We start from the raw sequence: 55210 nt of genomic DNA, 5'->3' as shown, positions 1-55210 counted from the left end.
GGCGAAATGGTTATACAGTAAGCATCCAATTGTCATTGATACTGATCTAGCAGTTGCATTAGGTTCTAATGGTGATAGAGAAGCGATTGTTTTGCAACAATTAAATTATTGGTTACATTCAAAATGGGCTAAAGAAATTAATGGGCGTATGTGGATTTATAACACATTCGAAAACTGGCAAAAAGATAATTTTCCATGGTTGTCATTACCAACAGTTAAAAGAATATTTACTAAGTTAGAAAAGAAAGGCCTAATTATAACTGGAAATTTTAATAAGGCAGGTTTTGATAAGACAAAGTGGTATTCGATTGACGAAGATAGGTTGAATGAACTTGTGAGCCATGCATCGTATCAAAATGATACTACGAGAGTATCAAAAAGAGACGATGGAGAGTATCAAAATGATACAACCTATACCAGAGACTACACAGATACTACTACAGATAAAGATATATATAGTTCCGCCAAGGCAGAACCAGCTATCTACAAGGAAGTAATTGATTATCTTAATGAGAAAGCAGGTACTAAGTACAAATCTACGTCTAAGGCTACACAGCGACTAATCAACGCAAGAGCGAATGACGGCTTTAAAGTGGCTGACTTCAAACATGTGATTGATACCAAATGTGCGCAGTGGCGTGGAGATAAGAAAATGGCTAAGTATCTACGTCCAGAAACATTGTTTGGAACTAAGTTTGAGAGTTATCTAAACGAAAAAGCGCCCAATGTACCCCAACACGCTGATTTTGATGCTGATGCATTTACTAATGGTCAGATTGAAGGCGTGAATGAGGACGAACTGCCATTTTAGAAAGGAGGAATTATGACTGGAATAACAAAAGAGACGGTCAATATGATTGAGTACCGCCGCAGAAAATCAAGTCAAACTTGTCCCAAGCATCCAGATACTCATCTGGTATACCTCAGTGGTGTTGACAAAATTGCGCCATTTTGCGAAGTGTGCACACACGAAAAAATACAAGCGCAAGACCGCCAGATGCATGACAATTTGAAATTACAGGAAGGACAAGGATTTTTAAAGCGAGCATCACTAGTCGACCGTGAAGATGCTTTTAACTATAACTTTGACGGTTTTATAACACAGCCTAATTCGAAAGAAGCAACAGCTAAACATGATGCACGATTGATTGCAGGAGCATATCTTAAATATCCCGATAAAAAAGGTAATAGCTTGCTTTATGGCAATGCGGGAGCAGGCAAGACACATTTGGCTATGGCGATTTTAAACGCCGTCAATGACAACGCAGAGCCAATGCAAAAGTGCTTATTTCTAAGCGTCAATAAGCTGATTAGAGAAATGAAAAACTGGTTCAGCGATAAAACCTGTGTCTGGTCACCAAAGCATGTAACAGATGTGGTTCATGCAGCTGACTTGGTTGTTTTAGATGACTTGGGAGCTGAGAGTGCCAACAGTGAAGCTACCAGTTTTGTTCAAGACACCATCTTCGATATTTATGAAAGTACCCAGCGGATTATCACGACTACTAATTTGAACATGGATGAACTTTATCAGACGTACCACGCCAGATTAGTTAGTCGCATGCAGGAAGGAGACAAGGGTCATGTCATTGATTTTACGAAAATCGCCGACAAACGCTCACGAGTATAAGTGGACTTCTGACTGGGATGCTATTTATACCAACCAATTAAAAAAACGTGCAGAGGCACGTTACGAATATGATGTTCTGCAAGGCCATGGCATTGGAGCCTACGACGAATTGCAAGAGCAGAAACTAAACAAGCTGCATCAGTTCTTTATCGATTTTGAAAAGAAATACAGTAGCCAAAAGACACCAGTTAGATTTATTGGTTAGGAGGAAGAGCAATGTTTGGACGAAATGACAGACCAGATTTTCAAATTTTAGAATCAGAGTACTTTAATCATCGTGAAAAGTGGGAAGCCTTTGCACGTAGAAAAGGCGGGTTGGAAATCTGTGATGACGAGACGGGACAGCCAATTTACGTAATTTAAGGAGGACTAGCAATGACACACGTTAAAAAACTATATCGCAAAAACAAAGACGGCAAGTACGTATTCCTTGGGCACGTGCCGGATACTTATCCGCTTGATGAAAACGAAAAATTCGCAGATACGGAGGGAGCTAAAAATGGAAATAAAAGGGGATAGGACACTTGTCTTCACTGACGTTCTAAATGGCGAAACTTGTGAACAGCCTTTAAAAAAGTTGCGTGGCGCGACCATATATGTTAAGAGCACACACACAGTGTTTTATATGCTAAGTTTTGTGGATAAAGGACATGAAGTCAGCAAAGAAGACTATGACTGGTGTGTGGATTACTTAAACAGAAAGGCATCTGAAAATGGAAAATAAAAAAACGCTACAATCCGATAAGATTGGTACGTTTAAGATAGATAAAAACGGAAAATTGGTTTGGGAAGATGCCACTTATGGACATACAGTTTTTACAGCCGAACAGGTTGAAGCAATCAAATTTTTAATTGATTTTGTATAACGATTTGAGTTAGTTTTTTACCAAAAGTTGTGAATTCTATAATTCCCTTTCTAATAGTTGGTTTTGAGCTTGGGTTTGAGAATTTGATTAAATTACTCCAGCTTAAAAATTCAATTGATTTTTCAGCAGAATCGTAGAATGACTTGTATATATCATTGGTCAAATATTGTTCATCGCTTTGATTAATTATCCCTAACGATACAAGATTATTTAAACTTAGTTCATTTTGGAACCAAAAAGCTGTTGAATTATTTGGAGCAATAAAATGATCTCCATCTTTATGGCCTGTACCATCATCCTTTTTGTCAAAAAATATAACAGTAGGTATAAAATTCAAATTATTAGTCGAAATTTGCATAAGAAACTTAGCATCTTCTGGACTGAATTGTGATAAAACATTTGAAAATCTAGGTGATAATCCTTGATTATTCCTTTTGTCTATAGAAGCAGCAATAAGTTTAGCAAACATTTCTCTTAAGTTATCATCACTTATTTGATATTTAGAGTCCTCTATGGTTTTCATAGCTAAGTTTAGTTTAGAAGAATCCCTATTTTCTTCAGGAATTTTCTTTACATTATCAATAATTGACTGCTTAAATTTTCTTATATGTGCATTACCCCATGTTGTTCCTATGTTGAATGGCGATAATAATAATTCTGAAATACCACCTAAGGTATCACCAATATTTTTAGCAGTAGGATTCATTAATAGTTCTTGAGTACTTTGAGGTAAAAAATTAAGTGGATTTTCTGGATCCATAAAAAATCTCCTTTTAAAAAATCAATTCAATACTAAATATATGTATTATTATACACGAAAGGTACAAGATGTTGTGGAATAAAATACAAATTATTTTGAATAAAAAGCATTGGTCTTTAGCAAAATTAGCCAAGGAATCTAATGTAAATTATGAAACGTTGAAAAAATATAAATTTGCTGGTCAGGAACCTAGCTTTAGTAAAGTATGTAAAATTGCTGATGCGTTAGGTATCAGCTTAGACAAATTGAGGTAACTAATGGAAGTAGTAAATAACATGTTGGTTTTTAAAGACTGGGCAACTAATTACTGGTGGGTAATACCGCTAGATTACTTCTTTGGCGCTTATGCAAAAGAAGGCAAGTTAGTAGTGTCATTCTTCATTGCTGACAATGGCTCATATGCTGAAGCAGTGGTTGATAAAGAAACGTACGACTTTGTTGACGGAATTATTAAAGCTGAGGAGGCGCAAATATGATAAATCGAGCAGTGCTAACTGGTCGTTTGACCCGTAACCCCGAGTTGAAAACAACCCAGAGTGGGCTGTCAGTATCAACGTTTACTCTGGCTGTTAATCGGCAATATACCAATTCTCAGGGTGAACGAGGAGCTGACTTTATCAGTTGTGTCATTTGGCGCAAAGCTGCAGAGAACTTCTGTAACTTTACGTCAAAAGGGTCACTTGTTGGTATTGATGGCCGGATTCAAACTAGAACATACGATAGCCAAAACGGTCAAAAGGTTTATGTGACTGAAGTAGTCGTTGATAACTTTTCATTACTCGAGTCGAAAAAGGACAGAGAGAGCAACACCAATATGGGGAATAACGGCGGTTATAACAACAGTGGTAACAATACAAGCAACAGTAATAATAGTGCTCCACAGGATCCATTTAGTGGTTCAGGAGACACGATTGATATAACAGACGATGATTTGCCATTCTAGGAGGAGAGTATGAATGTCAAATAAGAGTAAGCCTAGAATAGTTGAACATGACTTTACTAAGGGAATAAAAGTGACAGATCACTTCATTATGCGAGCACACGAACGCTTTGGATTAAGGGATTTACATGATAGTGCCAAAAATCATGATTATGTTACTGGATGGGTGCAGGAACTGTTAGAAAATTATGATGAAATAGAACGTAATCAGAATAATGATGATGTTCTGCTGGTTAAGTGCAGACAAATAATTGTTGTTTATCAACTCAGCAAAAGACAATGTTTAACATGCTATCCAATCTCGTATAACAATTACACCAAGCAGTATGACACGCTTAAAACAGCAATAAAAAAACGTGAACTCAAATTAGATGATTTTACTGCAGAAAAAGTAAATGAAACTTTTATAAATATCTATTATCAAGAAGCCAGACGGTATGCTAAGGAACTTGCAGAATTACACGCTAAAATAGCTGCACTTTACCAGGTTCAAAGCAAGAGCAGTCACAATGTGGTAATCGATACCAAGCAGGAAACAATTAATCAAATAAACTCAATCATTTTTGAAATTGAAGATAAATTAATGAATATTCATAACGTGGTTTTTGAAGAGCAGGAAAGGAAGATTAATGTTTAGATGGAGCGTCGTTTGAAGTTTATCGTCCCTGGAGAACCTAAAAGTAAAGCCAGACCACGATTTTCTAGACGAGGTGGCCACGTAATTACCTACACTCCAGATGATACTCACGATTATGAAAATCAAGTCAGGTACAGTGCTCAGGTTGCCAGAAGAGCGCACAACATAAATAAGCCAATATCAAAAGATATGGCTATTTCAATCAAAGTGTTTTTTGGAATTCCCACATCATATTCAAAAAAGCGCAAGGCAAGGTGTTTAAGTGGCGAAGAAAGACCAACTAAGAAGCCTGACAGCGACAATATTGCAAAGATTGTACTAGATGGGTTAAATCCTAAGATGAAAGTTAATCACGCATTGCACAAGGCTGTGTGCCTAAGAGAAGGACTATATAGAGACGATAAGCAAGTGGTCGATTTAAGGGTTGAAAAATGGTACGGAGAAAAGCCACAAATAGAGGTAACAGCTGTGTGGCATGAAGAATAAAAAATATTAGGAGGAAGTTAGTGATGGTTAATGAGGAGACACATGAGATTACATGTGCCTACTGTAAGCGGACAATTCAAGAAGATGGACTAGTCGTTGATAGTTTGGAACTGGGTTATGGGGTTTACTGTGATGACCATTGTTTAGCTGACGCACTAGACGCTGAAACTATGACACATAAAGAAATTTTGAAAAAATTTGGTATAGAAGAGGAAGACGGAAAAGAAGATGAAGATAAGGAAGACTATTTTGGTTTAGGCACTTGGCGAGATGCAATCCATAACGCAAACGCAAACGTAGTAACAAGTAAGTGAAAATAAGAGGGAGATAATCAATGGCAGAGGTAAATTTGAGTAGTGGCGGAACAATTGAGCCGAAAGAGAGTGTTGAGCAGATATTAGATATGCTTGAAGCATGTGATGAAAAAGATGGTTTTATCTGTTTAACTAAGCAGACTGGTAAGCATATCTATGTGTGCGCTTATCGAGTAGAGTCAATTGAGGAGTAAAAAATGATTAATGGAGAAGTAGAAAATACAGAACTTGATAATGTTAAAACTGCCAAGAATGTACGTATATTTTTAAAAAATGTTTTCCCTGATTATTTAATCGAAGCTGGTTATCATCGTACTGACATAAAGGCTAATAAAATTAATCAGAATGGTATCGTTTCACATAAAAATGCTGCTCCAGATGGGAGAATGAAGCATATCTATACTATGCAGAACAAGTGTAAAGCTGTTTATCAAGCGATTGCCGGTTTGCCTGATAGCTCCAAGAAACCATTTAAAAGAATTTTGACCGGAGTATATCTAGAAGAATTGGAAGATTGGAAAGTGGCAAATAAACTTGGCTATTGTAGATCTAGATACTGGGAATTAAAGCAACAAGCCTGTTGTCAATTTGCACGATCACTTATATTTCAGAAAACTATGTATGATGTTGAAATTCCAGATTTGCAGGTGTTTAAATGTGAAAGTAATAAATAAAATTAAATTAGTACATGTTGATCCTAATAAAATTAAAGCTGGGGATGTACTTTATTCCTTAGAAATGGATAGTTGCTATCTAATTGTTGAAAGCTATCGAGGTAATAAGTATCGGATTTTAAATCTTGCAGATAATGTTTACTCAACATCATGTAATTCAATTGTGAAATTGGTAAAAGCAAAATTTGATTGTAAGAAGCTGATTAAAGTTAATCCTGATGAGATTAACCTAGTAATCGGTAAATACTAAAAAGAAAGGGATTGAGCTTGTGGAAAGCATAGACTTAGGTTTGGATATTGACCAAGCAGCAACGGCACAGAGCGCGGATAGTTTTCTCCGACATGATTTTAGAAAGTATCTACTTCGTGCAGGCATGCGTTACTCTGATTTACTGTCTGGTACACAACTTGATCCCACGGGAGTTGCTTCGCATGGTAAAAATAGTGCAGAAAAAAGATTAGTTAAGATACTGGATATGCAAGAACGTTGTTTAGCGGTCTATCAAGCAATTGAACATTGCTCAGACATGCAGAAGCAACCGTATAAAAAGATACTTGAATGCTTATATTTTAAGCATCTGACGGACTATCAAACTGCAATTCAGGTTGGATATAGTAAGTCACGTTTGAGTGACTTGAAGAAAAGTGCCTTATGCGAGTTTGCTGATGCGATCGACACATGGAAAGTATACTACGATGTTGATATCCCAGATTTAAAGGTAGAAAAAAAGAAAAAATAAAATCGAACAAAATTGGACCAAAATCGAACAAAATTAGTTCATTTTCGTAAAATTATTGAATTTTAATGGTGCTATTATGGTATTGTCGAAAGATTAGGGTAATTCCTAATAGCTATTAAGACCGTCCGAAACGACGTTAAACTAGGAGTTTTTCCTCCTTTCGAGAAACTTATATATTAAATTACAACGAGCTGCGGCAATGGTATCTTAGTAGGTTCGATTCCTGCTGCCGCAATAGCCTGCGATGACCCATTTAAGTGCTTTAAAGAGTTAGCACTGGCGAGCGGGCTTTTTATGAAGTGTGGGTGTATCAATTGTAGGAAGAGTACGTTTATAACTGTCCGTCAATGACTTCAGGTTCGAATCCTGACACTCCACTTACGGATCAAGTTCGAAGGGCCCGAGGAGTAGGTGTCGAACTAACAGAGCCTCGTATCTTGTATTATTGCAATGATATATGAGGCTTTTGTTTTGCAAAAGGAAAGTAAAATAATGGATAAAGCCGTATACATTGAGCAACTAAAAAATAATATCAGCGCCAATCAAACAGGCCGTAAAAAAATTGAAGATGATTGGTGCAGAGTTAACGACGATATGTGGAGACTGTGGAAACAATGATATTGGATTTTTTTCTAGATAATTTTATAAAGTTGAAAAAAGAATATGATGAACAGGAGCGCCAAGCTACACAAAATATGGCTAGAATGCAGCGTGAATTTGAAGAGATGCACAAAAGAAACGAAAAGCAGCGTGCAAAAATTAGTTCAAACATAGATAAATATTTGTAGGAGTATCAGATGATAAACAAAACTCAAGTATTGTGGGGCTATGCGGTTATTGCATGCGTTTGTCATGGCCTTTCGGAAATGATTGCTTCACTTTTAAAACTGAATTCTGGCATGATTACTATCATATTTTTTTTGCTATTTATGTTGAAGTTTGAAATCAAACCAATAACAGAATCAGACAATCCAATCTATTTTAGAATTGAATTTCGTTAAGCATCCCTAACGGAAAGCTATTTGCGCTGGCTGACAAAAGAAAAGGTAATCACCTCTCCTTAGCATAATCCAACAAGTTGGATTGCGTCATCCGAGGGTGATTACCTTGACTGATATAATAACTATCTTAATCATAATACTACTATTAGTCGTTGCTATCAAGCGATAGCCAGCGCAAGGGGCGCTCGTCCCTTGGGTCCGAGCGCCCTGTGTTAAAAAGAAAATAAACGATATACAAGCATCTTAGCGGTGCTTTTTTTATGAAGAAATTAAATTTGTGTTGTATGCGTGGAAGTAGGTGAGACAAATAGTGGTAAAGAAAAAGCAATATAAAGGTAGGGTAAATGACTGGCTAACACCAGAAGGACTAGAAACACTTAAGCATTGGGCAAGAAATGGACTTACTAATGACGATATTGCTCATAACATGGGAGTCAGCCGTGACACTTTATATCGCTGGAAAAAAGCGAAATCAGACATTTACGACGCCCTAAAAGAAGGACGCATTCCAGCAGATGCAAAAGTTGAAAGTGCCCTGCATAAACGGGCAACTGGATATATGACAGTTGAAGAACATGAGGAATTGATTAAGCAGGACGATGGAAGCTCAAAAATGGTGGTTGTATCAAGAATAAGAAAGTTTGTCCCACCAGATACAGCAGCAGGTATTTTTTGGCTAAAAAACCGTGATCCAGAACATTGGCGCGAGCAAAAAGAAATTGGTATTAATGGTAGCATTAAGACTAATAGTAATCTTGATAAGTTAAGTGACGAAGATTTACGTAAACTAACCAAATTAGCTGATGATGACAATGATTAATTTAACTATGGATGATAAGGCTGAACTTGCCTTAAGAGCTAAAGAGGAACTGGCTAGGCGTAATTACGTTGACTATTTTAGTTTGGCAAATCCCAAGTCAAAACTATTTGCTCACACAAAATACATTTGTGAGAAAATGCAAAAGATAATCGATGGTGAACGCAAATTCTACATTGTAGAAATGCCGCCTCAGCATGGAAAATCTATGACGATTACGCAAACTTTTCCAAGTTATTATCTTATGCGACATCCCGACAAAAGGGTCATGATTTCAGCATACTCACAAGACCTATTTACTACATTTAGTGATGCGAACAGAAAGCATTTTGAAGAATGGGCTTATCCACTTTTTGGATTGCAACCAGAAAAAAATACTTCAAAAGAGTTCCACGTTAAAGATCATCGTGGGACTTTTTATGCTACATCAATGCTTGGTGGTGCATCTGGTAGACCCGCTGACCTGCTAATCATTGACGATCCTATCAAGAACAGTGAGGAAGCAATGTCAACTACGATTAAAGATAAGATATGGAATGAATGGAACCTAACCTTTTTTCCACGTCTGCAAAAAGGTGGTTCAGTTATAGTCATCATGACTAGGTGGCAAATTGATGACCTAGCAGGAAGATTGATGAAGAAAAAGTCACTACCATGGAAAGAGTTGAAGTTACCAGCGATTGCAGAAGACATCCCTGATGGAGAGACTGATGCAATTGGTCGGCATAACGGGGATGCCCTTTGCCCACAACTGCATACGATTGACTCACTTAAGATACATAAGCATGATATGGGATCACAGAAGTTTGCTGCACTATATCAGCAACGACCTAGTTTAGCTGCCGGCAACATTTTTAGACGGGATTGGGTAAAGTTTTATGTTCCAAGCAGAGCAAAGATGATTGAACTTGGCTTAACTGATAAAGAAGTAGAAATATTACCTAAACATCTAGACACTGAAGTTCAGGCTTGGGATGCAACCTTTAAGAGTAAGGAAAATGATGACTTTGTTGCTGGCCAAACATGGGCAAAGCGTGCTGCTAATCTATATCTCCGTCCGTATTGGTGCCATAAGCGTTTAACTTTTACCCAAACATTAGATGAGATTAGAGCCATGACTAAACGATATCCACATGCTACAGCCAAGCTAGTTGAGGATAAAGCAAATGGTCCAGCTATTATTGATACACTAAAAAAAGAGATACCTGGTATTATTCCGGTATCTCCAGGCGCTGACAGCAAAGAGGCACGTGCAAGCTCTGTGAGTCCTGTATGGGAAGCTGGTCAGATATATGTTCCGCATCCCCTATGGGTGCCAGAGATTGAAGACTGGCTAGAAGAAGTATTTGGCTTCCCCAACATGCCACATGACGATAACGTGGACTCAATGGTCTATGCTGTTAGACGTCTAAGTGATAAGGATAGCAATAGGCCAATCATTAGATTTTAGAAAGGAGGCATGCAATGAAATTACCAAAAATTAAGGTTCAATGGCGTAATGACAGCAAGGCATGGCGTAATGATGGGATGAACTATAATCCTAGAGTCCCTTATGATTCCTTGAAATGGCAGTTTACAGGGGATGAACAGGACTACGACTTACTAAACAATCAATACAAACATGATGCTATTGCACGCAGAGTTGTTGCTAAGCCTGCAGAAGACGCAACACGTAACGGCTGGAGATTAGTCATACCTGATGATCCAGACAAGCAAGACGCTTATCAGGACGCATTAGATAAGTTGAGGCTGAATGATGTATTAACCCAACAACTGATTTACCAAAGACTTCATGGCGATGGTTATATTAACTTTGGTATTAAAGAAAAAAATGCTACTGATGAAAGCAAACAACTTAATCCCGATGATGTGGTCGATGTTGCGTTTGTTCATGCCTTTGGCCAAAACCACGTTGATAGCTACCAGGTCAACAATGATCCAACTAGTAACAATTTCAAAAAAGAACAAGCGGTAGTAATTAGACAGACGCAGGCTGGCTCAACGATTAATAGCAATGGTAATCAAGTGCCGGAGTTAGCTAACACTAAGCCAATAATCATTGATAAAAGCCGTTATTTTCACATTAGTCTGGATAAGTTTGAAGATGACCGAACTGGGACTTCAATAATTACAAGATGCCAAGATCAAATTAAGGCCATGAATACGGCAATAGAAAGTGTCGGTAAGATACTTCGTGAATTTACAATTAAGGTATTCAAAAGTGATAAAGTCATGGGAATGGACGATATCAAATACCAAGAGGCGGTTAGAAATCTATCGCAAGCAATGAATACTGAATCAATTGCTTTTATCGGAAGTGAAGACGATCTTGCCAAGGTATCAACTCCAACAAATGGCATGGACACTCTGTTTAATTTTGCCTGGCAGAGCTTAAGCACAGCATGCAATATTCCTAAATCTGTTTTAACTGGGGAGCAAGCAGGCTCTCTAGCCGGAGCTAGTCAAGATGTGGTCAATTATTACGACACAATTAAATCAATGCAGGAGACATTGCTTAAGCCTGAAATAGAATACATAGTTAAGCTATTGATGTATGCGGACAATGTAGCAGGTGGACAGGAAAATCCAGACGATCTAGAGTGGCACATTGAGTTTAAACCGCTCTGGTCACCGGACGATAAGACGCAATCAGAAACGTTGGTTAACCATGTCAACGCTGCTTCAACATTAGTAGGTTCAGGAATATATGATCCTGACGAAGCCCGTCAGATGCTTGACGGTCAAGGTAATAATGCCATTCAAGGGATGCAAACATCCCCCAAAACAGATAGTATTGATAAGTTGACACCAGAGCAGATTGAGCAATATCTTGATGATATGAAGAAGGCAACACATGGTTCGAAGACGTAATGGCTATCCGATTAAGCTTGAAAAGTGGTATGAGCGAGAGTTGTGCAAGCTAATAAATAGTTGGAGAAGCCAAGCAGATGATTTTTTTCAAGCGTTTATTAAGCAACACGTTTTAGGGGGCTCAAAAATACTGCAAGATGCAGCTAATGATGATCCTAATTGGGCTAATGTAGTTCAGCAAGCTCTTAAGCTGTTTGCTGTCACAATGGATAGTGCCCAAGATGAACATACTACAGAGTCAATTGTTAGAAGATGGCTTATTAGTGTGGATAATTTCAGTCTGAGCAAGGTCAAGAAATATGCAAGCAGTGCTCAGATTGAAGTTGGAACCATTGCTATTAATCCGCTAAAGGACAATACGACTCTTGTTAACTACACTAAAGGCAAGATTACTGAAAATACTGCGTTAATTAAAACTATGAAACGCAGATACATTGATCAGCTACAGAATGACATCTATTACAACATCAACAATGGAGGTGGTGCGACTGATATATCACATGCAATCAATTACCGTACAGGGATGACGTTACGTCATGCTGGACTAATAGCTACCGATCAGACTGGTAAGGTATTATCTCAACTAGATGCGTATCGCAATAAGCAGGTAGGCTTTACTAAGTACATTTGGCGCTCAATGGAAGATGGTCGGGTAAGACCTAAGCATCGAGAGCTAGACGGTAAGACGTTTAAATATGATGACCCTAACGGTGGTGACAATGGTCAACTGCCTGGAGAACCGATAAGATGTCGGTGTTACCAAGACCCAGTTGATGAAGAATAGTAGACGCTCTGTCATGAGTGTCTTTTTTTATGCCAAAAAGGAGGCAAAAAATGGCTGATGATTCGAAAAAAGATATTAAGGACAATAACATTGCTAACACTAATACTGACACTAGCAAACCCAGTGTTAGCCAAACCAAAGAAGATAGCAAGACAGTAGATGTACCAGTTACTGATTCAATCGGTAACTGGCAACAAAATAAAGGAGGTGAGCAAATAATGGCAAAAGACCCCGAAGGGATGTTTGACTACTCAAAATGTCAAACATATACCGTTAAGAAGAGCGATACATTATTTGATGTAGCGCAGAAGTTCGAAGTAGCGTTGCAACAACTGCGGTATTTTAACCACTTAGATAAAGCCACATGGCGGATTAGGGAAGGACAAACATTGTATATTCCCACCAAACCAATCCATGTGCCGACAGGTAAGTAGATATGCTGACGCGGTATGATACTGCACCAATCGATAAGGTTGCGCAAGACGCTCAGACAGGGTTTATCCACATAACAGATGTGCCAATAGCTCGTGTGGGCGTTTTTCCGTATCTTAAGGCAGATAGCTCTGTTGAAATGGAAGCAAAACTTCCAGATGAGCTATTAAGTGATAGCACAGTTTCTAGTGCAGATAGTAAGCCTGTGACCAATGATCATCCCTCAGAGCTAGTTAATCAGCAAAATGCTTCAAAATATATGAAGGGGTTCACTGCTGACAATGCACATGTGGATAATGACACGTTAAAGGTCGACATGACGATCACTGATGCAGATCTTATATCAGAGATAAATAAAGGCAAGCAGGAACTGTCTATTGGATTCGAAACGGAAATCGTTCCTGAAAAGGGAGAATACAAGGGCGTTGCTTATGATTCGGTTCAGAGAAATATACAGATAAACCATGTGGCTGTCGTTAAACATGGTCGTGCTGGTCATTCAGTGCGATTAATAGGCGACAGTGCAGAAATGGTTGAACAAAATAATGTTCATAAGAAAGGACAAAGTATGGAAACAACAAAGGTGCGCTTGAATGACGCAGATGTAACAGTTGCTACTGGGGATGCAGACAAGATCATCAAGTTAGATGCTGACAATTCTGAAAAGCAGAGACAAATTGACGACCTCAAAGCAAAGATTAAAGAAATGCAAGACCAGTTAGCCAAACTTCAAGGTGACGATGATAAAAACAAGAAAAATGCTGATAAAGCGCAAGCTAAAGCAGATGCAGCTGAAAAGGAATTAGCTGATCTTAAAGAAAAGTATTCTGGGGATGCTATGGACAAGGCTGTTACTGCACGCTTGGAATTGATTAACAAAGTTAAACCTTATGTAGGTGATAGCTACGATTTTGCAGGCAAATCAGAAAAGCAATTGAAGCTTGATGCAATTAAAGCACTAGATGATTCAGTTGATTTGACCAACAAGTCTGATGACTATATAGACGCTTATTTTGATTCAATGTGCAAGACAAGCATTTTAGCGCACATAAATGGATACAATGGTCCACAGCCAAATATTAATAATGACAGTAGCGATATCGAGAAATTAAGATTTGATCGTTATCATTTAGCAGATAAGAAATAAAGGAGGAAATAATATGGCTATTCCAGATGGAACTCTATATCACGATGGACCGCACAGTGCTGGTAGTCCAGCAGATGTGTTTGATGATCACACTGTAAATACCGAACATGCAGGGGATGCAATTAATTTTGGATCAGCTGTTGTTCTTAAGGATGGCGAAGCCGTAACAGCATCTCAAGGTCCTATTTACGGCATTGCACTAAAGCGTACATACGTAGATGCTGCTGATTTAACTGAAGAGAGTATTAATAATGACAAGTGGAAAGCTGGAGAAACATTAGGTGTCGCTCGAGAAGGTACTTGGTGGGTTCCAATTAGCGAAGATGTCAACCGTGGTGATAATGCTACTGTTGACGCTAACGGCAAATTTAAGCCAGCAGGTAGTTCTGACAAAATTGTAGGGATGTTTCTGTCTGATGGTGATAAAGGTAGCACTGCCACTGTTCAAATTCGAGTTCAAATTGAAGCAGGAGTTTCTACCAACTCATCAACGACCCCTAGTCAACCATCAAATAATAGTACTGATAATAGTACGTCAGGCAAAAAATAAAGGAGGAAATTAAATGGAAAATATGGGCTTAGTTAGCAAAGCGCAACTTACACAATTAGATAGCATTATTTATGATCCAAAAAGTGCGCCATTAGTGGCACGTAACTTATTCACATCTTACCAAGTTCCAGCTACACAAGATTTTTATACATATCGAGTTCGCAATAGCATTACTGAAGCTAAAGAATATACCAATCGAATGACAGATATCCCTCAGGTAGAAGAAGGAATTACGGAATTTACGATACCATTAACCGAAAGCATTCTGGCAGCTTCATTTACAAAATCTGAGGTTGAAAAAGCTAAAGTAACTGGTATGGATTTGGTTGCTGATCAAGGCAGGCTTGTTGCTCAGGGTTTAAGTGAAAGAGAAGACAGGATAATTTTTAACGGGCTAGAATCAAAAAAAATTATTGGCTTAACCAACACAGACGTTGAAAAGACTGGTTTTCAACAGATCAATGCAGAGCAGACTTTTGCTGAGCTTGCAACGGACACTGAAGACGGTGCGTTGAAACTGCGTAATTTTTTCAAAGAAGCAGTTGGTAAGATTACTCACCTTGTCGGATATGATAATGCCAAGCCAACTTTACTATTGCCACAGGCTGAAATTGACGAATTAGAGAGACCCTTCAACAAATATAATCCGCAGCTAACTGTTAGATCATTGATTGAACCTTGGTTAACTAAAATTGTCGCCGTTCCTGAACTTGAGGGTAAAAATTGGCATGCTAAGAATGCGCACCTAGCCGATAGAAACAAGGACATGGGTATCCTTTGCTTAACCGATCCAGAAGTTGCACAGATTCCTGATGCATATCCAATTACGAGACAGCCAACTGAATACAGTAAGTTAGTAACCACTGTACCTTACATGGAAAAGCATGGTGGTTTGGCTGTACGTTACCCTTCAGCATTCGTTCAATTATTGAACATCAACTAGAGGTGCATCATGAGTGCAGATGTAAAGGCAGATGATCTGAAAGAGCTGGCACCAAGCTTAGTGTCAGATATCCCGGAAGAAAGCATTACTGCGTTAATTAGTAATGCTTATTTAATTGCTCTCGGAGATCACTTCCCAAAAGAAGTGAAAATCGATGACGAAGGGATGCCAGTACGACAGATGGCCACTGAATACATGGCTCTGCACCTGTTATCCACAGAAGGTAAGTCTGGTCAGGGCATTGTGTCTGAAAAAGTCGGTTCTCTGGAGCGACATTATAGTGCAGCAGTTAACACGGACTGGCTTAATGGCTCTCCTTGGGGGCAGGCTTACCTGCGACTATATAAGCAGTATGGTGGCAGTAGCAAGAGCAGATATGCGGTGGTGCAACATTGAGTTTAGAGAAAAAGGGGGACTTCGGCTTTGACAAAATCGAAAAGGAACTGAGCTACCTGAAACAGAACCAAATAGCTGTTGGCTTTTTTGGCGAAGACGACAGTCTCTTACTAACGGTGGTCAGAGCTAACGAGTATGGAGCGCACATAGTGCCAAAAAACACTAAGTATCTTTGGGTACCTTCAAGTAATGCAATTCATCGCTACGGTAAAACTGTTCGTGCTAGGGATGTTAAAGGGCTATTTGTGCCCAAGGGGAAACATGTTGCATGTGTCTTTGAGAACGGTAAATCAGTAGTCTATTTTTACTTAATGTCAAAATCTGACATACCAGCACGTCCTTTCTTGCGAAAATCATTAGATGAAAACAAGAAAAAGTACGGACAAATCATTAAAGCTGGTATCGAAGATGTTCTCTACAATAACGGCACTGGCAAAAAACTATTGTCTAAGCTAGGCATTACTGCAGTAGCTGACATTAGACGCACATTGACCAGATGGACTAAGCCAGGCAACGCCCCATTGACCATTGCTAATAAAAAGGGGCAGAACGATCCATTGACAGACACTGGTGATTTGCCAAAACGAGTTACCTGGAAGATTATCCCGATAGGAGGCAAGGATGAGTAGTTTTTATTTGTCGTTTAAAGACATGCTGAAAGACTTCGGAGTGGACATCAAGGTCTATCCCTATAAGAGCCCAGCTGATAAACCTCATTACCACTATGTGGGAGGGATTAAAGTTCCTGATAATGATCAAGTAGAACCTGAACTGCGTCATGAGCCAGTCTTGCCTGTTAGCGACATGACAGCCATGATGCCTCAGTTCTTGCCCGGTGGGGTTTTGCAACAGGGAGACCTGGTGTGGTACTCAACTGGCGTGTATTCTGAAAATACTAGGGTTGAAGTGCCTTCTCAGGGAGGGATGTTTCGGGTAATGCCTTTTTCAAATTATAAAGACTACTCAGATGTCATTATCTATGAGTTAAAAGGGGATGATAAACATTCAGCAAACTAAATTGCCTGAATTAAGTGATCACTATTTAGTCCAATACATCCTGGGCAAGATAGTAAATCATGTGTGCAATTGTGAGCTGGTGGAGCAGAACAATTTTGATGAGATGGAAGATTATCCCTTTGCTACTTTTAATTGGATTACCTTAAATAACCCAACAACTAGCGACTGGTTAAAAGATCATCCCCAATATGTCTGCACCATGCAAATTGACATCCATGCAACGACATCAATTGAAGCATTAGAGTTAGCTGGCAAGCTTTACACAGCACTACATGAGAGCCCCTATGCTAGGGCATTTAAACAGGCACAGATCGTGCCACAGAAAATTACAAATACGAGCAATCGGACCACATTGTCTGGCATCAACTATGACAATGACTATGGCTTTGACTGCTCATTTTTAGTTAATGGTAATTTCACATTTCAAGAAAAAGACCTGCAGTTTGACTTTGAAGATACAGATATCAAGTCAATTAATGCTGCAGGCAATACAGAATTGACAGACGGAACTGTCACTAACAATTAATAACAAAGGAGAAAATAATGGCAAATACAATAGTAGCCTACGATAGACCATCAGATGTTGATGTTGTGATGTCTATTGTTAGACCTAAGCCTACAGTTGGTTTAGGCAATCTTTTAATTATCAATCAATTATCGGGTACGCCTGGACAGAGTGACTCTGGCAATACCAGTACACCATCTGATCAAGCAGTAACACCTTCTGACACTATTACGGAAGAAGAAAGACTGGATGGTTTACTATCGCGCAAAACTGATACAGCCACTGGTGCCGTTTACCGCGAATATTCATCGCTAGATGGCGTTAAGGTTGACTACACAGACAATGAGGATGTTCTAGCCAAAGCAGAAGCATATTTTGCTCAGGCAAACCATTCAGACCGCGTAGCAGTGTTAGATATACCTAGCGGAAAAGAGCAGGATGCATTAGGTGCATTCTGGTTCTTTAATTGGACCTTTGCAGTAAGAGCTAAAAGCGATGATGAACAATCTGAACTTACTTTGCTTTCAAATATTTTTGAAGCAAACAAAGATCATTTCTTGGTAATCCAAACAAACGATGTATCTGCATTAATTGCTTTACAAGGTCAAAATTACACGATTGGTCTAAAACATGACATTGCTGAGGCAGCCGATGCAGCATTTGTTGGCGCAATCGCCACATTACCAGTTGGTTCTGTTACATGGAAGTTCAAAACTCTTAATGGAATTACACCTGAAAGCTTAACCGCTACAGAACTAGTTGGTATTAACAAGGTCAATGCTGTAGCCTACACTACCGTTTTTGGCAAAGATCAGACAACAGAAGGCAAGGTTCTGTCTGGTGAATACATTGATACCATACATGGCATCATCTGGGTTAAGAGCAATATGGAATCGGCAATGGAGAAGTTGCTACAAGACAATGACAAAGTTCCATATAACCAAGCTGGCATTAATTTGGTGCTAGGAGCAGCAACTCAAGTCTTAAATAAGGCTTATGAGCAAGGAATCATTCAAGCCGACGCCAATGGCAAGGCTGACTTTACTATTAGCGCAACCCCTCGTGAGCAACAGTCAGCACAGGACCTATCTAATCGTCATTACGGTGGCTTGAGTTTCGCCTACCATGCGTCAGGTGCAATTCATACTCTAACAGTCCACGGAACTGTTAATTCAGACACTATTTTGCAATAAAAGGAGGATAAAAAATGTCACAAAATTCAGCATTAACTGGCTTAGCTACCAAAACTTATAATGCGGCTGATACCGTTGTTATGGTAGATGGGCACCAAATATACGCTTATGGCGAAGATACAATGTATACGGCTGACTATGATAACGATACTGTTACCGTTAAACAAGATCCGCAAGGTAATGGTGTTGCTTCAAAAAACGCTAAACATGGTGGTACTATTACTCTTAACATTTTCGAAACTGCTCCAGTAGTTAAGCTTCTTCACGATTTAGCAGAAACTGGAAATTTTCCAGTCGATATTGTAACGTCATCAATTCATATTTCAGCAACTCATTGTTGGATTCCTAAGAAACCTACTTCAACTGGTGCCGCTGAAGCGTCAAATCAAGCATGGCAAATCAAGGCTTTGTACATGGACGAAACGCCTCTTGTTGATGAAATATAAGGATTGTTAGTTAATATAAGCCCGTATGGGATGCTTAGTAAAAAGGAGATAAATTTAAATGGCAACTACAAAAAAAACAGAAACTAAAAAGACCAATTCAGAATTAGCATTGGAGGCACATAACAGAGAAGTTAGAACTGCAAAGCAAGCAAAGACTTCTGAAATTGAAACAATGATGGGTAAAACCCAAGAAATTACTCTTGGCAAAGGCACTGATAAAGAATACACAGTGGTTTTGCAGTTCCCAGGCGTAGCACGTGCAATGGAAATAGAAGATATTGCAGCCAATAGATTTAACAACATTGCATTTAGCGCCCTGATGGAAGAGTGCGTTAAGGATGTGATTGTTTCACCTAAAATTAGCTCTGTAAATTACTGGAACTCTCATCCGGGTTTAGATGAGCTAGCACCTCAAGTGCTTCGATTTCTTAACCAGGGGCTTGCAGGTCAGCTTTAATCAACGCCAAATAAAGCATAAGGCTGATGCTTTAGAGCCACAATTAAGGCTAGTAATGCATGGTGTACCTATTGAGCTAGTGGATCATGCAACTGCTGATCAATTAGCTGTAATGCAAGAGATTGTAAACAGAGATATTGAAGAACGGTTCAAAATCAATAGCACTGCAACAAATAACGGCATTGCGACTGCATTTGGTGCTAAAAAATAAGCAGGAGACGATATCTGTCAATAGCTTTTTTAGAAAATTAAGAAGAAAGGAGGTAAATTAATGGCTAACCATGAAGGCTATAGCTTAGGTGTTAATGTTGATTTTAGTCAAATAGAAAAAGCTAACAAAGCTACTGGTGCGTTATATGAAGCTTTGAGCAAGGTTAATCAGAGATTCTCAGGGATGCATGCTCCCAGCGGACTCCCAAATGAAATAAATCACATAAGCACAGTAACAGCATCATATATTCAACGCCTTGAATCTGAAGGAAAGACTTACCAAGCCAACCAAGAACGGGTTAGAGCTTACAAAACTGCTATTTCAGAACTTTCACAAAAGCAAAACTCTCTGGAAAACGAGCTGACCAAGATTGCTGAAAAAACTGGCGAAACTAGTAGCGCTTTTCAAAGACAACAGGTAAGGATTAACCAGAATGCGACTGAAATTAACAAGTTTAAGTCAGCTATCAGTGATACAAATGACGAGTTAAGAAAAAATAGCGTTTCTGTTTTTCAAAAAGTTAAAAACAAGCTGGATGACACAGCGGCTTCGGCAACTAAAACACATTCTGTTTTCAAATCAATACTTGGTGCAAACCTAGTTTCGAATGCAGTGATGAGTGGCTTCAACTTTGTCAAATCTAGCTTGGGCGAGATGATTCATTCAGCTCACGAATACAACATAGCACAGCAGACCATGAATGCTACCTGGCTTACCTTAACGGGTAATGCTAATAAGGGCAAAGGCATGGTTAAGCAAATTGATGACATGGCTGCAGCCGCACAAAACTCTACTGCTATGGTTGATAACCTAAGTCAGAAGTTTTATGCCATTGACAAGGATCCTAAAGAAACCGGACAATTAGTTAAATCAGTATTAACATTGCAGGATGCGTTCGGAAAAAGTGACGATGAAGTCGAAAACTTCGGTACACAGTTCGGACAAATGATGGCTAATGGCAAAGTGTCTGCACAAGATATGATGTCATTTGTTAACGTATTTCCAGTCATAAGAACGAATCTGTTAAAGACGATGCAGACTCAGACTAAGAATCATAAGCTGACGATGAAGCAGATGAACGACCTAATGTCCAAGGGCAAGATCAGCTCAAAGACTATGATTGGCGTGGTTGAAAGCACTGCTCACCAATACCGCAATGCCACGGATAATTTCAACAAAACTATCCCAGGGATGGTTAGAACTGTTAAATCCCAAATGCCACGATTAATGTCTGCATTTGATAAGCCATTTACAAAAATGGAGAATCCGCTGATTAAGCAAATTAGTAAGTGGTCCACATCAAAAGATACTGAAAAAGCATTTAACAGACTAGGCAGTTCTGTTTCCAAAGGCATCAATAAGGCTGCAGTTCCATTTGTCGGTAATAACGGAAAAAAAGTGTCGGCAACGAAAGTGTTAAACAATGGTATTGACAATATTAGTGCTGGTACAACTTCATTCTTCAATTGGATCGCAAAACATGGTAATGACCTTAAGACTTTCGGCAGTAGCCTCTTATCTATTTCTGGGGCCCTGGGTAAAGGAGTTTGGAAAGACGCTTCGACTATTTTTGTTGATATTGGTAAAGCAACAGGCTTAATTGGCCAAAATGCTGAAAAGCATGGTGGTGCAATACATGCAATTGCAGAAGGCTTTGACAATTTAGCTAAAAATAAAACAGCTCTTAAGATAGTTTCTGATGCAATCGTTGCAATGGTAGCTGTAAAAGGTGCTAAAAAAGTAGCCAAGCCGTTTGTTGACATTGCTGGTTATGGCTATAAGGCATCTAAGCATGTGTGGTCATTTGTTAAAGGCTTAAAAGGCATTGATGATGTCAAAGGTATTGATGATGTATCAGTTAAATACCTGCATTCTGGCAATAAGTTTAGGGATGTCGGCAAAACTCTTGGTGGTGAATTATCTAAAGGCTTCAACTCAACAGTAAATTTTGGAAAAGCAGTAAAAGCCAAAGCTGAAAGCTTAGGCAAAGGATTGTTCACGCAACAAGGTGGAGCAGGCTCTCTTAATGGTTTGCTTCAATCGGCTCATTCAGCTGGCGGATTAAAAGGACTTTCCACAGCAGGAAAAATCGGAACTGGACTAGCAGGTGCTGGTGTCGCAATAGATGCAGGCTCTGAGTTTGTCAATGCCTTCAAGGATCGACATTCAGCCGACAAGCGCAGCCAGGATATCGGTAAGGGCATTGGCTCAGGTATCGGTGGTGGCATTGGACTTTGGTTTGGTGGTCCATTAGGCGCAGCCATTGGCTCGCAAATCGGCAAAGTTGTCGGTGGCTGGGGCGGTCAAGCGGTTAACAAGTTCACCAAAGGCTGGCAGTCAAATAAGCCGCCTAAAAAGTTATGGTCACTGGAAAACCTGGGCTGGTCTACACATGACATGGCCAAGAAGACTGGTAAAGCAGCCAAAAATGCGGTTAACAGTCTAAAAAAAGGTTGGCAATCTAAAAAGCCGCCTAAGAAATTCTGGTCCCTAGAAAACCTAGGTTGGACTTCACATAATTTGTGGAACAAGACAGCCTATGGTACGGCAATTAATGCTGAAAAAGCTCTAGCTAAGGGATGGCTTGCTAAAAAACCGCCAAAGAATTTCTGGAGTCTTGAAAATCTAGGTTGGTCGACCAAGAACATGTTTAATGGCTTCATTAAAGGTGTCAAAAGTGTCATTGGTTGGTTCAAGGACCAATGGCATGGCTTGACTTCATGGTTCAATGACAAGAAACAAGGCTTTGACAAGTGGGCTGGTGGTGTCGGCAAAGCTATTGGCAATTTTACTAAACCTGCCACGAAGTCAGTTAAAGCACATGCTCAAGGCGACACAATTAGATCTAACCACACTGCTCTAGTTGGAGAAGGCGGAGCAGAGCTGGCATATACCGTTAATGGCAATAATGCTCGTCTTCTTGGTGCAAACGGCCCTGAGATTGCCAAAGTTCATGCTAATGAACATATTTTGAATGCTAAAGATACCCACAAGGTATTGCATGGTGGCTTAGGACAGGGATATGTGCTAAAAGGCTATGCTAACGGAAATACTAATCTTGACAAAGTAGCTAAAAACACTACTTCATCCTGGGCAAAGATAACTGCCGAGACTGGCAAAGAGACCAAAAAGACACGTGTCCGTACAGTTAAAGACTACACTACGATGCGCAAAGGCGTCCATTCTCAGATGGACAGTCTGCATGATGGCACCATTAATTTAGCTAAGTCGACATCCAGAGGCTTTGGCAAAGCTCTCGACAAAATGAAGGGCTATGCCAAAGATGCCATGCAAGACACGATTGATCAGATTAATCGTGGTATTAGTGGTATTGACAAAGTCTTAAGCCAGTTTGGCGGTAATGCAAGTGTCATTAAACCTGTTAAGTTTGCTGCAGGATCAAATGGACGCTTAACTCACAACACGCTAGCAATGGTTAATGATGCCCAGTCAGGACCACGTCAGGAGGCAATTGTTAAAGGCTCAGGTGACATTTGGATCCCACGTGGCAATAATCGCATATTACCGCTTGAGAAGAATGATGCCGTGCTTAATGGCTCGCAAACACAAAGCCTAGCACATAGCTGGGGGATGCCACACTTTGCAAAGGGCAGTGGTGTTTCCACCAGCTTTTTGAAAAAGTTAGTTTCAAGAGGCAAGGCTAATCCAGCTAAGAGCTTTGCTAATATGTTCTCAAGCAAGCTTAACCGCGGCAAGATTGACATTACTGCTGGTACAATTGACCTGACTAAAAATTCAAGCACTAAATATGGTGTGCCGTGGACTAATGCAATGTGGACTGTTATTGACAATGCTATTGGTGCAGGTAATGGTCATGGCGGAACTCGTGAGGCATTCCTAAAATACGCTGAAGCAACATTCAGCGGTGTTAGATACGTCATGGGTGCTGCTTCAAAAATGGCAAGCGATTGCTCAGGCATGGTAATGCAGGCATTGCGTCACTTTAACATTGACATCGGTCGGTCTACGGTCGATATGCAACATTCTGGTGGTACTGAATATTTGGGTAAATCATTATCTAAGACAGTACCAGGTGACCTTGTTATCTTTGGTCATGGAACTGGTGCTGCAGGACACGTGGGTATTATCAAAAACCCACAAACTGGCACTATGTTTAATGAAACGCCACCTAGTGCGCGAGTATCACGGATATCAGACGATACATCTATGGGCTATGGCTTTTACCGTGTTAAAGGTCTGCATGATGCTTCTGCCAAGTCTAATAATGCAAAACCATCAGGAAGATTAATGAGCCTAGCCAAGAGTCAGCTAGGTGCGGGTGCCATAAAATGGATCAAGGATAAGCTCGGTGATGAAGGAGCACTCGGAGCCAATATTGGCGGTGAGGGTGTCCAACGCTGGGCAGGTACAGTTAAGCGCATCTTAGGGATGCTTAACCTGTCTACATCTAAGGGCATGGTCGACAAAGTTTTGCGCCAAATTCAAACAGAATCTGGCGGTAATCCTGCTGCCAAACAGCCAGGTGCCGATCCTGACGGTGATGGCTCTGGTCCAGCACTTGGTTTAATGCAAACCAAACGTGCAACCTTTAATGCTTACAAGCGTAAAGGTGCAGGCAACATCTTTAACGGCCCCGACAATATCTATGCTGGCTTAAATTACGCCAAGCACAAATATGGTCCGGATCTTTCGGCATTAGGAAACGGTCACGGCTATGCTGAAGGTGGCAATCCTCCAGTTGATCAGAATGTTCTTGTTGGCGAAAAAGGACCCGAAATTGCTAGATTTAAAGAACCAGTTCACGTTTACTCTAACAAGCAATCTAAGCATTTTGGCTTAGACCGGGTTCTGGATAAAGTTAAAATCAAAAAGCCTAAATCTGTGGGGATGTCACCTAATGTCACTATTAACATTAACGGTAATATTTCATCAGAGAGTGATGCCAGAAAGTATGCTGATATTATTGATCGCAGATTGGCACAGTATTTCGAAACAATTGGATTAGATTTTGGATAATAAGTAGAGATAGCATTTAAGCCATCTCTTTTTTATAAATTAGAAAGGAGATCTAATGTGCCTTATCAATACCGGTTAGCGACAACTAACCCTTCAACTTCTGTCAAAAAAGCAAAGAAAGCAGAGGATAAAGCTAAAAGTGCGTTTAAAAAAGCCGAGAAAAAGAAAAATACCTCGGCTAAAGATGTCAAGAAATTAAAAAAAGTTCCTAAAAATGAAACTGCTAAAGCTAAGGCTTCACGACTGGCTAAGCTAAAAAAGGCTGAGAAGCGCAATAGTGCTGATATTAAGAACTACCAACGTAAAAAATCGGCATATAAAAAAGCAAGCGGTAAAGTTTCAAAAGTTCAAAAGCAAAATCTGAAAAATAAGATTGCTGAACAGTTGGAGCAACACGATAGCGAATGGCATAACGAAGGGAATTGTGCAATTTATCCTACGGACGTAGCTAAGAATGGAACCAAGATAATCTACATTTTGCCAGCTGACAGTGAAAACGAAAGTAACGCAGCAAATATTACTTCATGGCCAGTCGATAAAGGTACCCCTAGGTCCAGCTATGCCCGGATGACCGATAGGGGCATTACAGTAGAAGGGATTATCACAGGCAAAGATGGTGATAATGCTCATGATAAATATGTTACCTTGCGTAACTGGTTTGAAAATCACATTGAGGTGACCTATCGCGGAGATATCTATTACACACACCTGATAATGTCAGGCTTAAACCGTGATTTTACTGATCTTAAAGACGATTTACATGTTTCTATAACTTTTAAATACGTTGCGGCAGCGTCTATTTCTACTCAACCCGGTAAAAACAAAAAGAAGAGTTCAAAATCTTCTAAAACCAAATCTGGCAAACGTACTAAGAAATATACTGCACTGACTTTAAAACCTGGTGATACTTTGTGGGCTTTATCCAAAAAATATGGCAAGTCGGTTAAATGGCTTACTAAGGTCAACAAAATTAAGGATCCTAATAAAATTAGCGCTGGTAAAAAGATAAGAGTTAAGTAGTGATGAGATGAGAAACTATATTGATGTAGATGTTAATGATCTACCTGATATCTTTGATATAAATATTGTCGATGAAGAGTATGTAATTAGAGTTGATTACAACAGTTTTGCTGATTATTACACCATAACAATTCAAAAAGATGGTGAAACGTTACTAGAACAGGAGCCGTTAATATTAGGACAACTAGTAGGCATAGATATACCTGATAATCGCTTACCTCGTGTTGATATTAGAGTCATGGACGAAACGCAACAAGCTAGGGATGCTGGCAAAGGTAACTTTGGTGAAAACGTTAAGCTCTACTTTGATGTTGTTGATCCTAATGGCTCTGAAACAGTTGATCCAACTATTGAGCCTCTAGGTTACGACCCAGATGAAACTGCTGACGATGAAACGGATGAGGAGGTGTCGTACTAATGGCAATCGTTACTAAAGACCCTCACATGTGGTTTGTGGTTGAAAATAGTAAGGGTGAAGAACAGACTCTTTTCAATGAAGAAAAATTCGAAAAGAACTATCCTTTTAATTTTACTGCACCCTTTTCTGACATTCCTTCACCACAGGACAATACCGTAACAATTTACAACATGAGTAAAGAGCACGCTGCTTTTTATAAGAAAAAGCAAAAAGCATTGCTCTACTTCAACTGGGGTTCTAGCAAAAAGCTAATTGCTGAAGGTTTTATCTCGAAAGTGGAACCAGGACAAAGCGATGGTGTCACCACCTCCATGATCATTACTTTTACAGAAGGAAAAGATTACAACAATTTACAAGCCCGAAAGTTAAGACTTAAAAAAACCAAAAAAATAAATAAATATAAAACCGTCAAAACCAATGTTCCGGGACATTATAAAACTTATAAGAGCGGTAAGAAAAAATGGATTAAAGCAACTGTTAAGAAAAAGCGCATTAAGACACGTGCTACTAAGACCATCATGGTCAATAAAACTTACCGTAAAGGCACAAGCTATAAAAAACTAATACAAGGAGTTGCTTCTCAATCTGGCATTAAAATTGCCAAAATTGATTTAGCCAAAAATCCAACGATTAAAAAAGCATATACAGCCAAAGGGAAACCATTGACCCTTTTAAAACAGCTTGTTACTAAAACAGGATCTAAAATGACGTATATTCAAGGTAATTTGGAAATTGTGAATCCTAGAAGCAAGAGGCGTTCCTGGATCGTTATTGACGATGATGATCTAATTCAGCAACCAAATCCAAGCGAAGATACTGACAAGGACAATGTTTGGGAAATTGTTACGCCACTTATTCCTGAAGTGACAATCAATGTGGGTGTCAAGATGAACAGCAGATTCCTTAAAGGATCATTTTATGTTAAGTCAGGAGAACATTCATTTGACGGTGACAATCCCCAGACGCAGATGTCTATTATTAAGATTTAGGAGGTGGTAGAAAATGGCAAATCCACATGTTGCTGCTAAGGATGCAATATACGGTGCTATGAATTATCTTAGAAACGGTATAATGGCTGACATTGAGTGTGCCCAGCTTGCTAGAGTGATTAAGTATGACAGTGCCCAGCATGTAGCTGATATTCAGCCTTTGGCAAAAGGCTTTGACGGCCAAGATTCAGCGCAATATTTAGACATACCTGTTTCTGCCAATTGCTATATTGTTGATGAGGTAATGGATAGATTTAAACCAGGTGAAGCCTGGTTAAATGAACATGGAGTTACACTTCCAAAAAAGCACCTAATGAGAAAGGGTGCGATAGTCATTACAGTAGTTTTAGACGATGACAGCACTAACTGGGATGGCTCCGGTAATGCATACAATCCTGATACTTCAAGAAAGCATGATGCTAATGACGCCATTGTTGTCGGGGTTTTAGGGGATGATATTTTTTGAGAGATCTAAAAGTTGATAAATATGGCGATCTAATAGTTGATCCGATAACACATGATCTGCAGATTGTAGACGGTGTTGACGAGATTGCACAAAGGATTAGAGCTACTTTATTAATTAGACTAGGAGAGATGGTTAACCTAGCTCCTGAACAAGGAACTGACTATACAAACTTTTTTGTTAAAAATTTTAAAAAAAACATTGCCCAAACAGACATTGAAGATGCGATTAAGAAAAACGTACCCGAAGTTAATGATTTAACTGATATTACTTTTAATGAGCTGCCAAATCGCGGCTTAGATGTGCATTTTAAAGCCAGTGTAACTTTGGCAGACGGTACTAGTGATATAGCAGAAGGAGGTTTAAAACTTGGCAATTAAATTTGGCTTAACGGATAAAGGCTTCATTGCTCCAACTTATCAGGAATGGTTAGATGCTATTCAGGAAGATTTAAGGTCAAGGTTTGGGGATGAAATAGCTTTGTCATCAAACTCTAATTTTGGTCTAATTGCAGAAATGTATGCTTGGCGTCTTACAGAAATAACTAACCAGTTAGAGTTGGTGTATTATTCAGGCTTCTACTCAACAGCTAATGATACGGCGCTAGACAGGTTAGGCTCTAATATTGCTGTGCCTCGGAAAGTGGCCACTAATTCACATGCAGTAATTGTTATTAATACAGATGGTGAGTATCTTATCCAGGCTGGCGAAGAATTTGAAACCGAAGACGGTATTATTTTTGAGCTAACTGAAGATGTTATTACTGTTCAGGACAATGATGGTAAATGGATCGGTAGCGGTAATGTTGAGTCGCAAGAAACCGGAGCATTTAATAATGTAATAGCTAATACTATTACGATAGTATCAAATCCAGATGACAATATTATATCGGTGACCAATCCTGACCACGCGGCTGGCGGCCAAGATGAAGAAAGTGATGATAATTACCGTAAACGATTAATAATGGAAAATGCTGCTAAAGAAGGTCCTACACGCAATGGTATAAGGTCAGCATTGCTGAACCTTCCCGGTGTTAGAAATGTGGGCTTTGTTGACAATAAAACTGATCAAGTAGATCAATATGGCAATCCGCCTGAAAGCGTACATGTATATGTGCTAGGAGGTACAGACAATGATATTGCTCAGACCCTATATGATAGATCTGCTGCAGGAACAACATTGACCGGTACAAAAGCTATTAAGATTGTTGATGAGACCGGTAATAGTGATGTAATGCGTTTTGACTCAGCATCTGAAAAACCTATTTTTGTTAAAGTTAAAATACAAACTACTAATGGTTGGAACACTGACGATGGTTCAAATAACGTTAAAAATAGCATAGTAGATAGCATTAATGCGTTAGATATGGGACAGACAGTATATTTAACAAAGCTATATCCTATTGTTTACCAAATACCTGGAATCCAGGAAGCTGAGATTGTTTTGGGAACTTCAGAAAATAATCTAGGTAGTGCAGATATTGCCACTGAAAGGTTTGAAGTGCCAGTTTGTAGTTTAGCTAATGTTGAGGTGGTGCTGAATGGTTGAGGATACTAATGCAACTAGTCCTACTACAACGGATCAGTTATTGGCAGAAGCTTCGAATTATTGGGCTAGAAATACAGGCTCCAATTTATGGAACTTGATGGATGTATTTAATAACCCGATAGTTGAAGTAAGTAAAAATGCAAAAAAAGTTGGTGAATGGCGGACGGTTAAAGACGCCCAGGGCACCACATTAGATATTCTGGGTGAAGATAGAAAAGCATATAGACCAAGCGATGAGGATAATCTTTATCGCTTTTTAATTTACATTAAATTTTTAATTGCACGGGCCCAGGGTACACCACCTAGTATATTAGGAATATCGGAAGCAGCTTTGCAAAAAAATAAGGGTTTTAAAATTTTTAAAGTTAAAACGCGCCATATTATCATAAAAATACCATTTGAGGAAATTGATAATATTGGCATAGAAAAACTGATTTTAGATAATCTACAAGAATTAGTAGCTCTGGGTATATGGCTAGATGGTATTAGTTTTGAAGTAAAAACGGATGCCACGGACTATATAGGTGCAGCAGTGATGTCAACGGAATATGTTAAATTGCACGCTGAAACACACGTAACAATTAACAGATCAACACCAACTACAGACTACTTAGGCGCCACAGCAATTTCGGCAGAGAAAGTACAGTTGCAAGCAAAAATGAAAGGAGAATGAGATGCAAAAATTCGGGAAAACGCTGATAACAGATTCTGGTAGACGGATGCTAGTCCAGGTAGATGGTGCTCAAGGGCAGATAACATATACCAATGCAGCTCTGTTTACCCAAGATATAAAGGATATGAGCGAGGAAGACCAGATTGCACTAACTGCATTAACGGGGCAGCAATTAATTACCCCTGTTTCTGTTTCTCAAGTAACAGATACTACAGTTACAGTGTCAGCTAGTTTTAATAATTCAAAAGTTACTGAAGATTTAAAATTCAACTCAATTGGCTGGTACGCAAAAACCAGTGTAGATAAAAAAGAGCAGTTAATGGCGGTAACACCAAGCTTAACTGAGCAAACCTTAGTAGCCGGTGCAGAGGGTGCGTCTACTTCCTCATTAGATATTGATATGGTTTTCGGGCGGAGTCATGATACAACAGTAGTTTTGAACCCTAATCAAGAGGGTGTTGTCAATAGTGGCCAAATGCAAGAAGCTATTGATAAAGCCATTAATGATAATGCTGCCCAATTAAAAGCAGAATTGGCTAAATCATATGCTGCTAAAGATGAGGTTTATCCTAAACAGGATGTTTTCTCTAAAGAAGAAATCAAATCGCTGGCACCGCTTAACGCACCAGATGGCAATAATGTTTATGACACAACAATTAACCTAGACACATACTCAGCAGTTGGGACAACTAAGTTTTTGGAGTGCAAATTGCAATCATCCGGTCAAATGTCGGGCTTTGACCAAGCCACTGATAAACTATATGGCTGGATTTTTAACGTGCCTAAGTGGAATGGCGCAAGCGAGCTGCAACAAATTGTTTATATCTGCAACTACGGTCAGGGCACGCTGACCTATGCTAGAAGTAGAGTCAATGGTGAAGACACTAACGTGGAGAACTTTGAGAAAATCTTAACGGACAAAGATCTCAAAGCATACGCTGACGGAGTTAAAGATCAAATCAAAAACGCCGGCAATGTGAAATCAGCAACAATTAACGGAGGTTCAGTAGTCACACCTGACGAGCAGGGTAATCTGTCACTACAAGTTGATACTTACACTAAAGATGAAAGTGATAAAACTTTCGTAAAAACTGTTGATGGTCTAAAACCAGACAGCACTGGTAATGTCCAAACAGACCATTACAGCAAGGCTGAGGTAGATAGGCTTAAAAATGACTTGCTGAGTCGCATTGAGGCACAAGAAAATCGGGAGCTAATCCATGACGCTGCCGATTATGACACTGGATTGGCATACTCTAAGGCTCATCCGCACGTACTGGTGGCAACGCCATAGAAAGGAGAAAAAATGTTAGTTAATGGAAAGCAAGTTGGTCATTTGATTCTCGATGGGGAAACTTTTACTTCGGAAAATATGTTTCCCGCATATTATGACTTTCCTAAAATTAGTCATGACAAATCTTATCCAACATATAATATAAGCAGTTTTGATAAAACGGGCGTAAAGTTTGAACGAAGTCATCTTACGTCTGATGCAAATTTTGATTTTGGTCCCCTTTCAGTGTACGCGCAGATACTGAGCGCTGATGATAAGTATCTTTTAGTAAAGTCTTTAGATACTATGGTTGTAAGTCCAACGAGTGACAATCCTGCTGCTTGGGTAAGAGGGCTAGCATTGTGGTTTAAGCTATCAGACTTAGGTGGCGAGATGATCCCCGCAACTGGGGGGTATATAGGGTCCCTATTTACCTTAAAATATATTATCAGTTCAACATGGAGGAGGTGCCTTCATGCTGATTAATGGTAAGCAAATATCGAATTTGATTCTCGGCGGGGAAACGTTTACTTCTAAACGGGCTTTTCCGCAGTATTACAAATTTGGTGCTAATAAAGATTTGTTAAATATCCCAGTATATGAAATAAGTGTGAGCGCAAAATCCGAGCCGAGCTTTTCCCCAATAACTCATAGCGATGAACATGGTCCCCATCAACTACTTGCAGAGATTGATTGCAGTAATCTTGTATTGGTTTATCAGCAAGTAAGTTGTAATGGTGAACAATATGTTTTTTTAAAAACGTCAGCGATAATGCTATTGCATTGGGAGTTTGGCATAGCTTACTGGGTTAAAGCATCTGACTTAGGTGGAATGCTACCAAATCCAGAAGTGGGGGGGGTAAATAGTCCCTCCTATATACTATTCATATTTAACATAAGGGAGGTAGCTCCTTCATGTTGGTGAATGGGAAAGAAGTTGGTCATTTAATTTTAAATGGTGAAATTTTTGATAAAAAAATTTTGGATCGGAAAATTAATGTTACTAAAGATACATTAATTTATAGACTTGGTGTACGCAGCTTTTCTGGTGAGGGAGTTTCTGGTGGAGAAACTTATTTTGAAAAAATGATTGGACGACCAGATTCAAAGCAAATCTGTAAAATAACAGGCTTATTACCAACAAAAGAAGGTGATTTTGCATTACTCGATTATATTACAGTCGATCAAGGGATGCATGTTCAAATTATTTATAAAAATCAAATAGGAATAAAAGTATCTGATTTAAATTATGTGTAAGGAGAAAAATTATGGCAGAAGAAAATAACCAATATAAACAAGTATATAAGTCAAATAATGAAATACCCTTTGAGGTGTGGTTTGCACCTAAGGACGCTGAGATAGCCTACCCGTATGTAGAAGAAGCGCCAGACCCAAGTCTCAAGTCGCCTAAGTATGACTGGCATACTTATCGGTGGTATGAAAATAATGAAGCCAGTCAAGGACAACAGCTTGAACAGCTGAGTCAAACGGTAGAAGCTGTAAAGAAGGTAGCTGACGATAGTAAGACGAGTGCTGAAAGTGTCGAAAAAGGTCTAGGAGCAATTAATCAGCAACTGGGCACAATCACTGCAGTCTTGACGCAGGTAGCAACAACCAAAGCAGTACCAGAGAATGCTGATGAGGCAAAGGATGGTGACAAATAATGGACCTTTCACAAATTTTTGAGTCGCTTTACAAATATCTATACGATGCTGGTGTTTATACTAAAAGTGTAGTTGCTGGCTATGTCGGTAAGTCGATTGATGCGGCGGCGTATAAGCGAATCACAGGTGACGACTATGTGGCACAAACTAATTAGTAACATTAATGAAAATTTTAACCAAATAATAATCGGCCTATCAATTGTATTAATTGGTGGGTTTTTATTTGCGGACAAAAGCTACTTTACATGGCCACCCCAGTTGAGGCCAATGATGAATAGCGAGTATTCTGACATCTTTTTTATTATTCTGGGATTAGTGTTGCTCTATTGTGCCGTTACTGGTAACAAAAATAAAGTAATACATGATATTACAATTACTGTTGCTGGTGGTGCGACATTTGTACTGCTGACAGAGCAACTGTGGCATGTTTTATTTGCCCATAACATAGAGATGACAATGGCAGTGATTTTGGATGCTATCTTATTTATTTTAATTATCAGGTGTGCATATACAAGCTAGGAGGCGATCACTTGCACGATTTACAAGTGTTTGCCAGCGCTGTTGGTGCATTAGTAACTGCTATTGCTGTAGCACACAAAACTAACAGAGCAGATTATGATGATATTTTTAAAGAAAAGGAAACAATCATTAAAAGCAAAGACTCAATTATTAATGAACTTCGCCTTGAACGAGATGAATACAAAAAAGACTATTATGAAGAAAAAGCTTTACGAAAAAAGCTAGAAAAAGAATTAAAGGAATTAAAAAGCTCTAGACCATAGTGTCTAAGGCTTTTTTAGAAAGGATTTAAAAATGACTCAAATTACTAATATTCTAAATACCGCTTTACCATACATTGTATTAGTTGCGGTTGGGATTGTAGCAATCTATCCATACGCTAAGCAACACAATCCAGCAATTGCTGACAAAATGAAGTGGTTATATGACGTTGCACAATATATCGTGGCACAGCAAGCAACGCATGATGATGTAACGGGAGCTGAAAAAAAAGCAGCTGCTACGGCTGCATTATTGGCTCAGGCTAAACAATCAAAGACTAAGATTACATCTGAAACAGCTAAAGGGATGATTGAGAAAGCTTATCAAGAAACGCAAAAGGATGACACAACAACTGATATTGATGACATTCAAGGCTTTGCTGAAGATAACGATGATGAGCAATCGGTAGTTAATCCAATGGCCAGCACACCAACTGAAGATGGGACTGATAACAATGACAACACTACTGCCAAGTAAAAGTTACTTAACGGATGTTTCAGAATTTCAAGGGCCAGATGTGGCCTACCCCTATTCCAAGGGTACACTGGTCAAGCTAATGCAGTACAACTACCCTGGTTACAATTACGCCAGAGCTAGGGCGCAAATAGCATCCAGCAAGGCTCATGGTCTAATGACAATGGGCTATTTTTATGCCACATTCTCTAATAACTTTGATAAGGCCAAAACTGAGGCTGAGTTTGCATGCAAGAAAGCGGTCGAGCTTGGGTTGCCCAAGGGTACTTACCTGGCAGTCGATTGGGAAAATGGCAGTGGTAATAATATCTATTGCGGTGTCTCAAGTAGTACTTCAGCTGTGTTAGCGGCAATGGCCGTGATTAAAAGCAATGGCTATCTACCAATGTTTTATTCCGGAGCATCGGCAATGCGCAATCAACTTGATTACAAAAGCATCGTTAAGGCTTACGGTAACTGTCTATGGGTGGCAAGCTATCCAATTGCTGGCGCAGTTAATTCTGCTAACATGGCTTACTTCCCAAGTATGGACGGTGTGGCCATTTGGCAATTCACCGACAATTATCGAGGTTTGCATGTTGACGGCAATATTAGTGTACTGACGCTTAAAACTGACAGTGGTACTTCTACTGCCAAGAAAGGAGACGATTTAGAAATGACATTACACCCCGTCGCTAAGTGGGACATTGATCGCTTGTTTGTGGTCACAAATAAGAATGGTTGTAACCTATATGATGGCCCTGATTTGAAACATAAAGTTAAAACTTTAAAATGCAAATCTGTCTGGAAAGTTCTAGATGAAAAAGGTGGTGCGCTTAAGCTTGGCAAGAACCAATGGGTTGACGGCCGAGCTGGCATAACAAAATCTAACCCAATTGCTACTCATGACAATATAGGTGGTCGGGTTAAGATTGTACTGCCTAACACGCACGCACTATATAGCCCAAATGCTGATAGTAAGAAAGCTTATAAGCTAACAACTAATAAGGTCTATCATATTGTAGGACGTAAAGGCCGTTTTCTAGAACTCAAAGACAAATATAAAGGTAAAACAGTCTACGTGACGGGTAACCGTGCTTACGTGCTATTTTAAGAAAAAACATTATTAACTATCTTTTTTTCTAAATTATAAGTCACTCAGATTAATTTCTGGGTGGCTTATTTTTTTGCGATGATATATTGTTTATTTATAAGCATAATAATATAATTATTTGGTACCGTTTTAGGAAGAAGGAGAAGAAATGAAAATAAAAAAATTTATAATTGCAGTTGCGTTAATTGTGACTGTGGGAGTAAGTACGGCATGCACAATTAATCAGATAAATATTGTTGATGCAAAGACGAATATAGCTGTTTTTCCAAAAAAGATGCGTGGTAAATGGTATTCTTATTCTAACTACAGTAATAAAGTTAATAAGCAAATCATTACGAAAAAACGTTTTAAGGCAAATGAATCTGGTGATAAATATACACGCTATTTACACGTTAATCCAACAGGCTATAGCTATGATTACAACAAAAGGAATAACAATAAAAAGATAAATTGGGTTTTCTTTTCAAATAGAGCAAAAGCTCATGGACGTAGTTGGCTTGCTCTGAGAGGATGGTATCAAACTGCAGGTGCTGCTTCATACTTTAACGTTTCTAAGCTTAATGGTCATCAAGTCCTAACTATAGCCGGAGGTGCTGGAATTTGGGGGTCGGAACATTATTATCGGTCACAAAAATTAGCTAAACAATTAAAGAATCAGCGTTATTCGGGTTTTAAATACTGATAATCAAAAGTATAATAAAATTAAACGCCACTCAGATTAGATTCTGGGTGGCTTTTTTATGCAAAAAAAGCAATCCAAGAGGATTTGCCTTTGCAGTTACAAATATCAAACTTAATGCGTGTACTGTATGACAATTGCATTAATTAAAATCAGTATAACATAAAATTTAGGCATAAAAAAAGCCAAAACGGGGCATTAATATTTGCGTAAGAAAACGAAACGATAAACTAGAACACCAAAAATAAGCCATCCAAAAACAAATCAAAAAGTGCCGATTAAACGGTGCTTTTGTATGTTCGCCAAAATGTTCGCCAACTTTGTAATTAGTTGTTATTAATTATGATTAATCAATTTATAATTATTGATATTTCAGTGATTATGAGATGTCTAAATTATTTATTTTTGATAAATTAGACTGTACTCTCCTTAAATGCTTTTATAAAGCTTGTGATATCAAGGATTACAAGCTTTTTTGTTGCTCTCGTACAGCAAAAAACAATTTGACCCCCTAAAAAGATCATAACTGTTAAATATTCAACTCGCTGATTGAGCTAGTAGCGTCATTTTGAGTATTAATGGAGAAAGAGCTCATTCCAACACTAAATTATACTAGTATATATAATTATATTTTGATAATTAATTTGCATAATAGGTTTACTTAATGAAAAATAGTCATTATAATAAGTGTCACATATTTAAGAAAGGTGTACAAATTATGAAATTAAATAAAAAAATTATTGAATTAGCAATTGCTGGAGTAACCTCGATTGCTCCTGTAGTTAGTCAATCAGCTGTTACATTGGCAGCAGAAACAAATCCAACTTCAACAAATAAAATTGCTGATAACGGGCAAAAGAATGAGGTTAAAGCTCCGGACAAGGATGCTAAGACTGGTAAAGATAGTAATAAGACAGATACTACAAAAAATGAACAAAAACCAAAGCAAGATGGAAAGAAGATTAAAGAGCCGAAATTAAAGCCAATCAAAGTCAATGCTAAATGGTCAAAGGCTCATAAGCGGGCTAATCGCTATTACAATGTTGCTGTAAAGAAAGGCGCAAAATTATCTAACTTAAAGCGTTTAAATTTATATAAAGATACTTTGAAGCACTTTACTAATGACAAGGCTAGTTACACTAAAAAATACCGTGATAATTTAACTGCAGAAATTAATTGGTTAGCACCGGTTGTTGAAAAAGAACAACAAGGTAAGATTGTTAACCCATTGCCAGATGTTCCAACTGATCACCCGGCAGATAGCAAAAAAGTTGTTTCTAAGCAAGGTAAAAAGACCGTAGCAAAGTCTAAGAAAGCTGCTAAAAACGTTAAAAAAAATGTTAATAAAAGCGTTAAAAAAGTAGCTAAGAAAGCTGAAAACAAATAAAAGTTAAGTTATACTATAATTATTAACTAAAAGAGGTAGTGTTTTTCACTGATGAAAGACACTATTTTTTTAATTGCTTTTAAATCAAATTGCATCAATCTATCATTAATTTGGAGTTTTAACCATTTTAAAAAAATTAATTCATTAACAATATAAACTACAATTCTTAATTTAATTCCAACTATTTTGAATGGCAGAAATTGAACTTGGGATTATTGGAATAATGAATTTATTTAATTTAAACTATTATTTATACTAAATCCACTAATTTGTTGCTTTTAACTTAAAAGTTGCCTTGGAGTGCATATCAAGGAGTATTCTTTCTATAAATTAAGAAGTAGACTGACCAGGTAGTATTATGCTAATTGATTCAATGGGATATTATGGTTATCCCGAAGACAATTCATTTTCAATCATCGAGATTTCGCTCAAGTTTAAAAAATTCATGCATGATTGAAATGAACAAAGTGAATAAACAACTAAACATAAATGAAATTAGTCAAGAATTTGAATTAACAAAAGATACTTTACGTTACTGGGAAAAAATCGGTTTGCTCCCTAAAATTTATCGCAATCAGCAGGGGTATAGGATATATAGTGACAATGATAAAAACTGGATTTTTTTATATTAAAGCTCTGCGTCAAGCAGGAATGTCTATTCAGAAATTAAAAAATTTGTTTCTGAATATCATAAGCAATCACCTTCCAAGCTGCGTAAGCAAATGTTAATCAGTCAAAGACAACAGTTACAAATGCAAGCTAAAGAATTACAAAAGACAATTAATTATTTAAATTATAAGATTGCCCACTTTGATGACAAATTATTAACCTATGAAAACGAAAAATTAGCTTATGAACAAGTAGATTGATCAACTTTAAAATCAGCTGAATATTAGTCATAATATTTTTAAATTATGTCTGTTAATGATATGATGGAAAACGTGCTTTTGGCATAAATCTTAAAATAGGTTGGATTAAACTATGAAACTACAGCTTAATACTGATATTTTTCGGCTTAAATGGTATATAAATCAATTGCGTGGATGGAGTTTTAAGACATACATGCTACTTATGCTAGGTATCGGGATTATTATTGGAACGACAATTTCCTCGCCGCTTAATATTCTTGCAGTGGTTACTATGATTGCTGCAATTATGGGCTTTACTTGTACCTTGGCAATTACAAATGCTAAGCAAATAAATGGAGTCCTAGGATTATTATCAGCAATTATCTATATAATTATTTCTATTTACGCAAAAAATTATGCGAACATTGTTTTACAAGCGTCATACATTATACTTCTTGATTTGCCCGTATTACTTCTACCAGTCTGGAAGCAAGAAACAGAAAAAAGTATTCGAGGGATGGGACTTTTGCAATGGTTATTGACGGCTATTTTCTTTGCTATTGTAACTAGCATGCTTTATTATATGGACACCCAAATCTTTATTAGTCCTCGTCCATGGATTGATGCTACTGCGGGAGCAATCGGGATTACTGGGTCATTATTATGTACAATGCGCTTTCGGGAACAATATTATTTCTGGACAATTCAGGGTATTATGTCAATTATTTTATGGGGAGTTACAGCTTTTCAAGGTGATGCAAACTTAACATTGTTTATTACTTATATTTTATACTTAAGTAATGACTTATTAGCGTTTACAGATAAGCATATTCATTGGTTTCACTGATATTTGATAAACATAAATAGATAATATTAAAAAGCGTTCCTAAATTAAGGGACGCTTTTTAATATTGATATCAACTACCAAGGTTAACTTGCTAAATGTTCATTAACAATTTTAATTAAAGCTTTAGTTGCACCTTTACCAGCCTTATCATCATAATAGGATTGGTATCGTTTATCTTTTTCATAGGAGTTGACAATTGCCAAATGAATTTCAGGTGTATAATTAGGCATAATTGTTTTTAACCATTTTTGATGATTCTGAAAAATTTTATCGCTTAATTTACCGATTTGGCTCGGATCTTTTACTACGGCTTGCAAATCTCTTACCAAATTTGCTTCAGTTACCTTCATTTTATTGAAATTTTTTTCGGTCTGTTGATCTGCTTTCTTAGTCATATTATTCTCCTTATTTTTGTCATATATTTACTATAGCAATTTTAAATAGAAAAAGCATGTCTTAAGTAAATTATTCTAAATAGCTTTTATAATTAAAGGGAGGTGAAATTACGCTTACTTATATTTGGGCCGAAGATCTGTCACATCAAATTGGTTTTAATGGTCAATTACCATGGTATTTGCCTGCTGATTTGAAACATTTTAAGGAATTAACAATGGGACATTCAATAATTATGGGCCGAAAAACTTTTACCAGTTTACCAAATATTTTACCCAAGCGACATCATGTTATCCTAACAAAGAATCAAAAGTTGATTCAAAAATATCAAAGAAATAGCCAAGTTGAGATTGTTTCTTCACTTACCGAGTTAAACTCATGGCTAAAATATCATAAAAATGAAAAAAACTATGTTATTGGAGGACGGTCAGTTTTTCAAGCTTTAATTTCACAAGTTGATTATTTAGAAAAAACGGCTATAAAAGCTAATTTTATTGGGAACGTTACAATGCCACAAATTGATTATGACAAGTTTGTTTTAATCAAAAGCGTTGCTCATCAACCAGATGCAAATAATACTTATTATTATGATTTTTTAACTTATCAACGCAAGTAGTAATTTTAAGAAAATAGTTGACAGCTTATATTTTAAGTGCTAAATTAATAAACAATTAAATAATTAATACATCTTGAAAAGCAGAGTAACTATTCTATTTACTAATAAAGAGAGCCGATATTGTGGTGAGAATCGGTTGGTGGTTGATGGTGAATATGGGCTTGAAATGATGACTACTAGTGATATTTAGCTAGTGGCGGAATTGTATCCGTTATCCTTGCAAGCTATTGGTTGATAGCTAATGAGATTTATTACGTGAGTAATAAATGAATTTAAAGGTGGTAACACGAAGCACTCGTCCTTATGATAGGATAAGTGCTTTTTTTATTTTCGGAGGTTTTAAAATGACGAAGAAGAGTAGGAATATTATTATTGGTACTGTAGTTATTTTGCTTATTGCTGTTGGCGGTTGGTTTAGTTTTGGACGTAGCAGTAGTAACACTAATCAGTCAAAGAAAAGTCATATTGTCACAGTAGGAATTGTTAGTGAAACTAAAGCAAAACAAGATATTTGGAATCATGCCGCTGCTCTTGCTAAAAAGAAGTACGGGGTAACAATTAAGATCAAGAATTTCACGGATTATAATCAACCCAATAAAGCAGTAAAAAATGGTGATATTAATTTGAATGCATTTCAGCATTATGCCTTCTTAAAGGCATGGAATAAATCTAATCATGGTGGTGTTGTAGCAATTGGTCGAACAGAGGTTAATCCAATCAGATTATATTCAAAAAAATATCATAAGTTGAATGAATTACCTAAGGGTGCAACAATTGCTGTTCCTAATGACGCCACTAATGAATCTCGTTCATTATTAGTGTTAAAGAATGCTGGCTTAATTAAATTACGTCCCAATAAGGCACTAGTTACGGTTGCGGATATCATTAAAAATCCACAAAATTTAAAAATTAAAGAAATTAGTGCTGATCAATGTGGTCGGGTAATTAATTCAGTCGATGCTGCTGTTGTTAATAACGATTTTGCGGGTCCTGCTGGTTTAGGAGAAAAGCAAACAATCTTTATTGAACCTTTAAATAAAGATTCACTCCAATGGGTAAACATTATTTGTGCGAAAAAGGGTCAAGAAAATAACAAGGATTACCAGGCAGTGGTTAAAGCATATCAAACAGCTGAAACTAAACGCTTAGTCAAGAAGTACTATGGTAATATGACTCAGCCTGCGTGGGACATCAAGTTTTAGTGAACGGAGCGAATTTTTATGGGAATTATCGAGTTAGAGCATGTCAACGTTGATTTTTCTGATCGGGATAAAGACACAGTTCATGCTGTGCATGACGTTAGCTTAACAGTTGAAAAAGGAAGTATTTATGGCATAGTAGGCTTTTCTGGTGCAGGTAAGTCAACTTTGGTTAGAACAATTAATCTTTTGCAAAAACCAACTGCAGGTAATGTCAGAGTAAATGGAACTGACTTTGTAAAAAATGGAAAACAAGTAATCGAAACTAAGCAGCTACAACTGGCACGTAGAAAAATTGGAATGATTTTTCAAAATTTCAATTTATTAAATGAGACTAGTGTGATTGAAAATATTGCTTTTGCATTAAAACATTCAGGTCTTAAAGAAAAAGAAATAACAGCTAAATCGTTAAAGCTGCTTGATTTAGTCGATTTAAAAGACAAGGCTGACGTCTTTCCTGCTCAACTTTCCGGTGGTCAACAGCAACGTGTTGCAATAGCTCGAGCTCTTGCTAATGAACCAGATATATTGATTTCAGATGAAGCAACCAGTGCACTAGATCCGCAAAATACTCAACAAATTTTAACTTTATTAAAAAAATTAAAGGATGAGTTAAACTTAACGATTGTCTTAATTACTCATGAAATGAGCGCTGTCAAACAGGTTTGTGACCAAGTTGCCTTAATGCAGCGAGGAGAAATAATTGAAAAAGGATCACTGCGTGACGTTGTTCTTCATCCTCAAACTGAATTAACCCAAAATTTTGTTGGGGGTTCAGGTGAAGTAATTAGTACCCTGCAGTCACTTAAATTAGATAAATTAACTGAAAATGAGGCCATTTACCAACTGGTTTATAGTATGGATAATGTTACAAAAACAATTGTCATTGACCTTTACCGTAAAATTGGTGTTGAAGTAAGCATGTTATACGGTAATGTTGAACTTTTAAATGGAGAACCAATTGGGACACTTCTTGTTCTAGTAAAAGGGAATGAAGATAAACAGCAGGAAACGATTCGCTTTTTAGAAGAAGCAAAAGTGGCAGTTACGCGCTTAAATGAAAAGGGGAATTTGTATGATTAACTGGTTTAGCAGGGCTTTTCCTAACGTCGTTGAACTTGGCTGGCTAGGTGATACTGGTTGGGCGACAAGTATCGGTCAAACTTTGTTTATGACTTTCTGGTCAGGCATTTTTGGTGGTATTCTTGGCATAATTTTTGGAATTATCTTAGTTTTAACAAAAAGAGAAGGAATTCGACCAAACCAATTTTTGTTTAATCTTTGTGATAAAGTTGTTTCTATTTTTCGGGCAATTCCTTTCATTATTTTACTCGCTTTTATTGCACCAGTAACGCAAAAAATTGTTGGGACCCAAATTGGAATAAATGCTGCACTAGTACCTTTAACTTTGGGTGTTTTTCCTTTTTATGCTCGGCAGGTTCAGGTTGCTTTAGAAAGTGTTGATCAAGGAAAAATTGAAGCTGCAGAAAGTTTAGGGGCAACTATATGGGATATAATTTTCAATGTTTACTTAAATGAAGCACGTTCTGAACTGATTCGTGTTTCAACCGTAACAATTATTAGTTTAATCGGTTTAACGGCAATGGCTGGAGCCATTGGTGCTGGTGGGTTAGGAAATACGGCAATTTCATATGGCTACAATCGTTTTAATAATGATGTGACATTTATTGCAACTGCTCTTGTGGTAATTTTGATTTTTATAGTTCAAATAGTTGGCGATTTTTTTGCCAAGAAGTTAAATCATCAAAAACGCTAAACAAAAAACAACGGGAGATAATCCCGTTGTTTTTTGTTTTAACTAGATTACTTATTTAACTGCATCTTTCAAAGCCTTACCTGGCTTAAAAGCAGGAACTTTTGTAGCAGGTATAGTTAAAGTCTTACCAGTTTGTGGGTTCCGACCTTTTCTTTCTGCACGATCACGAACTTCAAATGATCCAAAACCGATGATTTGAACTTTTTCACCTTTAGCCAAATTTTCCTTAATTGTTTCGATTAAGGCATCGATGACTTGTTCGGTCTCCTTTTGCTTGAGTTCAGTCTTTGCTGCAACTTCTTTAGTAAGTTCAGATTTATTGATTGAAGCCATATTTCCTTCTCTTTTCTATAAAACTTATTATACAAAGCACACGCAATTTTCAAATGTATTTCTTATAAAAATACATTTGAATCATGGTATAGCTTGATATTTCTAACTTTTATTATTTTATCACAGTTATTGCGTCCTTCAATAGAAAAAAGCTAAATGTTATATTTATTTTTGGTAATCTTTAATTCGAGCAGTTAAATGTAGGTAGTTGAGGTAAAGCGCTTTAAAGCGAGAATGATTTTCTTTTTGCCAGGGCTTCGATTTACCACAAAAATGTAAAATTGCTGTATTACTCATAACCCATTCAGTATTAATTTTACCTGTACTTCGTGCAAGATATACTGAATAGGAGCGAGCATCATAATTCCATTGAGTTTCAGGTATTTTTAAAATCTCTTCCCCGTATAGATAATTTAGAATATCTTGATCGGGTAAAATTAAGGTGTCATGATGCTTGGCAATTGCCTTAGAAATGTCCTCCAGATTAACTTTTGCACGCATTTGATCTAAATCCATTAGCATAATACCAGAATTAAAATAATCAGTTGTCGTACCAAGTCGTAGTTGATTTATTGAACTCATAATATCAGTTAATCCTTCATGGACAGCAGCAGCAAACATTTTGCCCTGAAGATCAAGCTCCCATAGTGGACGAAGTGTATTGATTACTAAAATATCTGGATCAAGATAAATAATGCGGTGTAAATCTGAAGGAAGAATTTGACTTGATAGTAGTCTAAAGTACATTTCTTTAGGATAATCATGTAAATTAAGAAGTGAATCCGGGAAAGAAATATTTAATGCCATTGCTATTGGTTGAATTTCAATACCAATTTTCTGCGCAAAAGTTGTCAATGCAACTAATTTTTTATCTGCAATATTGTCGTGAATTAACCAAATCCTGAATTTGTCTGTAAAACTATTAATTTTTAGGGAATATAGCATTACTTCAAGTGGTTTTATGTAATTCTGATCAATTGTTACTAAAATTTCAATTGGCTTATTTGTGGGATTTGCCATTTTAACCTCCTAAAATACATCTCAATATACTCTAAGCCATCTTAATCAGTATATAGCAATCCTGTTGCTAACGTAAAATTAATTTAACTTAGTTCAGAGCAGATATCTATTCAGGAATGTAGTAAAATTAAAGTAAATAGATTTTAATTAGTAATGAGGGATAATAGTGACTAAAAAAATTTTGTTAAGTATAATAGGTGCTACTCTATTGAACCTAGTTATGGTAACACCTGTCTTGGCTACGGAAACAAATGCTTTAACTACAGACCAAAATATTGCGAAAAGCCAAACTACTGATACCAATCAGCCCAATGGAAATCAAAATGAAACTGGTAAGAAACCAACTGAGAACAATGCAAATGCACTAACTTTAATTAACCGCTACGTTAAGGTTACTAAAAACAGTGTAATTTATAATCAAGATTTTAAGAAAATTAAGAATAAAAAATTAAAAAAGGGAACCGTTGTTTATATTAATGGTTTTAATAACCGAAAAAGTGAAAACTACCTTAGATTCATCACTAATGCCAAAAATAAGAAAAAGCAGTACATCTTGGCAACAAATGTTGTGCCTTTTAAGGCAGTAAGTTATAAAGTGAAGCGTAATGCCCGTATTTATAGCAGCAAGGGCGTTATTAATCAGAAATACTATATTCCTAAGGGCCGAAAGGTTATAGTTTTAGCAACTAAGGAAATAAAGAAAACTAAGTTTGTAGCAATTTCAGAAACGCGATATCTCAAGTGGACAGATCTTGATGCCAAGAGTGCACAAATCATTGCCCAATAAAAATGGCAATCATTCTATTCAAATAAAGATAAACAAAGACAGCAACATTTAGACGTTGCTGCCTTTTTAAATATGTTCACTTATTTTTTGGACGAAAATTTCTTAAGATCTCAATTCCCGCTCGTTGATATTTGTTGGGAACAAAACTTTTCCTCATAGCAATTTGCATATAGGCCCAGAGTCGTTGCCCTGATTTTAAGTGAATAATGTGAACACCATTCTCTTCTTTAACACTACTTTCCATTACAAGTGCAGTGCCAACGTTTCTTTTGACTAGATCAATCATTAACTTCATTGTTGGAGAAGTGTAAACAATATTAGGGGAAAAGTCACCCAGTTTTGCTTCCTGTTCTAGGCATTCTCGAGTTAAATATCCACGTTTACGAGCAATAAATTTGCAGCAACGTAAATCCGCAGCTTTAATTTCATGGACATTGTGCCATGGATGATTTTGACTCGTAATCAGTACCAACTCTGTCCGCTGAAGGTTATGAATAAAATATTCAGGGTCATTAATAGGAACCATCCATGAATAGATAGCAACATCCACATCTCCATTAGTTAAATCGGCAAAAGCATCTGCAGAGCGTTTTATATTAACATCAATTAAGTTGGTTATATGGGCTTGATAGAATTTTTGAATAATATCAGCAATATAATAATTACCTGCTTCACCAGAAAAGGCCAGCCGGATTTTTTTATCACTCGCATGCCTTACATCGTAGTCAATACTGGCAATTTGATGCAATAAAATTTTAGCTTTTTGATAAAGTAAATCTCCTGCATCAGTCAAGGTAATCTTGCTTTTACGGTTCTTTTGTAAGAGAAGCGGATCATCAAACTTATCAGCTAGACGTTTAATTGCCATTGAAATTGTTGGTTGGGTAACTTTAAAGTAATTAGCAGTTGTAGTATAACTTCCAGTTTCAACTAGTTTGCAAAAATATAACAGGTCTTTTTCATTCATAATAAGTCCTAAAGTAAATAAAAAACATTTATAAGTATATATTTTTGAATTATATTAAATAATATCAAAAATTGCAATAGAGTCTTGCAGCACAAGGAATTATTTAACTAAAGTTATTATTTTTATTTAAAAAATTAGTTCGACTAAACCTACTTTAACGGTTATATTTTTTGTGATAGGAATTTTTAATAAGAAAGTGATGGTAATTAATTTGATCTACGACTCAACTCTTAAATGGGACGCTGTCTATGATGTAATTGTTGTCGGATTTGGTGGTGCTGGAGCTGGAGCTGCAAGATTTGCAGCTGATCAAAATGCTCACGTTTTACTAATTGATTCTGCGCCAGAGGGCCATGAAGGTGGTAACACACGTTATGCTGGTGGTGCTTTTGCTTGGAGTGACAACTTTAATGATCTAAGGGATTACTACAAACAAACATATTATCCTTTCAAATATGATCCCAGAGATTTAGATGCGTTCGTCAATAATGTTATGAAAATGAAAGAATATTCGCAGAAGTATTTTGGAATTGAAGCACAATATACTGGTCGAAGACCCAAGGGTGAGTATCCGGAATATAAGCATGCAGAAACAATGCGTTCCCAAAGTATGACTGCTGGGATGTATAATGGCGGTTTTTGGAAATTATTGCGCAAAAAAGTTTATGAACGTTTAGATAAAATTGATATTTGGTTTTCAAGCCCAGCAGAACATCTTATTCAAGATCCTGTAAACAAAACTATTCTAGGAGTGCAAATTAAGCATAACGATGTGATTAGAAATGTTGCTGCTAGAAATGGCGTTGTTTTATCATGTGGTGGTTTTGAAAATAATCAGAATATGGTACAAAACTTTTTGGGACAGGGTTCACTAGCACCGATTGGTACCCTATATAATCAAGGAAAGGGAATCGACCTTGCAATTGAAGCGGGTGCTCGCCTGTGGCATATGTCAAACTATGATTCTCATGGCTTTTCTCTTAATAGGGGTGAACCAAGAGAAAAATTTGCATATATGATTAATTGGAAGAGTCTATTTAACGGCAGTATTTTTATAGCTGGTGATGATGGTACCCGTTATTACCGCGAAGATGAAGAAGACAGACACGGCTATAAGTATAACCATGGTAACTGGATTATGCTTCCTAACCAAAATCATCCGCATATTATTATGGATCAAAAGCAATATGATCAACTGTCAAGTGATGAATCTGACAAATCCGACCAAATTAAGCAATTGATTTCATATGCAGTTAAGGCAGATTCAATTAAAGAATTAGCAGAAAAAATTACAGCTCCTAAATTAGCTGAGGCAGTTGCTGATTTTAACTACCTTACTGAGAACAAAAAGCGTGATATGTTCTTGAATCGTCACATTGACACTATGCGTGCTTTCGGAAATGGTCCATATTATGCCATTGCCATTAGACATAATATTTTGCATACACATGGTGGTGCAAAGCGCAATGAAAAGTGTGAAGTTCTTGATATGCAAAACAATGTAATTCCACATTTATATGAGGCAGGAGAACTAGGAGATATATTTGCTACAAAATATGTTGGAGCAAATAGTATTGCTGATTTGCTGATCTCTGGGAAAATTGCTGGTGAAAATGCAGCTTGGCCTAAACGCAAAATTGAAGAAGTTGATGTTATAACGGGTGCTTCTCAAAACCCTGATCTTAAATCGGATGCACATGCAACAACAACTGATTATGAAGTGGGCGAAAATCAGGGAATTGGAATTAGTGAGAATGGTATTAATGATGTTCCAATTGTTGTACGGGTGACAGCTGATGACAATCGATTAATTAATATTGAAACTTTGCAACAAAAAGAAACACCTTCTTTAGGTGGTAAGGCAATACCTGTATTAACTAAAGCAATGTTAGACAAGCAAACTACTGATGTTGATGCTGTTAGTGGAGCAAGTACCACTAGTGCTGCTTTTAAGGAAGCTGTTAATAAAGCGATTAAAAATATTCAAAAGTAAAAAAGAAGAATAAAAATGAAGATCGATGAAAAAACTAAGTGGAATGGTACCTATGACGTAATTGTATTAGGCTTTGGTGGAGCTGGCGGTACAGCTGCTCGATTTGCTGCCGATAATGGTGCTAAAGTTTTATTAGTCGATGTTGCCCCTTATGGACATGAAGGTGGCAATACACGCTATTCCGCTCAACATGTTGCAATGGCTCATGACAAGGACAAAATAACGGCTTATTATAAACAGCTAAATGCCCCGTTTATGATGGATAAAGACATATTGGATGTTTATCTTAATGGCTTTATCCAAATGCCTGATTATTTCAGAAAATACTTTAAAATAGATCCATTTATTTGGTCAAGTGACTACCATGTTGGAGATCATTTGGCAAACAAAAAATTTCTCTGTGAATATCCCGAATATCAAGGCTCAGAAACTTTTGATTTTGCCTTAGTTCATAACCAAGATTTTGATGCTGCATTATGGCAGGTAATACGAAATGAAGTAATTAAGCGGGCAGATAAAATAGATATTTGGTTAAATTCAAAAGCTAAACACTTGATACAAAATTCCGAAAATGGGGAAATCTGTGGAGTAATAATTTCACGCAACCACAAGCAGTACTATATTCATGCTAAACAAGGTGTGGTACTAGCTACGGGCGGATTTGAAAATAATGAAGAAATGCAACAAGACTATCTTCATATCAACAAGTTAACTCCATTAGGAACTTTGTATAACAATGGTGATGGCGTGAAAATGGCAGCTGAAGTAGGAGCAAAAATGTGGCATATGGGAAATTATGAGTCTTTAGGGATTGTTCCTGGCTACGTAATTGCTGAAGATGCCAATGAGCGTGGTAGGCAAATAAGCGGCTGGAAAAATGTTAAATCCGGCTCTATTTTTGTAGTGGGTGATGATGGTACTCGCTTTATGCGAGAAGATGCCAAATATAGACATGGCCACATTGCTCAACATGGTGATTATTTATTACCTCATGCATACAATAATGTATGGTTAGTTTTCGATAGTAAACAATTTGAAAAATTTATTGAAGAAAAAAAACAGCATACACTTAAGTATCAACAATTTTTCCAAAAGGTAGTTAAAGCTGATTTAGTTCAAGAGTTGGCAAGGAAAATACACGTGCCAGAAAAAAATTTAAGAAAAACAGTACTACAATTTAATGAGTTTGCCCGTCAGGGTAATGATATGCAGTTCAATCGCAAGCCCGAATCCTTAGAAGAATTCGATATGAAACGACCAGTTTATGCAATCAGGTTAGCCCCTGTTGTTTTAAATACACAAGGGGGACCGAAGCATGACGGCCAGGCACGTATTTTGGATGTTAACGAAGAACCGATTAAGAGATTGTTTGGTGCTGGTGAGCTTGGTGGTATGTGTGCCAATCATTATCAAGGCGGCGGTAATCTTGCGGAATGTTTAATATTGGGGAAAATTGCTGGTGAGAATGCAGCTAAAACATCAATGAATGATATGAAAATTACAATTTCTGAAAAAGTTCCTAAGATTAATGATCTTCTAGATGGTAATAAGACTGACCAAATAGAACTACATGAACACCAGTATCTTGGCTCTTCAGAAGGTGGGATTGGCGGACGAATCTTGGTACGTGTAACTTATCAAGATAATTCCATTAAAAAGATTGAAGTTTTGGAAAGTCATGAAACTGAGGGGATAGGTGCAATAGCAATTAAGCAGATTCCCCAAGAAATGGTTTTGAAGAATTCTACTAAAGTTGATGCCATATCAGGAGCATCAACTACTACAAAGGCACTTAAAGAAGCTGTTAACCAAGCTATCAAAAAAGCAAAACAATAAAGTTTTAAGGAGAAGTAAAAATGTTAGATAAATTTGAATGGAAAAAATGGATTTTGCCAGTTGCAATTGGCATCATCCTGTGGGTCTTAACGCCATTTAGACCAACTGCAATTAATGTTCAAGCATGGCATTTATTTGCAATTTTTATTGCAACGATCATTGCTTGTGTGACTAAACCATTGCCAATGATGGCAACAACAATTATTGCGATTGTGATTGCTACTTTAACAGGAATTTTTAAAATGGACGAGGTTACTGCTGGTTTTGGAAATTCGACTGCCTGGATGGTAGCAATGTGTATGTTTATGGCAGCTGGCTTTATAAAATCAGGCTTAGGCAAGCGGATTGCTTACTTTTTTGTTAAGACGTTTGGTAAAAAGACATTGGGACTAGCTTATGCTTTATCAATAGTTGAGACAGTCTTAGCAATCGGTATTCCAAGTAACAATGCTCGAGTTAATGGGATTATGTACCCAATAATTGATAATCTTTCTAAAGAAATGGGTTCTGATCCAAAACAAGGTACTCAAGATAAGATGGGAGCCTACCTTGTTTTTAACGAATATGAGATTAATATTGTTACTTCAACAATGTTTTTGACTGGCTTAGCTGGGAACATGGTTGCATTGGGAATTGCTAAAACACAAAATATTACGATTTCATGGATGCAATGGTTCTTAGCCGCACTTGTTCCTGGTATTATTTCATTATTAATTGTTCCATTTGTTTTATATAAAATTTATCCACCTAAAATTAAAGAAACTCCCAACGCTCATGCATGGGCAGATAACAAATTAAAAGAATTAGGCAAGATGACCCTTGCAGAAGATATCATGGCCGTAGTTTTTGTTCTAGCTGTAGCACTTTGGCTGGTTGGACCAAAATTTGGAATTGATGCTACTCTTGTTAGTTTTATTGCCGTTGCATTATTACTAGTTTGCGGAGTAATCAATGTTAAAGATATTCTTGGCCAAAGCTTTGCTTGGAATATTTTAACTTGGCTTTCAATTATTATGTTAATGTCCCAAAAACTAATGCAATTAGGATTCTTTCCATGGTTCTCTAAGACCTTAGGCAGTGCCTTAAATGGAATGAACTGGATTTGGGTTTTAGTAATTTTGTATTTAGCATACTTTTATTTACATTATTTATTCCCGAGTGTTTCAACACAAATTTCTGCATTATATGCAGGTTTCTTGTCAATCGCAATTGGTGCTGGAGTTCCACCAATCATGGCAGCTCTCATGCTGGCTTTAGATGGTTCACTATATTTATCAACTTCTAGTTATTCTGCTGGCCCTGCAGCGCTCTTATCTTCAACTGGTTATGTTTCCAACAAAGATTGGTGGAAACTAAGTGCGATTATTGGGGTTATCCTAAATATTATCTGGCTTGGCGGTGGTCTTATTTGGACTAAAGTCATTGGCATGTGGTAGTTAATTAAACGCTAGTCTATTTTATTTATAGTCTAGTGTTTTTTTATTTATAAATTTTTAGTAGATTACTTGTCTGATCCTCTAAGCAAGGATAAGATTAAAATATAAAAGTACGCAATAATTAATGACTTAGGCAGTTATCTCAACTTGAAAAATGTTATCTAAAGGCATTTAGAACAGCTTTTAGATACGTTTGATTAAAAAAGAAGGTAATTCAATGTTAAAAGAAGCATGTGTAGAAAATTTTACTAATCTTACTCGTGCAATAGCTGCGGGAGCAGATCGAGTTGAACTTAATAGTGATTTAGATGTAGGAGGTATTACACCATCTTTTGGTGTTCTTAAGAGTTCAATCGAATTTGCGCATAATAAGAATGTGCCAGTTGTTGTGATGATTAGACCCCGTGGAGATGATTTTGTCTACAATGATGATGAGATCAAAATCATGGTCAATGATATACAAATTGCAAGTATGCTCAAGGCAGATGCAGTTACTTTTGGTTGTTTAACTACTTCAAAAGAGTTAGATAAGGTTAGAATGTTAAGGTTACTTTCATTGACTGATTCATTAAAAATGCCCGTTGTTATGCACATGGCCTTTGATGAAATTAAACGCGAAAAACAACACGATTCGCTCATGTGGCTCGCAAGCCATGGAGTGTGTCGAATATTGACTCATGGGGGAAATCTTGAACAGCCAATTGATGAGAATTTAACGCATTTACAAGAAATAATTACTTGGGCCGATCATCAAATCGAAATTTTACCTGGAGGAGGAATTACTAGCAATAATTTTGCTAGTTTAGCAACTAAGTTGAAAGTTTCTCAAATGCATGGAACAAAAATTGTTTCGATGATTTAAAGCAAATATTATTTATATCTTTGAATTTTATTTGACAAAAAATAAGTTTAATATTAAAGTATTATTAATACAAAAGTGATGAAAAGAAGAGTAAAATTGCTGGTAACGTATAAGAGAGTTCTGCTAGGTGAAAAAGAATCGTAAAGGCAATTTGAAAGTAGCTTGGAGCTAACGAGTGAAAATACAGTAGCTTGGTTTGGTAACACCCATTATCGTGTTAGCGTATCGTAGAGATGCTGTACGTAAAGTGACAATGTCAATTGATATTGTAAGATAGGTGGTACCATGCTAAGGCATCCTTGAACAACAGTTCGAGGATGCCTTTTTTATTGCTGATAGTTTGATTGGAGAAGAGAGGATATAAAATGAGGAAAATAGAAAAAGATTTAAATACTGAACCTTTAACTTGGAAACAATATTTAGCAGTTGCATCCCTATTATTTGGATTATTTTTTGGAGCAGGAAATTTGATTTTCCCTATTCATTTGGGACAGTTAGCTGGTGCTGAATGGGGAATAGCTACAGTCGGATTTTTGTTAACGGCAGTTTTATTACCGTTAATGGCTGTTTTGGCAATTAGTGCAAGTCATGCTAAGGGAGTTTATGATATTGGTCGTCCTCTGGGAAACAAGTTTGCACTTGGTTTTATGATCCTGATTCATTTAACACTCGGCCCACTATTTGCTACCCCAAGAACAGCTAGTATTTCTTTTGCAGTTGGCATACAGCCGGTTTTGCCACAAAAGTATAGTAGACCATGTCTTCTTGCTTTTTCGGCAATCTTTTTTATTTTAGCGTATCTAATTTCTTACAATCAGTCGACAATTTTGGATAGCATTGGACGCATTCTTAATCCTATTTTTTTATTACTTTTATTTTTTGTTTTTTTATTGAGCTTTCTTTCTCCAATGGGAGTAGCTGGTAAGCAAGTTGTAACGGGTGCTTATCAAAGACAGGGCTTTTTTAACGGCTTTTTGCAAGGATACAATACAATGGATGCTTTGGCTGGACTAGCATTTGGCTATACAATTGTTTCAGCTGTTCGGCATTTAGGTAAAACTTCAGCCAAAAGTAATGCACAAATAACGGCAAAAGCCGGTATCTTGGCCACTGGAGCAATCGGAATTATTTATATTGGATTAATCTGGCTCGGTGCTACAACACTTAATCATTTTAAAATTTCGTCAGAAGGAGGAACAGCTTTTAATCAAATCATTACATATTATTTAGGTGGTTTTGGGCATGCATTGTTAGCAACGCTAGTTACTTTAACATGCTTAACCACTGCTGTCGGGCTTCTCGTGGCATTTGCACAAGATTTTCATCGCAGTTTCAGTAAAGTTAATTATCATGTCTGGTTGACCATTATGACAATTGCTTCTTTTATAACTGCCAACTTTGGGTTAAATACAATCATTTCTTGGTCAACTCCAATGCTAATGTTCCTTTATCCAATTGCAATTGTACTAATTATTTTATCAATCACGGGAATTTATTTTAATTATGATAAAAAAGTTTATGCGTGGGGGGTAGGCTTAACAGTAATTCCAGCGATCCTAGATATGATTACCTCGTTTCCACCAGTTATTAGTCGGCAATCCTGGGCTTTGCAGTTGGAATATTTGCAAATGAAATTTTTACCACTAGCAAATATTGGGATGGACTGGGTAATTCCTGCTTTAATGGGTTTATTGCTTGGACTGGTCAGTCATTTTTTAGCACAGAAGAATAAGTTGTAAAAGCCGTAGTTGTGATGCATTTTAAATTTTTGAATAATAGCGCTTTATTTTTTAAAATATTGAAAAAATGATAAAAACCAGGTATTATAAGTTTAAAAGTCGATGATGACAGAAAATAGTTAAAATTAAAAAATAATTTAAAGGAGAATTACGATGAGTGAAGAAGAATATCGTATCGAAAGTGATACTATTGGGCCAGTTAAAATTCCTAAAGATGCCCTATGGGGACCTCAAACTGAAAGAAGTCGAAATAATTTCCCAAGTGGTGAATATATGCCATTAGCAATTGTTCGTGCTTTTTTGAATTTAAAAAAAGCAGCAGCCGAATCAAACGTTGAAGTCGGCGATGAGCCTAAAGAAAAGGGTCAAGCAATAGAAGATGCAATTGATCATTTGTTAACCTTAAGTGATGATGACTTACGTAAAGATTTTCCTTTACACGTTTTACAAACAGGTTCGGGTACTCAAAGTAATATGAATGTGAATGAGGTTGTTGCCAATCTAGCTAACAAACTTCATCCTGGACTTAATATCTTACCTAATGATGACGTTAACCGAGGTCAATCATCTAATGATACTTTCCCAACTGCAATGAATATTGTTGCTGTTGAGGCTCTTGATAACTTGGAGCCAGCTGTTCAGCATTTGATTGATGAATTAAAAATTAAACAGGATAAATATTGGAAGACAGTTAAAGTTGGTCGGACTCACTTGCAAGATGCAACACCGATTACTTTTGGTCAGGAAGTTTCCGGTTATATTGCTGCACTAAAGCATGATTTGGCTTATATTCAAGAATTGAAACCAACGCTTTACGAATTAGCGATTGGTGGAACTGCTGTCGGAACTGGTCTGAACGCTGCACCAGGAATGACCGAAAAGATTGCTACCAAATTATCCGCAGTCTACGGTCATGAATTTAAAGTTAAGACTAATAAATTCTGGGGCTTAGCTCACCACTCTGGAATTGCTGTTGTTCATGGTGCCCTTAAAACATTGGCAGCTGATATGTTCAAAATTGCTCAAGATGTTCGTTTTTTGGCTTCTGGTCCAAGAGCCGCTTATCATGAGCTGAATATTCCAGCTAATGAGCCGGGGTCATCAATCATGCCAGGTAAGGTTAACCCTACTCAAGCTGAGGCAGTTACCATGGCTGCTGCGAAAGTTTTTGGTAATGATACAACAATTACTTTTACTGCTTCTCAAGGTAACTTTGAAATGAATGTTTATAAAACGGTAATGATTGCTGCTTTCCTTGATACCTGTGATATATTAACTGGT

72 protein-coding genes, 1 pseudogene and 2 other annotated features (2 of these 75 only partly in view) are annotated in these 55210 nt (G+C 37.3%); of the genes and pseudogenes, 68 read left to right on the top strand and 5 right to left on the bottom strand.

Translation table 11 applies throughout. The annotated features are described in order from the left end of the window. The 7 genes in view from F5ESL0246_RS04575 to F5ESL0246_RS08225 are tightly spaced (at most 12 nt apart) and all read left to right on the top strand, a layout consistent with a single transcriptional unit that may run on beyond the window. Positions 1 to 811 carry the 3' portion of a conserved phage C-terminal domain-containing protein gene (locus F5ESL0246_RS04575; RefSeq protein ID WP_147441040.1) on the top strand. Its footprint begins 5 nt before the window's first position, so 811 of the gene's 816 nt are visible here — the last part of the coding sequence; its start codon lies off the left edge, out of view; it ends in the stop codon at positions 809 to 811. A gap of 12 nt (positions 812 to 823) precedes the next feature. Beyond that, positions 824 to 1630 carry a DnaA ATPase domain-containing protein gene (locus tag F5ESL0246_RS04570; protein WP_122018344.1) on the top strand — a complete coding sequence of 269 codons (807 nt, stop codon included), beginning with the start codon at positions 824 to 826 and terminating at the stop codon, positions 1628 to 1630. After that, a complete protein-coding gene (locus F5ESL0246_RS04565) occupies positions 1584 to 1835 on the top strand; it encodes a hypothetical protein (protein ID WP_122018343.1) in 252 nt (83 codons plus the stop codon). Before F5ESL0246_RS04570 ends, F5ESL0246_RS04565 begins: the two co-directional genes overlap by 47 nt. A gap of 11 nt (positions 1836 to 1846) precedes the next feature. Then, complete coding sequence (locus F5ESL0246_RS08295; protein WP_199688557.1) at positions 1847 to 1993, top strand: hypothetical protein; 147 nt, start codon at positions 1847 to 1849, stop codon at positions 1991 to 1993. Positions 1994 to 2005: 12 nt separating this feature from the next. Then, a complete protein-coding gene (locus tag F5ESL0246_RS08230) occupies positions 2006 to 2149 on the top strand; it encodes a hypothetical protein (protein ID WP_158592795.1) in 144 nt (47 codons plus the stop codon). After that, a complete protein-coding gene (locus tag F5ESL0246_RS04560) occupies positions 2130 to 2354 on the top strand; it encodes a hypothetical protein (RefSeq protein WP_122018342.1) in 225 nt (74 codons plus the stop codon). Before F5ESL0246_RS08230 ends, F5ESL0246_RS04560 begins: the two co-directional genes overlap by 20 nt. Continuing rightward, the gene (locus F5ESL0246_RS08225; RefSeq protein WP_158592794.1) at positions 2344 to 2496 is read left to right on the top strand and encodes a hypothetical protein; all 153 of its coding nucleotides are present in this window, start codon (positions 2344 to 2346) and stop codon (positions 2494 to 2496) included. Before F5ESL0246_RS04560 ends, F5ESL0246_RS08225 begins: the two co-directional genes overlap by 11 nt. Here the strand turns inward: F5ESL0246_RS08225 and F5ESL0246_RS04555 are convergent. After that, positions 2471 to 3256: a DUF4393 domain-containing protein gene (locus tag F5ESL0246_RS04555; RefSeq protein ID WP_122018341.1), complete on the bottom strand. Its 786-nt coding sequence runs from the start codon at positions 3254 to 3256 to the stop codon at positions 2471 to 2473. The genes F5ESL0246_RS08225 and F5ESL0246_RS04555 overlap by 26 nt on opposite strands. 68 nt (positions 3257 to 3324) lie before the next feature. Between F5ESL0246_RS04555 and F5ESL0246_RS04550 the strand changes: the two genes are divergently transcribed. The 50 genes and pseudogenes from F5ESL0246_RS04550 (at position 3325) to pnuC (ending at position 38971) form a co-directional block, all read left to right on the top strand. Next, positions 3325 to 3510: a helix-turn-helix transcriptional regulator gene (locus tag F5ESL0246_RS04550; RefSeq protein ID WP_122018340.1), complete on the top strand. Its 186-nt coding sequence runs from the start codon at positions 3325 to 3327 to the stop codon at positions 3508 to 3510. Between the two features lie 3 nt (positions 3511 to 3513). Further along, a complete protein-coding gene (locus F5ESL0246_RS04545) occupies positions 3514 to 3732 on the top strand; it encodes a hypothetical protein (RefSeq protein WP_122018339.1) in 219 nt (72 codons plus the stop codon). Further along, positions 3729 to 4199, top strand: coding sequence for a single-stranded DNA-binding protein (gene ssb, locus F5ESL0246_RS04540; RefSeq protein WP_122018338.1), 471 nt, complete (start codon positions 3729 to 3731; stop codon positions 4197 to 4199). The genes F5ESL0246_RS04545 and ssb overlap by 4 nt, the downstream gene beginning before the upstream one ends. Positions 4200 to 4212: 13 nt before the next feature. Next, on the top strand, positions 4213 to 4833 hold the full coding sequence (locus tag F5ESL0246_RS04535; protein WP_122018337.1) for a hypothetical protein: 621 nt from the start codon (positions 4213 to 4215) through the stop codon (positions 4831 to 4833). After that, on the top strand, positions 4834 to 5319 hold the full coding sequence (locus F5ESL0246_RS04530; RefSeq protein WP_122018336.1) for a RusA family crossover junction endodeoxyribonuclease: 486 nt from the start codon (positions 4834 to 4836) through the stop codon (positions 5317 to 5319). Positions 5320 to 5339: 20 nt separating this feature from the next. Beyond that, on the top strand, positions 5340 to 5633 hold the full coding sequence (locus tag F5ESL0246_RS04525; protein WP_147441039.1) for a hypothetical protein: 294 nt from the start codon (positions 5340 to 5342) through the stop codon (positions 5631 to 5633). A 20-nt stretch (positions 5634 to 5653) separates the two neighbouring features. Then, positions 5654 to 5827: a hypothetical protein gene (locus tag F5ESL0246_RS08220; protein WP_158592793.1), complete on the top strand. Its 174-nt coding sequence runs from the start codon at positions 5654 to 5656 to the stop codon at positions 5825 to 5827. Positions 5828 to 5830: 3 nt separating this feature from the next. Continuing rightward, on the top strand, positions 5831 to 6307 hold the full coding sequence (locus tag F5ESL0246_RS04520; RefSeq protein ID WP_122018334.1) for an ArpU family phage packaging/lysis transcriptional regulator: 477 nt from the start codon (positions 5831 to 5833) through the stop codon (positions 6305 to 6307). Beyond that, positions 6291 to 6557, top strand: a complete 267-nt coding sequence (locus tag F5ESL0246_RS04515; protein WP_122018333.1) for a hypothetical protein — start codon at positions 6291 to 6293, stop codon at positions 6555 to 6557. Before F5ESL0246_RS04520 ends, F5ESL0246_RS04515 begins: the two co-directional genes overlap by 17 nt. Before the next feature lie 19 nt (positions 6558 to 6576). Beyond that, positions 6577 to 7047: an ArpU family phage packaging/lysis transcriptional regulator gene (locus F5ESL0246_RS04510; RefSeq protein WP_158592792.1), complete on the top strand. Its 471-nt coding sequence runs from the start codon at positions 6577 to 6579 to the stop codon at positions 7045 to 7047. A 650-nt stretch (positions 7048 to 7697) separates the two neighbouring features. Next, positions 7698 to 7835, top strand: coding sequence for a hypothetical protein (locus tag F5ESL0246_RS08215; protein WP_158593156.1), 138 nt, complete (start codon positions 7698 to 7700; stop codon positions 7833 to 7835). A gap of 9 nt (positions 7836 to 7844) precedes the next feature. Beyond that, on the top strand, positions 7845 to 8048 hold the full coding sequence (locus F5ESL0246_RS04505) for a hypothetical protein (RefSeq protein WP_122018331.1): 204 nt from the start codon (positions 7845 to 7847) through the stop codon (positions 8046 to 8048). 310 nt (positions 8049 to 8358) lie between these two features. Further along, positions 8359 to 8868, top strand: a complete 510-nt coding sequence (locus F5ESL0246_RS04500) for a helix-turn-helix domain-containing protein (RefSeq protein ID WP_122018330.1) — start codon at positions 8359 to 8361, stop codon at positions 8866 to 8868. Then, positions 8861 to 10315 carry a phage terminase large subunit gene (gene terL, locus F5ESL0246_RS04495; RefSeq protein ID WP_122018564.1) on the top strand — a complete coding sequence of 485 codons (1455 nt, stop codon included), beginning with the start codon at positions 8861 to 8863 and terminating at the stop codon, positions 10313 to 10315. Before F5ESL0246_RS04500 ends, terL begins: the two co-directional genes overlap by 8 nt. 14 nt (positions 10316 to 10329) lie before the next feature. After that, entirely contained in the window at positions 10330 to 11736 is a 1407-nt protein-coding gene (locus tag F5ESL0246_RS04490) for an anti-CBASS protein Acb1 family protein (protein WP_122018329.1), read from the top strand. Continuing rightward, complete coding sequence (locus F5ESL0246_RS04485; RefSeq protein ID WP_122018328.1) at positions 11720 to 12520, top strand: phage minor head protein; 801 nt, start codon at positions 11720 to 11722, stop codon at positions 12518 to 12520. Before F5ESL0246_RS04490 ends, F5ESL0246_RS04485 begins: the two co-directional genes overlap by 17 nt. Before the next feature lie 50 nt (positions 12521 to 12570). Next, a complete protein-coding gene (locus F5ESL0246_RS04480) occupies positions 12571 to 12954 on the top strand; it encodes a LysM domain-containing protein (RefSeq protein ID WP_122018327.1) in 384 nt (127 codons plus the stop codon). Positions 12955 to 12956: 2 nt separating this feature from the next. Continuing rightward, positions 12957 to 14099, top strand: coding sequence for a DUF2213 domain-containing protein (locus F5ESL0246_RS04475; protein WP_122018326.1), 1143 nt, complete (start codon positions 12957 to 12959; stop codon positions 14097 to 14099). A gap of 13 nt (positions 14100 to 14112) precedes the next feature. Then, on the top strand, positions 14113 to 14649 hold the full coding sequence (locus F5ESL0246_RS04470) for a hypothetical protein (protein ID WP_122018325.1): 537 nt from the start codon (positions 14113 to 14115) through the stop codon (positions 14647 to 14649). A gap of 13 nt (positions 14650 to 14662) precedes the next feature. Next, on the top strand, positions 14663 to 15592 hold the full coding sequence (locus tag F5ESL0246_RS04465) for a major capsid family protein (protein ID WP_122018324.1): 930 nt from the start codon (positions 14663 to 14665) through the stop codon (positions 15590 to 15592). A 9-nt stretch (positions 15593 to 15601) separates the two neighbouring features. Beyond that, entirely contained in the window at positions 15602 to 15988 is a 387-nt protein-coding gene (locus F5ESL0246_RS04460; RefSeq protein ID WP_122018323.1) for a DUF4054 domain-containing protein, read from the top strand. Continuing rightward, on the top strand, positions 15985 to 16617 hold the full coding sequence (locus tag F5ESL0246_RS04455; RefSeq protein WP_122018322.1) for a hypothetical protein: 633 nt from the start codon (positions 15985 to 15987) through the stop codon (positions 16615 to 16617). The genes F5ESL0246_RS04460 and F5ESL0246_RS04455 overlap by 4 nt, the downstream gene beginning before the upstream one ends. After that, the gene (locus F5ESL0246_RS04450) at positions 16610 to 17005 is read left to right on the top strand and encodes a hypothetical protein (RefSeq protein WP_122018321.1); all 396 of its coding nucleotides are present in this window, start codon (positions 16610 to 16612) and stop codon (positions 17003 to 17005) included. Before F5ESL0246_RS04455 ends, F5ESL0246_RS04450 begins: the two co-directional genes overlap by 8 nt. After that, on the top strand, positions 16983 to 17531 hold the full coding sequence (locus F5ESL0246_RS04445) for a hypothetical protein (protein WP_122018320.1): 549 nt from the start codon (positions 16983 to 16985) through the stop codon (positions 17529 to 17531). The genes F5ESL0246_RS04450 and F5ESL0246_RS04445 overlap by 23 nt, the downstream gene beginning before the upstream one ends. A gap of 17 nt (positions 17532 to 17548) precedes the next feature. Then, positions 17549 to 18703 carry a DUF3383 family protein gene (locus F5ESL0246_RS04440; protein WP_122018319.1) on the top strand — a complete coding sequence of 385 codons (1155 nt, stop codon included), beginning with the start codon at positions 17549 to 17551 and terminating at the stop codon, positions 18701 to 18703. A 14-nt stretch (positions 18704 to 18717) separates the two neighbouring features. Next, the gene (locus F5ESL0246_RS04435; protein WP_122018318.1) at positions 18718 to 19149 is read left to right on the top strand and encodes a hypothetical protein; all 432 of its coding nucleotides are present in this window, start codon (positions 18718 to 18720) and stop codon (positions 19147 to 19149) included. A gap of 58 nt (positions 19150 to 19207) precedes the next feature. Beyond that, complete coding sequence (locus tag F5ESL0246_RS04430) at positions 19208 to 19606, top strand: hypothetical protein (protein WP_122018317.1); 399 nt, start codon at positions 19208 to 19210, stop codon at positions 19604 to 19606. After that, a complete protein-coding gene (locus F5ESL0246_RS04425) occupies positions 19590 to 19817 on the top strand; it encodes a hypothetical protein (protein WP_122018316.1) in 228 nt (75 codons plus the stop codon). The genes F5ESL0246_RS04430 and F5ESL0246_RS04425 overlap by 17 nt, the downstream gene beginning before the upstream one ends. A gap of 60 nt (positions 19818 to 19877) precedes the next feature. Next, a complete protein-coding gene (locus F5ESL0246_RS04420) occupies positions 19878 to 24815 on the top strand; it encodes a tape measure protein (RefSeq protein WP_122018315.1) in 4938 nt (1645 codons plus the stop codon). A 57-nt stretch (positions 24816 to 24872) separates the two neighbouring features. Further along, a complete protein-coding gene (locus tag F5ESL0246_RS04415) occupies positions 24873 to 25835 on the top strand; it encodes a LysM domain-containing protein (RefSeq protein WP_122018314.1) in 963 nt (320 codons plus the stop codon). A gap of 7 nt (positions 25836 to 25842) precedes the next feature. After that, a complete protein-coding gene (locus F5ESL0246_RS04410) occupies positions 25843 to 26253 on the top strand; it encodes a hypothetical protein (RefSeq protein ID WP_122018313.1) in 411 nt (136 codons plus the stop codon). Continuing rightward, positions 26253 to 27242 (top strand): hypothetical protein, encoded by a 990-nt coding sequence (locus tag F5ESL0246_RS04405; RefSeq protein ID WP_122018312.1) that lies wholly within the window; start codon positions 26253 to 26255, stop codon positions 27240 to 27242. Before F5ESL0246_RS04410 ends, F5ESL0246_RS04405 begins: the two co-directional genes overlap by 1 nt. A 13-nt stretch (positions 27243 to 27255) precedes the next feature. Continuing rightward, positions 27256 to 27708 (top strand): hypothetical protein, encoded by a 453-nt coding sequence (locus tag F5ESL0246_RS04400; protein ID WP_122018311.1) that lies wholly within the window; start codon positions 27256 to 27258, stop codon positions 27706 to 27708. Further along, positions 27705 to 28085: a DUF2634 domain-containing protein gene (locus tag F5ESL0246_RS04395; protein ID WP_122018310.1), complete on the top strand. Its 381-nt coding sequence runs from the start codon at positions 27705 to 27707 to the stop codon at positions 28083 to 28085. The genes F5ESL0246_RS04400 and F5ESL0246_RS04395 overlap by 4 nt, the downstream gene beginning before the upstream one ends. Next, on the top strand, positions 28075 to 29253 hold the full coding sequence (locus F5ESL0246_RS04390) for a baseplate J/gp47 family protein (RefSeq protein ID WP_122018309.1): 1179 nt from the start codon (positions 28075 to 28077) through the stop codon (positions 29251 to 29253). Before F5ESL0246_RS04395 ends, F5ESL0246_RS04390 begins: the two co-directional genes overlap by 11 nt. Then, positions 29246 to 29926, top strand: coding sequence for a hypothetical protein (locus F5ESL0246_RS04385; protein WP_122018308.1), 681 nt, complete (start codon positions 29246 to 29248; stop codon positions 29924 to 29926). The genes F5ESL0246_RS04390 and F5ESL0246_RS04385 overlap by 8 nt, the downstream gene beginning before the upstream one ends. A 1-nt stretch (position 29927) precedes the next feature. Beyond that, the gene (locus F5ESL0246_RS04380; RefSeq protein WP_122018307.1) at positions 29928 to 31220 is read left to right on the top strand and encodes a hypothetical protein; all 1293 of its coding nucleotides are present in this window, start codon (positions 29928 to 29930) and stop codon (positions 31218 to 31220) included. A gap of 12 nt (positions 31221 to 31232) precedes the next feature. Further along, positions 31233 to 31685, top strand: coding sequence for a hypothetical protein (locus F5ESL0246_RS04375; RefSeq protein WP_122018306.1), 453 nt, complete (start codon positions 31233 to 31235; stop codon positions 31683 to 31685). Continuing rightward, the gene (locus F5ESL0246_RS04370) at positions 31675 to 32124 is read left to right on the top strand and encodes a hypothetical protein (RefSeq protein WP_122018305.1); all 450 of its coding nucleotides are present in this window, start codon (positions 31675 to 31677) and stop codon (positions 32122 to 32124) included. The genes F5ESL0246_RS04375 and F5ESL0246_RS04370 overlap by 11 nt, the downstream gene beginning before the upstream one ends. Continuing rightward, positions 32115 to 32456, top strand: coding sequence for a hypothetical protein (locus F5ESL0246_RS04365; RefSeq protein ID WP_122018304.1), 342 nt, complete (start codon positions 32115 to 32117; stop codon positions 32454 to 32456). The genes F5ESL0246_RS04370 and F5ESL0246_RS04365 overlap by 10 nt, the downstream gene beginning before the upstream one ends. 11 nt (positions 32457 to 32467) lie before the next feature. Next, positions 32468 to 32863 carry a hypothetical protein gene (locus F5ESL0246_RS04360; RefSeq protein WP_122018303.1) on the top strand — a complete coding sequence of 132 codons (396 nt, stop codon included), beginning with the start codon at positions 32468 to 32470 and terminating at the stop codon, positions 32861 to 32863. Next, a complete protein-coding gene (locus tag F5ESL0246_RS04355; RefSeq protein ID WP_122018302.1) occupies positions 32863 to 33018 on the top strand; it encodes an XkdX family protein in 156 nt (51 codons plus the stop codon). The genes F5ESL0246_RS04360 and F5ESL0246_RS04355 overlap by 1 nt, the downstream gene beginning before the upstream one ends. 112 nt (positions 33019 to 33130) lie before the next feature. Continuing rightward, on the top strand, positions 33131 to 33382 hold the full coding sequence (locus F5ESL0246_RS08140) for a hypothetical protein (RefSeq protein ID WP_158593155.1): 252 nt from the start codon (positions 33131 to 33133) through the stop codon (positions 33380 to 33382). 11 nt (positions 33383 to 33393) lie between these two features. Beyond that, the gene (locus tag F5ESL0246_RS04345) at positions 33394 to 33645 is read left to right on the top strand and encodes a hypothetical protein (protein WP_122018300.1); all 252 of its coding nucleotides are present in this window, start codon (positions 33394 to 33396) and stop codon (positions 33643 to 33645) included. Between the two features lie 31 nt (positions 33646 to 33676). Continuing rightward, on the top strand, positions 33677 to 34120 hold the full coding sequence (locus F5ESL0246_RS04340; RefSeq protein WP_122018299.1) for a phage holin, LLH family: 444 nt from the start codon (positions 33677 to 33679) through the stop codon (positions 34118 to 34120). Next, complete coding sequence (locus tag F5ESL0246_RS04335; RefSeq protein WP_122018298.1) at positions 34098 to 35210, top strand: GH25 family lysozyme; 1113 nt, start codon at positions 34098 to 34100, stop codon at positions 35208 to 35210. Before F5ESL0246_RS04340 ends, F5ESL0246_RS04335 begins: the two co-directional genes overlap by 23 nt. A gap of 148 nt (positions 35211 to 35358) precedes the next feature. Next, positions 35359 to 35892, top strand: a complete 534-nt coding sequence (locus F5ESL0246_RS04330) for a hypothetical protein (protein ID WP_122018297.1) — start codon at positions 35359 to 35361, stop codon at positions 35890 to 35892. A gap of 715 nt (positions 35893 to 36607) precedes the next feature. Further along, complete coding sequence (locus F5ESL0246_RS04325; protein WP_122018296.1) at positions 36608 to 37276, top strand: hypothetical protein; 669 nt, start codon at positions 36608 to 36610, stop codon at positions 37274 to 37276. Positions 37277 to 37734: 458 nt separating this feature from the next. After that, positions 37735 to 38145 (top strand): annotated as a pseudogene (locus F5ESL0246_RS08520) (MerR family transcriptional regulator). A 193-nt stretch (positions 38146 to 38338) separates the two neighbouring features. Continuing rightward, positions 38339 to 38971 (top strand): nicotinamide riboside transporter PnuC, encoded by a 633-nt coding sequence (pnuC, locus tag F5ESL0246_RS04315; RefSeq protein ID WP_370448554.1) that lies wholly within the window; start codon positions 38339 to 38341, stop codon positions 38969 to 38971. Positions 38972 to 39054: 83 nt separating this feature from the next. Here pnuC and F5ESL0246_RS04310 read toward each other — a convergent pair whose 3' ends face one another. Further along, positions 39055 to 39366 carry a TipAS antibiotic-recognition domain-containing protein gene (locus F5ESL0246_RS04310; RefSeq protein ID WP_122018294.1) on the bottom strand — a complete coding sequence of 104 codons (312 nt, stop codon included), beginning with the start codon at positions 39364 to 39366 and terminating at the stop codon, positions 39055 to 39057. 107 nt (positions 39367 to 39473) lie between these two features. Between F5ESL0246_RS04310 and F5ESL0246_RS04305 the strand changes: the two genes are divergently transcribed. The 4 genes from F5ESL0246_RS04305 to F5ESL0246_RS04290 all read left to right on the top strand — a co-directional run bounded on the left by F5ESL0246_RS04305 (position 39474) and on the right by F5ESL0246_RS04290 (position 42956). Continuing rightward, a complete protein-coding gene (locus F5ESL0246_RS04305; RefSeq protein ID WP_122018293.1) occupies positions 39474 to 39980 on the top strand; it encodes a dihydrofolate reductase in 507 nt (168 codons plus the stop codon). A gap of 64 nt (positions 39981 to 40044) precedes the next feature. After that, positions 40045 to 40286 (top strand) — a binding site (T-box leader). Between the two features lie 38 nt (positions 40287 to 40324). Beyond that, positions 40325 to 41182 carry a MetQ/NlpA family ABC transporter substrate-binding protein gene (locus tag F5ESL0246_RS04300; protein ID WP_122018292.1) on the top strand — a complete coding sequence of 286 codons (858 nt, stop codon included), beginning with the start codon at positions 40325 to 40327 and terminating at the stop codon, positions 41180 to 41182. 18 nt (positions 41183 to 41200) lie between these two features. Next, positions 41201 to 42262, top strand: a complete 1062-nt coding sequence (locus tag F5ESL0246_RS04295; protein ID WP_122018291.1) for a methionine ABC transporter ATP-binding protein — start codon at positions 41201 to 41203, stop codon at positions 42260 to 42262. Further along, complete coding sequence (locus F5ESL0246_RS04290; RefSeq protein WP_122018290.1) at positions 42255 to 42956, top strand: methionine ABC transporter permease; 702 nt, start codon at positions 42255 to 42257, stop codon at positions 42954 to 42956. The genes F5ESL0246_RS04295 and F5ESL0246_RS04290 overlap by 8 nt, the downstream gene beginning before the upstream one ends. A gap of 51 nt (positions 42957 to 43007) precedes the next feature. On the opposite strand, the gene F5ESL0246_RS04285 is transcribed toward F5ESL0246_RS04290, so the two are convergent. After that, positions 43008 to 43289, bottom strand: coding sequence for an HU family DNA-binding protein (locus F5ESL0246_RS04285; protein WP_122018289.1), 282 nt, complete (start codon positions 43287 to 43289; stop codon positions 43008 to 43010). A gap of 165 nt (positions 43290 to 43454) precedes the next feature. Beyond that, positions 43455 to 44309, bottom strand: a complete 855-nt coding sequence (locus tag F5ESL0246_RS04280; RefSeq protein WP_122018288.1) for a glycosyltransferase family 8 protein — start codon at positions 44307 to 44309, stop codon at positions 43455 to 43457. A gap of 166 nt (positions 44310 to 44475) precedes the next feature. On the opposite strand from F5ESL0246_RS04280, the gene F5ESL0246_RS04275 reads away from it, so the two are divergent. Next, positions 44476 to 45096, top strand: coding sequence for an SLAP domain-containing protein (locus F5ESL0246_RS04275; protein WP_122018287.1), 621 nt, complete (start codon positions 44476 to 44478; stop codon positions 45094 to 45096). A 76-nt stretch (positions 45097 to 45172) separates the two neighbouring features. On the opposite strand, the gene F5ESL0246_RS04270 is transcribed toward F5ESL0246_RS04275, so the two are convergent. Next, the gene (locus F5ESL0246_RS04270) at positions 45173 to 46063 is read right to left on the bottom strand and encodes a LysR family transcriptional regulator (protein ID WP_122018286.1); all 891 of its coding nucleotides are present in this window, start codon (positions 46061 to 46063) and stop codon (positions 45173 to 45175) included. A gap of 199 nt (positions 46064 to 46262) precedes the next feature. Between F5ESL0246_RS04270 and F5ESL0246_RS04265 the strand changes: the two genes are divergently transcribed. The 6 genes from F5ESL0246_RS04265 to F5ESL0246_RS04240 form a co-directional block, all read left to right on the top strand. Continuing rightward, a complete protein-coding gene (locus F5ESL0246_RS04265) occupies positions 46263 to 48056 on the top strand; it encodes an FAD-binding protein (protein WP_369916908.1) in 1794 nt (597 codons plus the stop codon). A gap of 15 nt (positions 48057 to 48071) precedes the next feature. Beyond that, complete coding sequence (locus F5ESL0246_RS04260) at positions 48072 to 49892, top strand: FAD-binding protein (protein ID WP_122018285.1); 1821 nt, start codon at positions 48072 to 48074, stop codon at positions 49890 to 49892. Between the two features lie 20 nt (positions 49893 to 49912). Further along, on the top strand, positions 49913 to 51328 hold the full coding sequence (locus F5ESL0246_RS04255; protein WP_122018284.1) for a DASS family sodium-coupled anion symporter: 1416 nt from the start codon (positions 49913 to 49915) through the stop codon (positions 51326 to 51328). Positions 51329 to 51545: 217 nt separating this feature from the next. Further along, the gene (locus F5ESL0246_RS04250; protein ID WP_122018283.1) at positions 51546 to 52190 is read left to right on the top strand and encodes a copper homeostasis protein CutC; all 645 of its coding nucleotides are present in this window, start codon (positions 51546 to 51548) and stop codon (positions 52188 to 52190) included. Positions 52191 to 52259: 69 nt separating this feature from the next. After that, positions 52260 to 52494, top strand: a binding site (T-box leader). Between the two features lie 61 nt (positions 52495 to 52555). Then, the gene (gene brnQ, locus F5ESL0246_RS04245; protein ID WP_122018282.1) at positions 52556 to 53929 is read left to right on the top strand and encodes a branched-chain amino acid transport system II carrier protein; all 1374 of its coding nucleotides are present in this window, start codon (positions 52556 to 52558) and stop codon (positions 53927 to 53929) included. A 153-nt stretch (positions 53930 to 54082) separates the two neighbouring features. After that, positions 54083 to 55210, top strand: partial view of a class II fumarate hydratase gene (locus tag F5ESL0246_RS04240; protein ID WP_122018281.1) — the 5' portion only. 276 nt of this gene lie beyond the right edge of the window; 1128 of the gene's 1404 nt are visible here — the first part of the coding sequence; its start codon is at positions 54083 to 54085; the stop codon falls past the right edge of the window.

Source organism: Lactobacillus sp. ESL0246, assembly GCF_003692965.1.
Taxonomy (GTDB): domain Bacteria; phylum Bacillota; class Bacilli; order Lactobacillales; family Lactobacillaceae; genus Lactobacillus.
The sequence above is the reverse complement of the archived record's forward strand: the minus strand, read 5'-3'. Positions and strand labels throughout refer to the sequence as shown.

Coding starts and splice junctions, on each gene's coding strand:
- F5ESL0246_RS04375 (WP_122018306.1), top strand. CDS start 31,233: ATGTTAGTTAATGGAAAGCAAGTTGGTCATTTGATTCTCGATGGGGAA.
- F5ESL0246_RS04405 (WP_122018312.1), top strand. CDS start 26,253: ATGGCAATCGTTACTAAAGACCCTCACATGTGGTTTGTGGTTGAAAAT.
- F5ESL0246_RS08220 (WP_158592793.1), top strand. CDS start 5,654: ATGGCAGAGGTAAATTTGAGTAGTGGCGGAACAATTGAGCCGAAAGAG.
- F5ESL0246_RS04535 (WP_122018337.1), top strand. CDS start 4,213: ATGTCAAATAAGAGTAAGCCTAGAATAGTTGAACATGACTTTACTAAG.
- F5ESL0246_RS04270 (WP_122018286.1), bottom strand. CDS start 46,063: ATGAATGAAAAAGACCTGTTATATTTTTGCAAACTAGTTGAAACTGGA.
- F5ESL0246_RS04545 (WP_122018339.1), top strand. CDS start 3,514: ATGGAAGTAGTAAATAACATGTTGGTTTTTAAAGACTGGGCAACTAAT.
- F5ESL0246_RS04295 (WP_122018291.1), top strand. CDS start 41,201: ATGGGAATTATCGAGTTAGAGCATGTCAACGTTGATTTTTCTGATCGG.
- F5ESL0246_RS04460 (WP_122018323.1), top strand. CDS start 15,602: ATGAGTGCAGATGTAAAGGCAGATGATCTGAAAGAGCTGGCACCAAGC.
- F5ESL0246_RS04410 (WP_122018313.1), top strand. CDS start 25,843: ATGAGAAACTATATTGATGTAGATGTTAATGATCTACCTGATATCTTT.
- F5ESL0246_RS04505 (WP_122018331.1), top strand. CDS start 7,845: ATGATAAACAAAACTCAAGTATTGTGGGGCTATGCGGTTATTGCATGC.
- F5ESL0246_RS04490 (WP_122018329.1), top strand. CDS start 10,330: ATGAAATTACCAAAAATTAAGGTTCAATGGCGTAATGACAGCAAGGCA.
- F5ESL0246_RS04290 (WP_122018290.1), top strand. CDS start 42,255: ATGATTAACTGGTTTAGCAGGGCTTTTCCTAACGTCGTTGAACTTGGC.
- F5ESL0246_RS04260 (WP_122018285.1), top strand. CDS start 48,072: ATGAAGATCGATGAAAAAACTAAGTGGAATGGTACCTATGACGTAATT.
- F5ESL0246_RS04555 (WP_122018341.1), bottom strand. CDS start 3,256: ATGGATCCAGAAAATCCACTTAATTTTTTACCTCAAAGTACTCAAGAA.
- F5ESL0246_RS08225 (WP_158592794.1), top strand. CDS start 2,344: ATGGAAAATAAAAAAACGCTACAATCCGATAAGATTGGTACGTTTAAG.
- F5ESL0246_RS08140 (WP_158593155.1), top strand. CDS start 33,131: ATGATGAATAGCGAGTATTCTGACATCTTTTTTATTATTCTGGGATTA.
- F5ESL0246_RS04420 (WP_122018315.1), top strand. CDS start 19,878: ATGGCTAACCATGAAGGCTATAGCTTAGGTGTTAATGTTGATTTTAGT.
- F5ESL0246_RS04330 (WP_122018297.1), top strand. CDS start 35,359: ATGAAAATAAAAAAATTTATAATTGCAGTTGCGTTAATTGTGACTGTG.
- F5ESL0246_RS04470 (WP_122018325.1), top strand. CDS start 14,113: ATGGCTATTCCAGATGGAACTCTATATCACGATGGACCGCACAGTGCT.
- F5ESL0246_RS04445 (WP_122018320.1), top strand. CDS start 16,983: ATGATAAACATTCAGCAAACTAAATTGCCTGAATTAAGTGATCACTAT.
- F5ESL0246_RS04565 (WP_122018343.1), top strand. CDS start 1,584: ATGTCATTGATTTTACGAAAATCGCCGACAAACGCTCACGAGTATAAG.
- F5ESL0246_RS04285 (WP_122018289.1), bottom strand. CDS start 43,289: ATGGCTTCAATCAATAAATCTGAACTTACTAAAGAAGTTGCAGCAAAG.
- F5ESL0246_RS04465 (WP_122018324.1), top strand. CDS start 14,663: ATGGAAAATATGGGCTTAGTTAGCAAAGCGCAACTTACACAATTAGAT.
- F5ESL0246_RS04550 (WP_122018340.1), top strand. CDS start 3,325: ATGTTGTGGAATAAAATACAAATTATTTTGAATAAAAAGCATTGGTCT.
- F5ESL0246_RS04475 (WP_122018326.1), top strand. CDS start 12,957: ATGCTGACGCGGTATGATACTGCACCAATCGATAAGGTTGCGCAAGAC.
- F5ESL0246_RS04325 (WP_122018296.1), top strand. CDS start 36,608: ATGAAATTAAATAAAAAAATTATTGAATTAGCAATTGCTGGAGTAACC.
- F5ESL0246_RS04450 (WP_122018321.1), top strand. CDS start 16,610: ATGAGTAGTTTTTATTTGTCGTTTAAAGACATGCTGAAAGACTTCGGA.
- F5ESL0246_RS04335 (WP_122018298.1), top strand. CDS start 34,098: ATGACAACACTACTGCCAAGTAAAAGTTACTTAACGGATGTTTCAGAA.
- F5ESL0246_RS04370 (WP_122018305.1), top strand. CDS start 31,675: ATGCTGATTAATGGTAAGCAAATATCGAATTTGATTCTCGGCGGGGAA.
- F5ESL0246_RS04485 (WP_122018328.1), top strand. CDS start 11,720: ATGGTTCGAAGACGTAATGGCTATCCGATTAAGCTTGAAAAGTGGTAT.
- F5ESL0246_RS04265 (WP_369916908.1), top strand. CDS start 46,263: ATGGTAATTAATTTGATCTACGACTCAACTCTTAAATGGGACGCTGTC.
- brnQ (WP_122018282.1), top strand. CDS start 52,556: ATGAGGAAAATAGAAAAAGATTTAAATACTGAACCTTTAACTTGGAAA.
- F5ESL0246_RS04355 (WP_122018302.1), top strand. CDS start 32,863: ATGGACCTTTCACAAATTTTTGAGTCGCTTTACAAATATCTATACGAT.
- F5ESL0246_RS04570 (WP_122018344.1), top strand. CDS start 824: ATGACTGGAATAACAAAAGAGACGGTCAATATGATTGAGTACCGCCGC.
- F5ESL0246_RS04300 (WP_122018292.1), top strand. CDS start 40,325: ATGACGAAGAAGAGTAGGAATATTATTATTGGTACTGTAGTTATTTTG.
- F5ESL0246_RS04280 (WP_122018288.1), bottom strand. CDS start 44,309: ATGGCAAATCCCACAAATAAGCCAATTGAAATTTTAGTAACAATTGAT.
- F5ESL0246_RS04380 (WP_122018307.1), top strand. CDS start 29,928: ATGCAAAAATTCGGGAAAACGCTGATAACAGATTCTGGTAGACGGATG.
- F5ESL0246_RS04255 (WP_122018284.1), top strand. CDS start 49,913: ATGTTAGATAAATTTGAATGGAAAAAATGGATTTTGCCAGTTGCAATT.
- F5ESL0246_RS04365 (WP_122018304.1), top strand. CDS start 32,115: ATGTTGGTGAATGGGAAAGAAGTTGGTCATTTAATTTTAAATGGTGAA.
- F5ESL0246_RS04435 (WP_122018318.1), top strand. CDS start 18,718: ATGTCACAAAATTCAGCATTAACTGGCTTAGCTACCAAAACTTATAAT.
- pnuC (WP_370448554.1), top strand. CDS start 38,339: ATGCTACTTATGCTAGGTATCGGGATTATTATTGGAACGACAATTTCC.
- F5ESL0246_RS04250 (WP_122018283.1), top strand. CDS start 51,546: ATGTTAAAAGAAGCATGTGTAGAAAATTTTACTAATCTTACTCGTGCA.
- F5ESL0246_RS04430 (WP_122018317.1), top strand. CDS start 19,208: ATGGCAACTACAAAAAAAACAGAAACTAAAAAGACCAATTCAGAATTA.
- terL (WP_122018564.1), top strand. CDS start 8,861: ATGATTAATTTAACTATGGATGATAAGGCTGAACTTGCCTTAAGAGCT.
- F5ESL0246_RS04340 (WP_122018299.1), top strand. CDS start 33,677: ATGACTCAAATTACTAATATTCTAAATACCGCTTTACCATACATTGTA.
- F5ESL0246_RS04530 (WP_122018336.1), top strand. CDS start 4,834: ATGGAGCGTCGTTTGAAGTTTATCGTCCCTGGAGAACCTAAAAGTAAA.
- F5ESL0246_RS04480 (WP_122018327.1), top strand. CDS start 12,571: ATGGCTGATGATTCGAAAAAAGATATTAAGGACAATAACATTGCTAAC.
- F5ESL0246_RS08295 (WP_199688557.1), top strand. CDS start 1,847: ATGTTTGGACGAAATGACAGACCAGATTTTCAAATTTTAGAATCAGAG.
- F5ESL0246_RS08230 (WP_158592795.1), top strand. CDS start 2,006: ATGACACACGTTAAAAAACTATATCGCAAAAACAAAGACGGCAAGTAC.
- F5ESL0246_RS04400 (WP_122018311.1), top strand. CDS start 27,256: ATGGCAAATCCACATGTTGCTGCTAAGGATGCAATATACGGTGCTATG.
- F5ESL0246_RS04360 (WP_122018303.1), top strand. CDS start 32,468: ATGGCAGAAGAAAATAACCAATATAAACAAGTATATAAGTCAAATAAT.
- F5ESL0246_RS04385 (WP_122018308.1), top strand. CDS start 29,246: ATGGTTGAGGATACTAATGCAACTAGTCCTACTACAACGGATCAGTTA.
- F5ESL0246_RS04520 (WP_122018334.1), top strand. CDS start 5,831: ATGATTAATGGAGAAGTAGAAAATACAGAACTTGATAATGTTAAAACT.
- F5ESL0246_RS04310 (WP_122018294.1), bottom strand. CDS start 39,366: ATGACTAAGAAAGCAGATCAACAGACCGAAAAAAATTTCAATAAAATG.
- F5ESL0246_RS04440 (WP_122018319.1), top strand. CDS start 17,549: ATGGCAAATACAATAGTAGCCTACGATAGACCATCAGATGTTGATGTT.
- ssb (WP_122018338.1), top strand. CDS start 3,729: ATGATAAATCGAGCAGTGCTAACTGGTCGTTTGACCCGTAACCCCGAG.
- F5ESL0246_RS04560 (WP_122018342.1), top strand. CDS start 2,130: ATGGAAATAAAAGGGGATAGGACACTTGTCTTCACTGACGTTCTAAAT.